Consider the following 52,112-nt stretch of genomic DNA (forward strand, 5'->3'; position numbering starts at 1 on the left):
GCGCGCGCTCACCTACGCGTGCCGCGCGGCGAAGGAAACGCTGCTCAGCGACCCCGCCACCGACACCGTGCCGCTCGTCGTGCCGAGCCGCGGCTCGAAGCTGATCGGCGGCTCGATCCGCACCGAGCTGACGCGCGCCGAACTGACGCAGACGATCCTCGACGGCTTCTTCCCGCAGGTCGACAGCGCCGCGCGTCCGGTGAGCCGCGCGCGGGTCGGTCTGACGCAGCTCGGCCTGCCGTATGCGCAGGACGCGGGCATCACGCGGCATCTGGCGGCGTTCCTCGGGCGTCAGGTCGGCGCGCTGGCGGAACTCGAAGGGCTGCGCGAGCATGTCGCGCCCAACGCGAGCTTCCTGCATCCGACCGCGGTGCTGTTCAACGGCGGCGTGTTCAAGTCGACGCTGCTGGTCGAACGGATCATGGGCACGCTGAACGGCTGGCTCGCGACCGAAGGCGCGGCGCCAGCCCGTCTGCTCGAAGGCGCGGACCTCGATCTGGCGGTCGCGCGCGGCGCGGCCTACTACGGCTACGTGCGGCGCGGCCGCGGCGTGCGGATTCGCGGCGGCACCGCGCGCGCGTACTACATCGCGATCGAATCGGCGATGCCGGCCGTGCCCGGGCTCGAGCCGCCGGTGCAGGCGCTGTGCGTCGCGCCGTTCGGCATGGAAGAAGGCACCGACGCCGAGCTGCCCGCGCAGGAGTTCGGGCTGGTCGTCGGCGAGCCCGTGCATTTCCGCTTCTTCGGCTCGTCGGTGCGTCGTCAGGATCAGGTCGGCACGCTGCTCGATTACTGGGGCCCCGAGGAGTTGCAGGAACTCGAGGAAATCGAGGCGACGCTGCCGGCGGCCGGCCGCACCGCCGGCGAAGTCGTGCCGGTGAAGCTGCACGCGCGCGTGACCGAAGCGGGCACGCTCGAACTCGAAGCGATCCCGCGCGGCTCCGACGAACGCTGGAAAGTCGAATTCGACGTGCGCGGCAACGCGAATGCGTGATTGACATGAAGCGGTACAGCGTCGGCATCGATCTGGGCACCAGCAACACGGTGCTCGCGTACGCGCAAGCCGGATCGCAGCAGATTCGTGTGTTCGAGATCGAGCAACTCGTGAGCCCCGGCGAAGTCGCCGCGCGGCCGCTGTTGCCGTCGGTGCGCTATCAGGCGGCCGACGGCGAACTGAGCGCGGCCGACCTGCAGTTGCCGTGGTCCGGTGCGCGTGCGGCGTCGGGCCACGGCAAGGACGCGACGCAGCCGGTCGTGGTCGGCCGGCTCGCGCGGCTGCTCGGCGCGCAGGTGCCGGGGCGGCTCGTCGCCAGCGCGAAAAGCTGGCTGTCGCACGCGTCGGTCGATCGCGTCGCGCCGATCCTGCCGTGGGGCGCGCCCGACGACGTCCGCAAGATTTCGCCGCTCGACGCGAGCGCGAGCTACCTCGCGCACGTGCGCGCCGCATGGAACCAGCACTTTCCGAAGGCGCCGCTCGAACAGCAGGACGTCGTGCTGACGGTGCCCGCATCGTTCGACGAAGGCGCGCGCGCGTTGACCGTCGAAGCGGCGCGGCTCGCGGGGCTGCCGTCGCTGCGGCTGCTCGAAGAGCCGCAGGCCGCGTTCTACGACTGGCTGTTCCGGCATCGCGACACGCTTGCCGACGAGTTGGCGGACACCCGGCTCGTGCTGATCTGCGACGTCGGCGGCGGCACCACCGATCTGACGCTGATCGAAGTCGGCCTGTCCGACGACGGCGAGCCGCGCCTGACGCGCATCGGCGTCGGCAATCATCTGATGCTCGGCGGCGACAACATGGACCTCGCGCTCGCGCATCTGGTCGAGGCGCGGCTGTTGGGTGGTGCCGGCGGCGGTGCGCAGGCGCCGCAACGGCTATCGGCGGCGAGCCTGTCGCAGCTGGTCGAGCGATGCCGCGTCGCGAAGGAGCAATTGCTCGGCGCGCAGGCGCCCGAGTCGGCGCCGGTCACCTTGCTCGGCGCGGGCTCGAAGCTGATCGGCGGCGCGCGCACGACGCAGGTCACGCGCGACGAGGTCGAGAAGATCATCGTCGATGGTTTCTTGCCGCGGGTGGCCGCCGATCAGCGTCCGGGCCGGCCGCGCGGCGCGATCGTCGAATTCGGCCTGCCGTACGCGACCGATGCGGCGGTCACGCGGCATATCGCGGCATTTCTCGAACGCTTCGCCGCGCAGTCGCGCAAGGCCCTTGGGGCGGATTCCAGCACACCGGACGCATCCGGCACAGCCGCCCTGCCCGTTCCCGACACGCTGCTGCTCAACGGCGGCGTGTTCCGCGCCGACGCGCTGTCGCGGCGTCTGGCCGACACGCTCGGCGGGTGGCGCGGCGCGCCGCTCAACGTGCTGCACAACGACAACCCCGACGTCGCGGTCGCGCGCGGCGCGGTCGCCTATACGCTCGCGCGCGCGGGCTTCGCGCCGAAAATCGGCGGCGGTTCGGCGCGCAGCTATTTTCTGGTGCTCGACGAAACGCCTGCCGGCAAAGACGACGCCGAGCCGGACGCGGCGCCGGCGCAACGCGGCATCTGCCTGCTGCCGCGCGGCACCGAGGAAGGTCACGAGATTCTGATCGCGGAGCGCACGTTCGCGCTGCGGCTCGGGCATCCGGTGCGCTTTCACCTGGTGTCGTCGAGCGCGGACACCGCGTATCAGCCCGGCGAACTGGTCGACCTCGCGGGCGGGGACTTCGTGCGTCTGCCGCCGATCGCGACGATCGTCCAGCCACGCGACGGCCATCGCGCTCGCGAAACCGCCGTGCGCATCGCGACGTCGCTGACCGAGGTCGGCACGCTCGACGTCCATTGCATCGAGCTCGACGAGCCATCGCAACGCTGGCTGCTCGAATTCCAGCTGCGCCACGCCGACGCGCAAGTGGAGCTATCCGCCGAGGGCGCACCGCAACGCCACCCGGCGCTCGATCGCGCGATCGAACTGATCGACCGTTGCTTCGGCGCCCGCGCGCAAAACGTCGACCCGAAGGAGATCAAACGACTGCGCGCGCAGCTCGAACATCTGCTCGGCCCGCGCGACAGCTGGAACAGCGCGTTGCTGCGCGAACTGTTCGGCGCGCTGTGGGAGCGCGCGCGCCGCCGCCGCCGCTCGGCCGATCACGAACGGCTGTGGCTGAATCTGGCCGGCTATTGCGTGCGGCCCGGCTTCGGTTATCCGCTCGACGAATGGCGCGTCGAGCAACTGTGGACGCTGTTCGACGATGGCATCCAGTACGTGACCGACAGCCTGGTATGGTCGGAATGGTGGACGCTGTGGCGCCGCGCGGCCGGTGGCCTCGGCGAAGATGCGCAGCTGCGCGTGCTCGACGCGATGGACTATCTGCAGAAGGCCGCGCAATCGCGTCACAAGCTGCCGTTCGATGTCGCGAAGACCGGCTTCGCCGATATGGTGCGCCTGTCCGCATCGCTCGAACGGATTCCGGCCGAACGCAAGATCGAACTCGGCGAGGCGGTGCTCGCTCGCCTGAAAAAGCCCGCGGAAAACCATCAAAGCTGGTGGGCGGTCGGACGGATCGGCGCGCGCCAGCCGTTTTACGGCAGCGCCCATAGCGTCGTGCCGCCCGGGGTCGCCGCGCAATGGCTCGATGCGATCCTCGCGCTCGACTGGAAGAAGGTCGACCCCGCCGCCTTCGCGGCCGTCCAGATCGCCCGCATGAGCGGCGACCGCTCGCGCGATCTGCCCGACGCGCTGCGCGCGAGCGTCGTGCGACGCCTCGAAGCGGCGAGCGCGCCGCGCGCCTGGGTCACGATGGTCAGCGAAGTCGTCGCGCTCGATAACGCCGACGAAGGTCGCGTGTTCGGCGAATCGCTGCCGGTCGGGTTGAAGCTGATCGGCGCCTAAAGCGTTTTGCGCGGCGCGAAGCTCAGCACCGCTCGTGCGGCGTCCAGATGCACAGCAACGCGCACCCAGGCGGATACCTGTGTGCGCGCATTGCTTCAGCACGCGCCGCTCAATTCGGCACGTTCACGGCGCCATTCGTTGCGGAAATCGCATTGACACCCGGGGTCGCCGCGATCGCCGGCAGGTTGGCCGTGGTCAGCGCCGGTGCGGCTCCGGGCACGCCGCCGCGCGGTATCGTGTGGATCACCTGCGACGGCGGCAACGGCGTGCCGTTCTTCAGATGAGCCCACATCAGGTTGAGCGCCTGAAGATTGTAGTAATGCAACGGCACGAAACGCGTATCGAAACCGGCGACGCCGAGGAACGCGTCAAAGTGCTGACCGTTCGTGACTTCGTACAGCGCCAGCTTGCTCGCGCCGCCCTCGACCACCTGGTTCAATCCGAGATACGGCCGCGACGCGTGATTGATCGGCACCAGCGCATCCGCGCATCTTGCACGGTGATGGTCGGCTTGCCATGCAGATTCGCATTCACGCGAATTGCATCGACGCTGGCCTCAGACGATCGCTCGCGACAGCGGTGGCGGCACGAACTCACGCCTCGCTCGATGCAAGCGCTCGAGCGTCTCGTGGAAAAAGTTCGACTTCAGCCTCGATCTCCACGGGAATGTTGAAGGGAAGCTCGGCCAGTCCCACCGCGCTGCGAGCGTGACCACCGCGCTCCTCGCCAAAGACAGCGAGTATCAGTTCCGAAAAGCCGTTGATCACCGCGGGCTGTCGGTTGAACCCGGGTGCCGAGTTGACCATGCCGAACACCCTCGTCCAACAGGCGATGCGCTCCAGACTTCCGAGCTCGCGCTTGAGGCTGCCCAGAATAGCGAGCGCGGTGAGACGAGCCGCCACGAAGGCCTGCTCCTGCGAGACCTGACTGCCCACCTTGCCAAGTGGCTCGGCCAGCGAGCCGTCCGCGTTGGTCGGTCCATGGCCCGAGATGCAAGCCCTGTGGCCGACTATCCGCACCCATGGGAACGGAAGCGTCAGGCCGGGAGGAAGCCGCAACGGTTCCGGCAAGACGTAGCCAAGTGCGTGCAAGCGATCTTCAACGGTCGACATATTCAGACTCCACGTGAACGCCCGACGGCGTTTATTCGCGCGCGCGCCTCGACAATCGCGCAGCGGCGTGGCTGCGGCACGTCGCTGCGGTGACAGCGCTTTCAGATGCCCGCTTTACTCACGCTCCGCCCTGCTTGCGCATCTGCCCGATAGCGCGAGCGCGTGCAGCCTCGGCCTCCCGGACGAGCCGGTACGCAACGTAATATTTGAAGACATTGCGCACGTACGTCGTCGGCTCGATGCCGATTTTCTCGGCGACTACGATTTCGACATTGTTGAACCACTTGTTAGGATCGAGACCGCGCGCCGCCGCTTCCTTGCGCATTCTGGCGATCTTTGCGGGTCCTGCGTTGTAGCTTGCGAATGCGAACAGCGAGCGGTCCCGTTCCGAGAAGTGAGCATCGGGAAAGTAACGGGCCATCAGCACATCGAGATATTTCGCTCCCGCATGTATGTTGGACTCCGCCACCCTGATGTCGCCAACCGCAAGTTCCTTCCCCGTGGCTGGCATCAACTGCATGATCCCGATTGCGCCAACGTGACTGCGGGCGCTCTGGTTCAGCTGGGATTCCTGATAGCCTTGAGCCGCCAGCAAAAGCGGATCGAAGCGGTACTGCGCTCCGTATTTTTCGAAAAGACCGACCGTCTGCCCGAACCGCTTCAGCTCCGCTGACTCCGTATTGTTGGAGATCTGCTTGATGCGCTTCATTTCCTGCTGCAGACGGACTTCCGCGACACTCTGCTTCTTCACGTAATTCAGGTAGAAGTCGTTGATCGCGTCCTGCAGTTTGGGGCTCTTGAAGCGCACCGCCCAGCCGATGTAGCCTGCGTCGCGCACCGAAATATCGTTGTGCACGACGATTCCAGCCAGTACCGGCGCCCATACCTTTGCCTTCCAGTCGTCCACGACGAGGATCTGGAGCAGCCCGACATTGAGCATCTCCATCGCGTCCTCGTCCTCGAGCGCGTCGGGCAGCGGCACGAGTTTCACCGGAGCTTTGCCTTCCTTGCCAAAACGCGCGTTCAACGCGTTCAGGCTCTCGTAATAGCTGCTGCTGGGCCGCACATGGACCGTCTTACCGCTGAGATCGTCGAGCTTCGCGACGGCCGGCGACTTCGGCCCGGTCACGACCACTTCGCGTACTGCTGTCCGGTCACGCGGCGCCACGAAGTCGACCTGCTTCAGGCGGACCTCCGTGACCGTCAGATTGCCCGCGGCGATGTCGCCCCGGCCCGCTATCAGCCCCGGGAGCAACTGGTCGCGAGTCGTCGGAATGATGACCAGGGTGAGCGGACGCTTGCCGAGCGTCGCCCGGTACTTCTTGTTCACATAACGCTCGAAGTCCCGCATGAGACCGGCGGTCAGCCCACGTTCGTGACCTTGCTCATTCAGATAGAGCGTTCGACTGTAGGGAACCAGCACGCGGATCAGACGCCGGTCGAGCATGGCGTCGAAATCGCCCGTGAACGGTTGATTGCCGAGATCGATACGGCGCGCCGCGGGAGCCGACGCCGCGGCGGTTGGGGATGCCGGGAGGGCCGACGAGGCGGCCGGCTGCGCGGCGGCACTTTGGGCGGCGACGCACGCCGCGGGGCCGACGATCATGCCTGAGCAGAACGCCGCGATGTACAGCAACGTTTGAATGATGCGCATCGTAAAACACCCTGCTGTCGCACCCGGCGACTGCGTCGACGTTCACTACGCGCATCCATATTGCCACGCTGGCAACGGGTGAAAATGGGACGATGGTCCTATAAGCAATGCGCCATGACTGAAGATAGAGCCGTACCGACGCAATCGCCAACGCCCGCTACGCCATCGTCACGCGATTTCGTCCTTGATGCTTCGAGCGATACAACGCACGGTCAGCGCTCGCGAAACCGTCGCGATGCGCGGGTCGCGACAGATCGCTGATACGCGTGAGCGACGCGCCAATGCTGACCGTCACCACCCCAAGCGGCGACGCGCGATGCTCGATCGCGAGGTCCGCCACGCGCTGGCGCAGCGTTTCGAGCGTGTCTTCGAGCATCGATGGTTGCGCTTCGAGCACCAGCATTCCGAACTCCTCGCCGCCCATGCGCCCGACCACGATGCGCTCGCTGTCGGCGGCGGCCTGCATCACGGAGGCGACCAGACTCAGACAGTGATCACCGGCCTGATGACCGTAGGTGTCGTTGTACTGCTTGAACCAGTCGACGTCGACGACCACCGAGCCCATCACGTCGCCGTCGCGCGCCTCCTTCCAGCGGCGCGCGATGGTTTCGAGCAGGAAGCGCCGGTTGTACAACTGGGTGAGCGGATCGATCGCGGTGGCCGTGCGCATCTTCAGATCGTTTTCGATCATCGCGCGCAGGTGGTAAAACACGCCGCGCCGGCCCGCGTCGAGCCGGCCCGGCGCCGGGTCCATCGCGCACAGCGCGCCGACGATCTCGCCGTTCGGCGCGCGCAATGCGATCGCCGCGTAAAAGCGCACGAACGGATGACGCTTGACGAGCATGCATTCGCCGAAGCGGCTGTCGTTGTGCGCATCCTCGATCACGAACAGGTCGGCATCGCGCACCGCGTAGTCGGCGAGCGAGCGCGCACGCGTGACGAGCGGCATCGCCATGCCGACTTCCGCGCGATAGTGCTGATGCTCCTCGTCGAGCAGCACGATCGCGGTAATTGCCGCGCCGGTCACGCTCTTCAGAATCTCCGCCGCATGCGTGAAGCACTCGCGCATCACCTGGTCGTCGTGCAACAGCCACTCGATGACCGAAGACTCGACCTCGGGTTCGCCGGCGGCGGTCGAGTCGACTGGCATCCGGCTGGCGAGACGGTCGTTACTGTAAGCGAGTTGCACGGAAGGGTTCCAGAATGGGCTTAGCTTATGTCAACGGCATAGGCACGCGAAACTTGAGCACAGAATGTGGGATCGCGCCCAGGCGCCGGAGCGCATCCGGGAGCCCCAAAGAAAATGGGCCGGCTCTCGCGAGCCGGCCCATCGATCGATGCGACGTTCAGGTAATCAGACGCGCCGCCTTACTCCTTATCGCCCTTCACCTGCGGCAGCGCCGACGTCTCGTTCGACGACAGCAGGCCCACCTGCGAGTAGATGCGCAGCTTGTCGCGCGTGTCGGTGATGTCGAGGTTGCGCATCGTCAGCTGGCCGATGCGGTCGCGCGGCGAGAACGTCGATGCGACCTTTTCCATCGACAGACGCTCGGGCTGATACGTGAGGTTCGGCGACTTCGTGCTGAGGATCGAGTAGTCGTTGCCGCGACGCAGCTCGACGCTCACTTCGCCGGTGATCGCGCGCGCGACCCAGCGCTGCGCGGTTTCGCGCAGCATGATCGCCTGCGGATCGAACCAGCGGCCCTGATACAGCAGACGGCCGAGGCGGCGGCCGTTCTCGCGGAACTGCTCGATCGTGTCTTCGTTGTGGATGCCAGTGACCAGACGCTCGTATGCGATGTTGAGCAGCGCGAGGCCCGGGGCTTCATAGATGCCGCGGCTCTTCGCCTCGATGATGCGGTTCTCGATCTGGTCGCTCATGCCGAGACCGTGACGGCCGCCGATCCGGTTCGCTTCGAGCAGCAGCTCGACCGCGTTCGGGAACGTCTGGCCGTTCAGCGCGACCGGCTGGCCTTCCTCGAAGCGGATCGTCACTTCTTCCTTCGCGATCTGCACGTCGTCGCGCCAGAACGCGACGCCCATGATCGGGTTCACGATCTTGATGCCGGACTCCAGGCTTTCGAGGTCCTTCGCTTCGTGCGTCGCGCCGAGCAGGTTCGAGTCGGTCGAATACGCCTTTTCCGCCGACATCTTGTAGTCGAAGCCCGACTGGCGCATGAACTCGGACATTTCCGAGCGGCCGCCGAGTTCGTCGATGAACAGCTGGTCGAGCCACGGCTTGTAGATCTTCAGGTCCGGGTTCACGAGCAGACCGTAGCGGTAGAAACGCTCGATGTCGTTGCCCTTGTACGTGCTGCCGTCGCCCCAGATGTTGACGCCGTCGTCCTTCATCGCGGCGACCAGCATCGTGCCGGTCACGGCGCGGCCGATCGGCGTCGTATTGAAGTAGGTGACGCCCGCCGTCGAGATATGAAACGCGCCGCACTGCAGCGCCGCGATGCCTTCCGAGACCAGCTGCGCGCGGCAGTCGATCAGGCGCGCGCCTTCGGCGCCATATTGTGTGGCGCGACGCGGGATCGAATCGTAATCGTCTTCGTCGGGCTGACCGAGGTTGGCCGTGTAGGCGTACGGCACGGCGCCCTTCTTGCGCATCCAGTGCAGCGCGGCGCTAGTGTCGAGGCCGCCGGAAAACGCGATACCGACCTTCTGGCCGATCGGAAGACTTTCAAGGATTGTACTCATAAGCAGTAGCGTTAAACTCGACGTACGGGGAGATTTGGGGGTAACAGCTGAGTATCGGGCAAGCCTGGCGATCAGGCAAGTTACGCGGGAGTATACCGTGAACCGCCGTCCGGCCTTGGATTTTGCCGGTCGGCGCGGCCTCGCGCCGCAATCTCGCCGCGCCGAATTTCCGGATTAATTCACGCTGTATTTGCCGTAACGGGGGCGGATTTATTATCGTCTAAGGGTAGCATCGCGGGTTGCGTCAACGCACCGGCCGTTCACCCCTTTCATCCCGTTCATTCCCCTTGCCCGCCGCCCATGACCACGACCACCCCGCGCCCCACGACGAACGCCTCGCTGGTCACCCACGTGCGGCTCGCCGACGGCAAGCGCGCCGAGGTGTCGATCGTCGATGGCCGGATCGCCGCGCTCGGCGCCGCTCTGCCATGCGAGCCCGGTGTGCCGGTCGAGGACGGCGGCGACGCGCTGCTGCTGCCGGTTTCGTCGAAGGGCATACGCATCTGGACAAGACCAACTGGGGCTTGCGCTGGTATCGCAACGAAGTCGGGCCGAAGCTGACCGATCGCATCGAAAACGAGCGCCGCTGGCGCGCCGAAAGCGGCCACGCCGCGCGCGCATGCGCCACGCCGTCCGCTACAACAAAGACGTTTTTTGGACTCGAATGATCAATCTTTTTCAGGCCATGCAGGCCTTTGTCAAGGTGGCCGATGTCGGCAGCTTCGCGCAGGCCGCCGGGCAACTGAACGTGTCGACGTCGGTCGTCACGCGTCATGTGTCGAGCCTCGAACAGCATCTCGGCATTCGCCTGTTTCAGCGCACCACGCGCAAGGTCGTGCTGACCGAGGCCGGCGCGCAATACGCGGACGGTTGCCGCGTGCTGCTCGCCGAACTGGAGGAAGTGGAGTCGCGCGCGACCACGGCCTCGCGCGACGTGGCGGGCGACCTGCGCATCGTCGCGCTCGGCAGTTTTTCGCTGTTTCGGCTAACGCCGCTGTTCGCCGAATATCAGGCGCGCTTTCCGCAAGTCAACCTGCGCGTCACGCTGACGGAAAAACGGGTCGATCTGCTCGAAGGCGGCTTCGATGTCGGCATCGTGACCGAGCATATGATCCGCTCGGAGTCGCTGGTGGCGCGGCGTCTGATCAACTCGCACGCGGTGCCGGTAGCAGCGGGCGCGTATCTCGCGCAGGCCGGTCATCCGCAAACGCCGGCCGAACTGGACGGGCATCGGCTGATTGCCGCGCCGTTCGACACGACCGGCCCGATGTGGATCTTCCGCAAGGGTGACGGCGATGCCGAAAGCGCGAACGAGGACGGCGACGATAGCGGCGAGAGCATCGCCATCGATGCATCGTTCACGGTCAACAGCATGATCATGCAGAAGCAGGCCGCGCTGGGCGCGATGGGCATCGCGCTGCTGCCGCTCGAAATGGTCGAGGACGAGTTGCGCGCCGGCACGCTGGTGCGCGTGCTCGACGGCTATGCGGTGCTCAATGGCGACGTGGCCGTGTCGCTGGTGTATCCGAGCCGCGAGTTCGTGCCGCGCAAGGTGCGCGAGTTCATCGATCTCGCGGTCGGTTTCTTCAAGTGACGCTTCAAGGCCGCTCGCCGCGCGCGAGCCGCGCGTCGATGTCGTACACGACCGGCATCAGATCCGCGACGCTATCGATCACGTAATGCGCGCCCGCCGCCTTCAGCCTGGCCATCGCGGCGTTGCGGCGCGCGGCGAATTCGTCGGCCGGCAACGCCTTCACCTCCGCCTCGCTCATGCCGAACGCGTTGCCGCTCACCGCGACACCGACCGCCCACGTGCCGGCGTTGATGCCTTCTTCGATGCCGACCTCGGTGTCGTCGACCTTGATCGCCTCTTTCGCGCGCCACACGCCGAGCAGCGGCAGCGTCCGGTAGATCATGTACGGTGACGGCCGCCCTTCCGGCGTATCGCCGGTGCACACGATGCTGTCCGGCGCAAAGCCCTGCGCGGCCGCGCCCGGTACGATTTCGTCGATGATCTCGCGGGTATAGCCGGTCGTCGTGCCGATGCGGATATCGTTCTGACGCAAGGCGCTCGCGACTTCGGCGACGCCCGGGATCACCGCGCTGTAGCTCGCCGCGACCGCGATGTTCTTCGGCACGAACACGTCGTACACGGCGTCGATATCGGCGTCGGTCGGCGTATGGCCGTGGCGCTCGGCCCAAGCCTGCGCGACACGCGGCAGCGCCATCAGCGCCGCGATATGCGGCCGCTTGGCCATGCCCATCGGGCCGCGCGCTTCGTCGATCGTGATCGGCACGCCGAACTGCTCGAAGGTCTCGACGAAGGCGCCCATCGGCGCGCGTGAACCGTAGTCGACCACCGTGCCGGCCCAATCGAAAATCACTGCCTTCACGTGTTTCATCTGCTTGAATCCCCAGGAATCCGAATGTATTGGGTTTGCCGTCGCGGGTTTGCTGTCGCGGCTCAGGCCGCCTGCGCGAGTGCCTTGCGTTCGTCGAGCGCGGCGGGCGGCGGCCCCGCGTGCGTGACGCCCATCGTGCGCAGCGCTTGCGCGCAGGCATCGACCACGCGTCGCATCACCTGCTCGTCGACCTGACCGATGCAGCCGATGCGGAAACTGTCGACCACCGTCAGCTTGCCCGGATAGATGATGAAGCCCTGCTCCTTCATCAGTTCATAGAAGCGCACGAACTCGAACGACGGATGCGCCGGCGAAAAAAACGTCACGATGATCGGCGAGCGCCAGCGCCCGTTGAGCAGCGGCTCGAAGCCAAGCTCGTGCATGCCGGCCACCAGCACGTCGCGATTGTTGGCGTAGCGCGCGAGCCGCGCGGGCTGCCCGCCTTCGAGCTGGTAGAGACGCAGCGCCTCGAGGAACGCGGCCACCGTATGCGTGGGCGGCGTGAAGCGCCACTGGCCCGTGCGATCCATCACGTCCCATTGATCGTAGAGATCGAGCGCGAGCGAATGGCTGCGGCCTTTCGCCTCGCGCAGGGCGCTCTTGCGCGCGATCACGAAGCCGAAACCCGGCACGCCCTCGATGCACTTGTTCGCCGACGACACGAACGCCTCGCACGCGATCTGCCGCACGTCGAGCGGCACCGCGCCGAAGGCGCTCATCGAATCGATCAGCAGTTTGCGGCCGTGCCTCGCGACCGCGGCTGCAATCTCATCGAGCGGATTGAGGATGCCCGAGCTCGTTTCGCAATGGATCGCGACCACGTGCGTGATCGATGGATCGGCGGCAAGCATGCGCTCGACTTCGAGGCCGCGCGGCGGCAGGTAGTCGCCCTTGTCGAGCAGTGTGCAGGCGCGGCCGAGATAGCCAAGCGTGATCGCCGCGCGCTTGCCGTACGCGCCGTTCGCGAGCACGAGCGCGTGGCCGTCGCGCGGAATCAGGCTGCCGAGCATCGCTTCGACGCAGTAGCTGCCGCTGCCCTGCAGCGGCACGCAGTCGTAGTCGCCCGCGGTGTCGCCGGCGATCGCCAGCAGGCTCGCGCGCAACTCGGCGGTCATCGCGCGGAAGTCGCCGTCCCACGAGCCCCAGTCGCGCAGCATCGCCTGTTTCGTCGATAGTGCCGTGGTCAGCGGGCCCGGCGTCAGCAGATAAGGCTCGCCGCCAGCCGGCGCGGCGCAGGGTGTGGTGCAACGGGTCGATGTTGCCGCGGCTGCCACGGCCAATGTCGCCGCCGAACCGCCGATCGCGCTTTCCATGTCCGCCACTCCGATATCGCTATGTCGATAGCTCACACGATACAGAAGCGTTGTCCATCGGCAAAATCGATATAATCGATGACGGTATCGCAAAAACTTATTTGCTGGCGAGGCACACGTGCAATACGCGCAATTGCGGGCGTTCCATGCGGTCGCGGAACATGGCGGCTTTTCGAAAGCGGCGCAGGCGTTGTCGCTGACGCAGCCGGCGGTGTCGGATCACGTGCGGCGGCTCGAACAGGATTACGGCGTCAAACTGTTCGAGCGCGGGCCGCGCGGCGTGGAGACGACTGAACTCGGGCTGCGCCTGTTCAGCGTGACACGGCATATGCTCAGTTGCGAGCGGGACGCGCGCCAACTGCTCGAATCAGCGGGCGGGCTGGAGTCGGGTTCGCTATCGCTCGCGGCCGATGCGCCCGATCTCGCCGTCGCGCTGATCGGCGCGTTTCGCCAGCGGCACCCGGGCATCGTCGTCACGCTGTCGATCGCCAATGCGGCAGAGTGCATGCAGCGCGTGCTGTCGAGCGCGGTCGACGCGGCGATCACGGCCGCGCCGCAGGTGCATAGTCGCTTGCAGTCGCGCGTGTTGCGGCGCGATCCGCTGGTCGCGATGGTGCCGGCGAGCTACCCGGCCGCGAAGAAGCGCCGGCTGAGTTACGCGGAGCTCGTCGAACAGCCGATGATCTTCCGCGAGCCGCAATCGGTCACCCAACAACTGCTCGAAATCGAGCTCGTGCGCGAGTCGTTGCAAGTCGAGCCGGTCATGTACGTGGATGGCCGCGAGGCGCTGGAGGAAGCGGTCGCGCAGGGAATCGGCGTCGGCGTCATTGCGCGCGCAGAGTTCAACGAGTCGCGGCGGATCCGGATGGTGCCGCTGCTCGATTGCCGCGTGCAGATGATCGAATCGCTGACGCGGCTCGCCGAGCGGCCGGGTTCGAATCTGCTCGACGCGTTTTTTGCGGTGGAGTTGCCGGGAGCCGAAACAGAGGTCTTGGGGGGCGATGTTCAACGCGCGTAGCTCGCGCGCCGTCGCCGCGAGGAGCGGCGTGGCCTTCATGCTGCCGGCCCCGCCGCCCGCGATCGCGCTCGAATCGTTCCGCGGGTTGCCACCAGCGTTGGCAACCCCTCCAGACTTAACGCGAGCCGCCGCTCGCGATCAGGCTCTCGCCCGTCAACCAGCGCGCGTCATCCGACGCGAGGAACGCGACGACATCCGCGATATCGTCGGGTTGGCCGATACGGCCGAGCGGCGTCGTGCTGATCGCCCACGTTTCGAAGTCCGAGCCGATCACGCCGGCGCTGTGCGTGCCCTCGGTCTCGACCATGCCCGGATTCACCGAATTCACGCGGATCTTGCGCGGTCCGAGTTCCTTCGCGAGCACGCCGGTGATCGCATCGACCGCGCCCTTGGTCGCCGTGTAGACCGCGGTGGTCGCCGGCGTGATGCGGGTCACGACCGAGCTCACGTTGACGATGCTGCCGCCTTCGCCCAGATGCCTGGCCGCCGCCTGCGACACGAGCAGCAGCCCGAGCACGTTGACATCGAAGTGCTTATGGAAGTGCGCTTCGGTGATCTCTTCGAGCGCCGCGAATTCATAGACACCCGAGTTGTTGACGAGAACGTCGAGCCGCCCGTACGTTTCGATCGCCGTATCGATAATGCCGTTCGCGTCCGCGGCCTTCGACACGTCACCGCCAACCGCGATCGCCTTGCCGCCCGCTGCCGTGATATCGGCGACCACCTTGTCGGCGCCCGCGCGGCTCGACGCATAGTTCACCACGACCGACGCGCCTTGCGCCGCCAATGCCTTCGCAATCGCCGCTCCGATGCCTTTCGATGCACCCGTTACAACCGCTACCTTGCCTGTGAGCTTGCTCATCATCGTGTCCTTTCAATGGTTCGCGCCGGCATGCCTCGCGAGAAGCCGCGGGGTCCACGCCAATAAAAGCCGGAAATGCAGTGGCGCTGTCACTGGTCGTTAATTTAGGCATGGCGCGAGGCCGGATAAAGCGGCTCGAGACGAATTGATACGCCGCTTCCGACGAACAATCGATTCGCATCGGACCTCGATGGCCCCGTTTCCGCGTGGCTTACGACGATTGATGTTGTTTGGCTTGCGCCGCGGCGTCGGCGTCGCGCAAGCGCGCGCTGACCGACCGCAAGAGCGGAACGCGGCAGCAGAGACGTGCAACCGCACAAGACTCCTACGGGCAGACGCCACGATCAGGCGCTACACACTCAAAGCGCTTTTATTCACCGCGCTTTTGTTCGCTGCTGAGCAGCAGCGCGATGTGCGCGGCCACGCTCGCGAGCACCGCGAGCGCGCCGAGCGTATCGAGAATAATGGGCCACACGATCTCCCTCCTCCGCGATCCGCTGCTCCCAACGTCTTTTAAACGGATGCGCGCACCATCGATTGAACGCCGGGGCCGAGCAGACAGATAAAGAACCAGCGACGAAAACTCGCCGCACTGATACGCCCGCGCACGCGCTGACCGAGCTGCCGCAACCAGCGTGCCGAGTACGATGCCCGCCAGCATCGGCCATAAGCGTCCGACGAGCGCGCGCACGGCCGATCCCGCAAACAGCTGCCACTCTTTGGTGACGAACGACGGCAACAGCATGCGCGAGCTGAATGCGCTGCCGCGCGCGGAAAAGGCGCTCGTGCGTCATCTGGCCGGTATTTAGCGGCGCTGTTGCTATCATTCGTTGCCCTCGCGCAGCGCCGCGACGGCAGCACCGTACCGCAACCGGCAGCGCCCAAGGCGCAGCAGACCAACGCAACACCAATCGCCGACGCATCACATCTCAGAGGCATGCATGGAATTTCGCCAACTTCGCTACTTCATCGCGGTCGCCGAGGAGATGAACATCACGCGGGCGGCCAATCGTCTGCATATGACACAGCCGCCGCTGTCGCGGCAGATCCAGCAGATCGAGGAAAGTGTCGGCCTGCCGCTGTTCGAGCGCGGCTCGCGGCCGTTGCGGCTCACCGAAGCCGGCCGCATTTTCTACACGCAGGCGAAACGTCTGGTCGATGAAGCCGACGAGCTCGCGCCGCTCACGCGCCGGCTCGCGCAACTCGCGGAACGCATCGTGATCGGTTTCGTACCGTCGACGCTGTATGGCGCGCTGCCCGCGGTGATCCGCTCGTTTCGCGAGGCCGCGCCGCACATCGAGCTGTCGCTGATCGAGATGTTCACGATCGAGCAGTTGGCCGCGCTCAAAGGTGGCCGCATCGACGTCGGCTTCGGCCGGCTGCGCTTCGACGATGCGCAACTCGCACGCGAAGTGCTGGTCGAGGAACGGATGATCGCCGCGTTGCCGCAGGACCATCCACTCGCGCGGCAAAAGAAGCCGCTGACGCTTGCCGCGCTCGCCGAGGAAACCCTGATCGTCTATCCGAGCACGCCGCGGCCGAGCTATGCGGACCAGCAGATCTCGGCAATGCACGATCAGGCGCTGGAGCCGAAAGCGATCCATGGAGTGCGGGAGTTGCAGACCGCGCTAGGGCTGGTCGCCGCGCAGGTCGGCGTGTGTCTCGTGCCGGAGAGCGTCGAGGGCTTGCGCGCGCATGGCGTCGCGTACCGGCCGATTCCGTCGGCAAGCGCCGCGTCGCCGATCATCATGAGCCGGCGCCTGCAGGACGAATCGCCGGCGACGCTGCTGATGTGCTCGCTCGCGCGGCAGTTGTTCAAGCGCGTTTGAGCGCCGCGTGCGTGAGCACGCGATGCGGCGCCGCGCGCCCGGTCAATAGAGCGAACCGTCGACGGCAAAGCCGCCCCGCACAGGCGACAATGCCTTCACCTGGCTTCCCGCACGGAGTCTTCATGAAAGCGCAGCGTCCGCGGCCTCCGCACTTTCCCGCCGAACCTACGCGCGCCGAATGGCGCGAGCACCTGCTGCCCTACTTCATCACGGCGCTGCTGATCGCGTTCGCGATCGTGCTGATCGTCTGGATCGCCAATCCGGCGCCGCCGCGCACGATCACGATCAGCGCCGGCCCGCGCGACAGCTCGTTCGTCGTCACCGCGAACCAGTACCGCAAGATCCTCGCGCGCAACGGCATCCGCCTGAACGTGCTCGAATCCGAAGGTTCCGTGCAGAACCTGCAGCGGCTGCTGGATCCGAAGCAGCACGTCGATATCGCTCTCGTGCAGGGCGGGGTGGCCGAAGGGCTCGATACTTCGTCGCTGGTCTCGCTCGGCAGCGTGTTCTATGTGCCGATCGTCGTGTTCTATCGCGGCACGGCGCTCACGCAACTGGCGCAGCTCGAAGGCAAGCGGATCGCGGTCGGCCGCGAAGGCAGCGGCACGCGGCTGCTCGCGCTGCAACTGCTCGCGGCGAACGGCATCGAGCCGGGCGGCGCCACGACGCTAGTGCCGAGCGACGGCCTGCAGGCCGCCACCCAGCTGGTTGCCGGCGAGGTCGACGCGGCGATTCTGAGCGGCGATTCGGCCACGCGCGGCCTGATGCTGCGGCTATTGCGCGTACCCGGCATCTCGGTGATGAATTTCGACGAAGCGAGCGCCTATACACGCGTCTTTCCGTTTCTCGACCAGATCGACTTGCCGCCCGGCGTGCTCGATCTGAAGCGGCGCATTCCGCCCGAGACCGTTCACCTGATTAGTCCGACGGTCGAACTCGTCGCGCGCAGCACGCTGCATCCGGCGATTTCGGATCTATTGATCGAGGCGGCGCAGGAAGTGCACGGCGCCGCGGGCCTGTTGCAGCACGCCGGCCAGTTCCCGAACCCGGTCGAGCACGAATATCCGATCAGCGACGACGCGCAGCGCTATTACCGGACCGGCAAGGGCTTGTTGTATCGGACGCTGCCTTTCTGGCTCGCGAGCATCGGCGATCGTACGCTCTTCCTGCTATTGCCGGTCGCCGTGCTGCTGTTGCCCGCCATGCGCGTGATTCCGGCGCTGTACCGGTGGCGGGCGCGCTCGCGCATCTATCGTTATTACGGTTCGCTGATCGCGATCGAGCGGCACGCGCTCGCCGGCGCAACCGACGAGGAGCGCACCCAGCTACTGGGGCAACTGGACGAGATCGAGGCGGCGCTGAGCCACCTGCGCATGCCGCTCGCGTATGCGGATGCGTTTTACGTGCTGCGCGAGCATGTGGGATTCGTGCGCAGCCGGTTGACGGCTGCGCCGCCCGTCATGGCCTCGTGATCGAGGCCATGACGGGCTGTGCCAAGGTTAGGCTTGGGAGGGGGGCGAGGCGGGAACGGTGGCTTGCGGTTCGTGTTGCGCGCTGGTCTGCGCCTGGGTGTCCGCGCTCCCGGCGGCATCCGCCGCTACGGCTTCCGGCGACGCAGCAGCGGCATCCGCTTGGCGGGCCGCTTGTTCCGCGACTGCCGCTACCCCTGCTTCGGCCTGCGGCGCTTCAGCGGCCGCGCCCTCGGCCGGTGTACTTGCATCGGTCGGCGCATTCGCGCTTGCCGTCGCGGTGGCGGTCTTCTGCGCGCCCTTCGCCGCGCGATGCGCAAGCAGGCGCTGAGCACCCGCCGCTTCCTGCGCCGTGACCTTGCCGGCTTCGACGCCCGCCAGGTCGACGCGCGCCGCGCCTTCGACGAGGCTCTTCCAGTAGCGCCCGCCACGGCACCACGTCTTGATCGCGTCGCGCAGTTCGGCTTCGCTCAGCGACACTTCCTTCGCATGCACGACGAGGTCTTCGAAAATGCCGATCTTCAGCGGCAGCTTCGGGGCCGGATTCTTCGGGAAAGCAACCGGGAAACGTTTTTGCAGACGACCGATCGAGCGCACCACCGGGTCCACCGGCTTGGCGTCCACCGCCGGCTTGGCAGACGCGGTGTGGCGCGCCGGCTGCGGGCCGCCGGCTCGGGTACCCGGCTTGCCGTCCGGGCGAGCGCCGGCCTTTGCGGCCGGCTTCGCGCCGGGCCGGCCACCGGGCTTCGTGCCCGGATTGGCGCCACGCTCGGCATGTGAACCAGGATGTGCCGCTGAATTTGAAGCGGGCTTGCCAGCGGACTTCGAAGCGGGGCGCGCGGCCGATTTGCGATCGGGCTTGCCGGCGGACTCTGCGGCGGCGCGCGCCGCGGCCAGTTGCTTCTTCAGTTCAGCGAGTTGTTCGAAACCCATAGTGCACAACCAATCTGTCGATCTGTAAAAACGAGATTGTAGCAGCGTGCGCTCACGTGCTTGTGACAACCCCGAACCGCAGTGACGATCGTCAATTCGCGGCCGTGACGGGCGCGTGGGCGGCGGGCGCGCGCAGCCCCGTGACCGACACCCGCAAACCGGGCGCCCCGACATTGTTGCTCAGCGACAGGCCGAGCTGATGCCGCTCGGCGATCCGCGCGACGATCGCGAGACCGAGCCCGCTGCCCTCGCCCTTCGACTCCTCGCCGCGATAGAAAGGGTCGAACACGCGTTCGAGTTCCGCCTCGGGAATTCCCGAGCCGCTGTCGACGACCTCGAAGCCCACGCGCTCGCCCGTGCGTCGCAGCACCACGTCGACACGGCCGCCCGCCGGCGTATGACGGATTGCGTTATTGATCAGGTTCCCTAACAACACGCTGATACTGTGCGGCTCCGCGAGCACCGTATAGGCGTCGTTCGGCGTGCGCGCGTGTTCGCATTCGAGGCCGAGATCGATCTCGCGCAACTCCGCGAGCACGGAACAGTCGCTGACCGCCTGCTCGCCGATGCGGCGCAGGCTGACCGGCACCGTCGACGTGACCGGCTGCGCGTCTTCGCGTGCGAGCGTCAGCAGTTGCTGCACGAGGTGGATGATCCGGTTCACCCGATTTTCGACGCGCTCGAGCGTCTGCCCCTCGCCTCTCAGCGATCCATCGCGCGACGCCGCCTGCAGTTGCAGCTTCAGCGCCGCGAGCGGCGAGCGCAACTCGTGCGCGGCATCGGCGATGAACGTGCGCTGCGCCTGCGACGCCGTATGCAACCGTTGCAGCAGATCGTTCAGCGCTTCGACGAGCGGCCGGATTTCGACCGGCAGGTTGCCGTCGAGCCGCAGCGGTTCGAGCGAATCGATCGAACGCGTCGCGAGCGCGCGCGACAGCCCGCCGATCGGCGCGAGCCCGCGCGCGACCACCAGCAGCACCAGCGCGATCGTCACCGGCAGCAGCACGCCGAGCGGCCACAGCGTGTGCAGCGCGAGCTGCAACGCGAGTTCTTCGCGCACCGAGACCGGTTGCGCGACCTGCACGTAGCGGTCTGTCTGCGCGACGCCGAAGATGCGCCAGTGGTATTCGCCGCGCGGCACTGTGTGAAAGCCCGGCGGCAGACGCTCGAACACCGGCGCCCGCGCGGAGCGATAGACGAGCGTACCGCCGCGGTCCCAGATTTCGATGACGATGCGGTCGTCGGCGAGATCGCCGAGGTCGGGTTCCCGCCGCTCGCGGCTGCCCGCGCCGCTCAGCGCCGACGGCAGCGACAGCGCGACGGTGCGCAGTTCGTAGTCGAACAGCTCGCTCGCCTCGCGCCGCGCGGTATGGAAGATCGCGAAAGCCGCGATCATCGACGCCGCCGCCATGCCGAAGATCAGCCAGCCGAGCAGCCAGCGGCGAATCGACGTCATCCGCACCTCTTCAGGCGGTAGCCGACCCCGCGCACGGTCACGACCTGGTCCGCGCCGATCTTGCGCCGCAGACTGTGCACATGCACTTCGATCGTATTGCTGCCGACTTCCTCGCCCCAGCCGTACAGCTTTTCTTCGAGCTCGGCCTTCGTGAACACGCGGGTCGGCTCCTCGATCAGCGCCTGCAGCAACGCGAATTCGCGCGGCACCAGCGGCAGCGGCACGCCGTCCTTGGTGACTTCATGCGCGGCGGGGTCGAGCGTCAGTTCGCCGTGACTGTAGACCGGCTGCTTCTGGCCGGTGCGCCGGCGCAGCAGCGCGCGAATGCGCGCGGCCAGTTCGTCGAGATCGAACGGCTTGATCAGGTAGTCGTCGGCGCCGGCATCGAGACCGCGGATGCGCTCGTCGACCGCGTCGCGCGCGGTCAGGATGATCACAGGCGCCGCGCCGCCGTTGCGGCGATACGCGTTCAGCACGTCGATGCCGTCTTTTTTCGGCAGGCCGAGGTCGAGCAGCACGAGGTCGTACACGCCGTTATCGAGCGACAGTTCCGCCGCGCGGCCGTCCTCGGCCCAGTCGATCGCGTAGCCGGCGCGGCGCATCGCGCCCAGCACCGATTCCGCGATCATGTCGTCGTCTTCGACCAGTAGCAGGCGCATGGCCTCTCCTCTCCTTGGTGCGGTTTTGGCCGCCGCATTATCGGCCGTCGCAGCTTAACGAACCCTTACGGGGTACGGACGACGCGTCGATTTCGCACGGCTCGGCTCGCGCGATTCGACGTTAAGCCTGTCTTAAGCGCGCGCTGCGGAAAATCAGCCCTCTCTGCGAGGCCTCGTTCGCGAGTCGCTCGCCCCTTCCGATGATTCGCAGGAGCCGGATTTTGCCCGATTTCCATCCCGTGGCGGCGCTGCGTCGGCGCGCACTGATGCCGTTGTGCGTGCTGCTGATGAGCGGCTGTGCGACCTATCACCGCGAGCCGCTCGCGCCGCAGGACACCTCGACGTCCGCGCGATCGCTCGAACGGATCCGCATCGATCCCGCCAGCATGCCGCTGCCCGGACTGGCCGCGCATCGTTTCGATCCCGCCGACGGGCTCGACATCGATGAAGTCGCGATGCTCGCGGTCGCCAACAACCCCGGTCTGAAACTGGCCCGCGACGATCTCGGCATTGCCGGCGCGCAGGCATATTCGGCGGGTCTGCTGCCCGACCCGCAACTGAGCGTGTCGAGCGATTATCCGGGCGCGGCCGGCACCACGCGCGCGTTCAATTATGGCCTCAGCATCGACGTGATGGCGATCGTGCTGCGCAGCGCGAATAAACAGTCCGCCGACGCGACGCTCGCGAAGACCGATCTCGGCCTGCTGTGGCAGGAATGGCAGGTCGTCGCGCAAGCGCGGCAGCTGTTCGTGAAGCGCTGCTTCCAGCAGCGCACGCTGCCGCTGTTGCAACAGCAGCGCGAGCTCGCGCGCACGCGCTACGAGCGCATGGCCGCGGCGCGCGCCGCTGGCAATCTGACCGACGATACGCTCACCGCCGCGCTGCTCGCCTACGGCGACGCACGCAAGCAATACACCGATGCCGAGCGCGCGGCCGCGCAAACCCATCACGATCTGAATGCGTTGCTGGGCCTCGCGCCCGACGTGCAATTGCAGTTGCGATCGGGCAGCGACGATGTCGTCGCGCCGCTCCCCGACGCCACACTCGACTCAGCGCTCGCCGAGCTCGCCCGCCGCCGCCCCGACCTGATCGCGCTGCAGGCAGGCTACGAAGCGCAGGAGCAGAAATATCGCGCGGCGATTCTGAGCCAGTTCCCGAGTCTGTCGGTCGGCTTCGTGCGGGCGCGCGACACGTCGAACATCTACACGAGCGGCTTTCAGGTCAACCTGAGTCTGCCGATCTTCAACCGCAACCAGGGCAATGTCGCGATCGAAAAAGCGACCCGCCAGCGGCTTCGCGACGAGTACCAGACCCGCCTGAACCAGGCGTATGCGGACGTCGCCCGGCTACGCGAAGACAGCGCGATTCTCGCGCGCCAATTGCAGCAGACCGAAGCCGCGCTGCCCGGCGTCGAGCGCGCCGCGCGCGAAGCCGCGGCGGCCTACGCCGAACACAACCTCGTGCTCGGCGCATACACCGATGCGCAAAGCGCCGCGCTCGCGAAACGCATCGACGTCGCGACGCTGCGCGAAGCGCTCGACGAACAACGCGTCGGCTTGCAGGCGCTGCTCGGCAGCGCGATTCCCGATGCTTTCTCTTCCGCTCAGACTTTCATCGACACTCATGCGAAATAGCCTCTTCTCGTCGCGGCATCCGTGGCCGCGCGTTGCGGCCGTCGCCGCGCCGCTCGTTTGCGCGATCCTGCTGTATGCATCGGTCCATCCGGTTCGTGCGGACGACAACGCCGCCAGCGAAGCTCAACCGTCGGTCGCGGTACAGACCGTGCGCGTGCAGCGCGCCGCAATCGCGCAGCCGGTGCGCGGCTTCGGGATCGTCGCGGCCACCGCGTCGAACCTGACGACGATCAACCTGCCCTACCTGTCACGTATCGTGCAGATGCGCGTGCAGGCGGGCGAGACCGTCAAACGCGGCACACCGCTCTTCGTCGTGCAGGCCGATCCTGCCGCGGTGCTTGCCGCCACCCAGGCGAGAAGCGCGCTGACGCTCGCGCAAGGCGAACTCGTGCGTACCCGGTCGCTGTACGACAAGGGGCTCGCGACGCAATCGCAGCTCGCCAGCGCGAGCAAGGCCGTCGACGATGCGCGCGAAGCGCTCGCCGCGCAGAATCAGACCGGCATCACGAGCGGCAACAAGGTCGTAACCGCGCCGTTCGACGGCGTGGTGCTGCAGCTATCGGCGGCACAAGGCGACCAGGTGCAAGCGGGCGCGGCGATTCTGCAACTCGCGAGTGGCGCGAGCCGCGACGCGCGCGCAAACGTGACGCTCGGCGTCGAGCCCACCGACGCCGCCTCGATCCATCCCGGCGACATCGTCACGCTGCACGGCCTGTCCACGGCACTCGCACAGACGTCGATCGAAGGCCGCGTGGTGCTCGTCGGAGCCGCGATCGATCCGCAATCGCAACTGGTCAACATCGGCGTGACGGTACCGCTCGCGCAGACGCCGTTCATCCCCGGCACACGCGTTTCTGGCGACATCGCGACGCGCACCGGCACGCACTGGATCGTGCCGCGCGCGGCCGTGCTGCAGGATGGCCAACACGCGTACGTGTTCCAGATCACGCCGCAAAACAAGGCGCGCCGCGTCGCGGTGAGCATCGCGGTCGAAAACGGCGAGCGCTACGGCGTCGACGGGCCGCTCGACCCCATGCTCGGCGTCGTGAGCAGCGGCAACTACGAGCTGAAAGACGGCATGGCGGTACGCGCCGGCGGGGATGGCGCGCGATGAACTTCGGTCAATGGATGCAGACGCATCGCCGCTCGCTGCTGTTCGTCATCGCCTTGCTCGCGATAGCCGGCGCGCTGAGCGCATTCCGTCTGCCGATCTCGCTGTTTCCAAACGTCGCGTTTCCGCGCGCGGTCGTGTCGCTCGAGGCGGGCGACCGCCCCGCCGAGCAGATGACGACGCTCGTCACGATGCCGGTCGAGGAAGCGCTGCGCCGTGTGCCAAACGTGCGCGACGTCGAATCGAGGACGAGCCGCGGCGCCGCGGAGATCTCGCTGAACTTCGACTGGGGCACCGACATGGCGCAGGCGACCTTGCAGGCGCAATCGGCGATCAGCGAAATTCTCGCGACGCTGCCGCCCGGCACGACGTGCATGTGCGGCGCATGGACCCGACCGTGTTTCCGGTGCTCGCGTACAGCCTCACGTCGACGCGGCAGTCGCTATCGGCGCTGCACGATCTCGCGCAGTTCCAGATGCGGCCGCTGCTGTCGTCGGTGGAAGGCGTCGCGCGCGTCGAGGTGACCGGCGGCGCGCAGGACGAGTTCGAAGTCGCGGTCGATCCCGCCCGCCTCGCCGCGTACAAGCTGTCGCTCGCCGATGTATCGAAGGCGATCGGCGCGAGCAACGTGCTGATGGCGAACGGCCGCATCGAGGATCACGACAAGCTGTACCTCGTCGTCACGAACTCGACGATCACGCAGCTCGACGAATTGCGCAACGTCGTCGTGTCCGCCAACGGCAATGCGAACGGCGCGCAGATCCGTCTTGGCGACGTCGCGGCGGTGAGCCGGGGCGTGGTGCCGCAATGGATGCGCGTCACCGCCGATGGTCAGGATGCGGTGCTACTGAACGTGTACCAGCAGCCCGGCGCCAACAGTGTCGCGATGGCGCGCGCGATCCGCGCGAAGATCGCGGCATTCGAGCCGCAGATGCCCGCGGGCGTGCATCTGTCGAACTGGTACGACCAGAGCGAACTCGTGATCGCGTCTGCCACCAGCGTGCGCGACGCGATCATGATCGGCATCGTGCTCGCGGCGTTGACGCTGTTCTTCTTCCTGCGCAACTGGAAGATCACCGCGATCGCGGTCGCGCTGGTGCCGGTCGTGATGGCCGCGACGATCCTGCTGCTCGACGTGTTCGGCATGGGCTTCAACATCATGACGCTGGGCGGTATGGCGGCCGCGGTCGGCCTCGTCATCGACGACGCGATCGTGATGATCGAGCACATCGTGCGGCGCATGCGCGAAGCCGGCGCGCGCGCGTTCCACGGCCGCGTGATGGCCGCGGCGCTCGAATTCACGCGGCCGCTCGCGGGTTCGTCGGCGGCGACGCTGATCATCTTCGTGCCGCTCGCGTTTCTGTCGGGCGTGACGGGGGCCTTTTTCAAGTCGCTGTCGCTGACGATGGCGAGCGCGCTGTTCATTTCGTTCCTCGTCACATGGCTCGCGGTGCCGATCCTGTGCGACCACTGGCTGAAGCCCAAAGACGCCGAGGAGCACCAGGAAACACGTTTCGCCGCGTGGCTGAACCGGCGCTATGCGGTGACGGTCGGGCGCGTGATCGCGAGGCCGCCGCTCGTGCTGCTCGGCGTCATGCCGTTGATCGTCATCGCGGCGTTCGCGTTCACGCGGGTCGGCAGCGGCTTCATGCCGAGCATGGACGAAGGCGGCTTCGTGCTCGACTATCACACGCAGCCGGGCACCTCGATCACCGAAACGGACCGGCTGATGAAGCAGATCGAGCAGATCGTGCGCGCGAATCCGAACGTCGCGACCTATTCGCGCCGCACCGGCGCGGGCCTCGGCGGCGATCTGAACGAGCCGAACAAGGGCGACTTCTTCGTGCGGCTGAAGTCCGGCAAACGCGAGCCGATCGACGCCGTGATGGAAGAAATCCGCTCGCAGATCGACATGCAGGTGCCGGGCGTCAGCATCGAGCTCGCGCAGCTGATGGAAGACCTGATCGGCGATCTGACCGCGGTGCCGCAGCCGGTGCAGATCAAGATCTTCTCCGACGACCCGCGCACGCTCGACACGACCGCGCGCAAGGTCGCCGCGCGCATCGGCCGGATTCAGGGCATCGTCGACGTGAACGACGGCATCAATCCCGCCGGCGACGCGATCGAGCTGCACATCCTGCCCGCCGCTGCCGCGGCCGAAGGCATGGACCCGCAAGCGATCGCGCAGGCCGTCACCGACATGCTCGAAGGCAATGTCGCAACGCAGTTCCAGAGCGGCCCGAAAACGGTCGGTGTGCGCGTGCGCGTGAACGGCGCGCGCCAGATGACTGATACGCAACTGGGTCAGCTACAGATACGCGCGCCGGACGGACATCTGTTCGCGCTGAAGCGCGTCGCCGATCGCGTGAGCGTCACCGGTCAGCCCGAGATCAGCCGCTCGAGTCTGAAGCGGATGGTCGCGGTCACCGCGCGCATCGACGGGCGCGATCTCGGCTCGACGATCGCCGACGTGCAGAAGGCGCTCGGCGATGCGAACCTGCTGCCCTCGGGCGTCTATTACGAGCTCGGCGGTCTGTACCAGCAACAGCAGATCGCCTTCAAGGGTCTGTTGACCGTGTTCGGCGCCGCGATCGCACTCGTGTTCGGCCTCCTGCTGTTCCTGTACGAGCGCCTGCGCGTCGCGCTCGCGGTGCTGGCGATGCCGCTGCTCGCGGCCGGCGCGGTGTTCATCGGCCTGTGGATCACCGGCATCGAGTTGAACATCTCCGCGATGATGGGCATGACGATGATCATCGGCATCGTCACGGAAGTCGCGATCTTCTATGTGTCGGAATTGCAGGCGCTGGTGCGCGACGACGAGATGCCCTTCGACGACGCGTTGCAGGCCGCCGGCCGCAACCGTCTGCGGCCGATCGCGATGACGACGATCGCCGCGATCCTCGCGCTGTTGCCGCTCGCGTTCGCGCTGGGGCAAGGCTCGGCGATGCAGCAACCGCTCGCGATCGCGATCATTTCGGGACTGATCGTGCAGTTGCCGCTCGTGCTGTTGCTGCTGCCGGCGTTGCTGAAGCTGTTGATGAAAAAGCAGCCGGTGTGAGCGTGGCCAAAGTTTTCCGCGTTTCGCGAAGCATGGCGCTACGCAAGCACATCCGCGAACCCGCCGAGCCGCCCCCCAAGCGCGCGGATCGCGGCGGCCACCCGTGGCGACAGCAGCGCCTGCAACTCGTCGGCATGCCGGTAGTCGTGCATGCCGTCGCTCAGCGCGTCGCCGGCCAGCGCCGGATGACAGTAGATTTCGCCGACACCCTGCGGCAGATTCGCGAGCGCGGCGAGCCAGGTCGCCTCATCCATGCGCCCGCTCGCCGCGATGCCGACCACGTAGTCGTTGTGCGCGATCCCCGCGCGCTCGAGCCGCGTCTTCACGTGCGCGATCCACGGCCGCAGCCACAGCGGCGCGTTCGCTTCGAACGGCAGACGCATCGCCTTCATGCCGTAGTCGCGGCCGATGTCGAGGATCAGGCCCAGCACGGTCGGATGCAGATGAAAATGCTTGTGCGTGTTCACGTGGTCGAGCGTAAGGCCGGTCGCGGCGAAGGCTTCGAATTGCGCGCGAATTTCGTGCGCGAGCTGCCGGCGCACGTGCGGCAGAAAAAAGAAGCGCACACCGTCACGCACCATGTTGCTGCCGAAGCGGTCGTTCTCGTCGAGCAGCGCGGCGACCTGCTCGCGCGGCGCCAGCGCGGCGCCGTCGGCCAGCACCAGATGCAGCCCCACGCGCAGTTCCGGCAGCATACGCGCGCGCGCGACCGCGTCTTTGGCGGCCGGCGCGCCGACCATCAGACTCGCGGCGCGCAGCACACCGTTGCGATGCGCGCGCTCGACCGCGATATTGACACGCTGATGCAGACCAAAATCGTCGGCGGTGGTGATCAGTCCGCGCGGCTGGGTGGGTTTTGCGCTGTCCATCACGTGAGGCTGTCCAGCCGGCCGCTGCGCTCGGCTGACGGCGTGCCGAGCTGCATGCGCTCGCCGCGCCACACGACGTGCGAACCGAACGCGCTGACGAGCCACTGGAGCGCGAGCAGTGTATCGCGCAACGGCACCAGCGGCAGATCGCGCCAGAACGTGCGCACGCGGCGTGCCGCGCGCAGGTGCAGCAGCAGGCGCGCGCCAACGCAGACCGCGGTGGCCGACGCGCTCGCGACCACCGCCGCGAAAGGCGCGTGAGCACACGTCGCGAGCGACACGGTCTGCCCCGCGCTCGTCAACAGCCACGGCGTGGGGAACGTGATCAGCAGCGACACGAAGCCCGGCGGATTGACCGAGCGGATCGTGCGCAGCCAGCGCGTTTCGCGCTGCCACAGCGCCGCGAAGGTCGGCTCGATCACGTCGGTCGCGACCATCACGCGCGACAGCACCGTTTGCAGACCGAGCGCGCGCACGTGCTCGGCGAGCCAGTAGTCGTCGGCGAGGCAGTTTTTCAGCGCTTCGAAGCCGCCGATGCGCTCCAACGTCGCGCGCCGCAACGCGAGCGTCGCGCCGAAGCCGAAGCGGCGCGAGCCCATTGCATGGGCGACCCGCACCGAGGGCGCGAACCACTCGTTGATGAACAGCGCACCGACACGCGGCCAGAAGCCGCCGACGCCGCGCGCGACGTACAGGCACGTGACCACGCCGACGTTCGGGTCCGCGAGCGGCGCGGCGACGCTGTCGAGATAGTCCGGGTCGACCGCGATGTCGCTGTCGGCGATCACGATTACGTCGTGGCGCGCGCGTGCCGCCATGTTGATCAGGTTGCTGACTTTCAGATTGCTGCCGTGTACGCGTGTGTCGATTGCAAGCTCGATGTCGCACTTCGGATAGGCGGCCTGCAATCGGCGCACCACCGCGATGGCGGGATCTTGCGGGGACGACACACCCAACACCAGCTGAAAATGCTGATGTCGCTGCTCGCAGAAGGTTCGCAGATTTTCGTAGAGACGCGGCTCGGCGCCGCACAGCGGCTTCAGCACGCTGACACCGACCTGCGCGAACCGCCCGGTTGGGCAATCGAGCGAATCCGTCAGCGAACGGCTGAGCGCGCGATTGACGGCCCTGCCCCCATGATGGTTCGATTTATGTCGGGCGGTGAAAAACGGCATGGCGAGCGCGGCGGCTGCCGTGTAGATCGAAGCGCTAACGCAGGCGGCTAACAGAAGCCATTGACATGCAATCAACGCGTGCGCCGCCATTGTGTGCCGTCCGTGTCCGTCAGTGCTCGGCCAGCACGAAAGGTTGCCCCGTTAGTCGCAGATGAAGCACGACGAGCCACCGGCGCGGACAATTCGCTGCGATCACGGCGGGCCATGCGCCGCGAGCAGCGCGAGTCGCGCAGTCGCGCCGCACCGCGACTTCGAAGGCGACCTCGGCAAATTCGCGCGCGATCACCACGCCGCCGATGATCAGCGCGAGCGCGAACAGCCTGAACGATGCCGAAGCGAAAAAAGCGTCAGAGACGGGCAATACCGGCAACGCCATGCACAGCAGCGCTTCGGTGCCCGCGGCCGTCAGAGACGCCACTAGCAGATGGGCTCGTAGCATGTCGATGGTGACTCGCTTCATAACGTGCCTCGTGCGCGGCCTTGCGGCCTGACCGGATGCTGGCAATGGCGGGACTCGTCGAGATCGTCCATTGACGCCATCGACCAGCATAAAGAATGCCTCGCGCGTCGCTCCATCGAAGTCCTTACGATCAGGTTGCGATGGTCTGACGACAACGTGGTCTCGCACATGCATTACGATCTGCGACGACCATTTATAGCGCGTCGATGGTATCGATTCAAGCTGAAGGAAACCTTAACCACGCGCATGGCATGAAGCGGCTAACGAACGGCGTGGTTACACTTCGGAACGCGGCAGATGGTTCGTCGATGTGCATCAATGCCGCTTGCTTCAAAATGCTCGACGTTATGCAAAGCCCCACAATGGAATATTTGCCTCATGCGCTTACTCCTCGTAGAAGACGACGAACTCATCGGCTGCGGTGTCGAGGCAGGCCTTCGTCAGGCCGGCTTCACAGTCGACTGGGCACGCGACGGCCACAAGGCCGGCCTCGCGCTCGACACGACTCAATATGCCTTGGTAGTACTCGACCTTGGCCTGCCGCGCGTGAGCGGCACGGAGCTGCTCAAACGCGTGCGCGACGCCGGCAATGACGTGCCGGTGCTGGTGTTGACCGCAAAAGGCACGGTCGTCGATCGCGTCGGCGGACTCGAAGCGGGCGCCGACGACTATCTCGGCAAGCCGTTCGATCTCACCGAGCTGGTGGCGCGGTGCCGCGCGCTGTTGCGTCGCGCACAAGGTCGCAGTATCGATCTGATTCGTTACCAGAATCTGACAGTGAATCCGGCCGCCCAAACGGTGCAGATCGACGAGGCGCGCGTGCCGCTCACGTCGCGCGAATGGGCGATCCTGCTGCAACTGCTGACCAATCTCGGCATTCCTCAGTCGCGCTCGCGGCTCGAAGAAAGCCTGTACGGCTGGCAGGAAGAAATCGAAAGCAATGCGATCGAGGTGCACGTGTCGAACCTGCGCAAGAAGCTCGGCGCAAGCCTGATCAAGACCGTGCGCAACATCGGCTATGTGATGGAGAAAGAATGATCGGTCCGTCGATTCGGCGGCGCCTCGTGCTGCTCGTGCTCGCGAGCATCGCGATCGTATGGGGCGGCGCGCTCGCGTCGAGCTACCGGCAAGCCATCCACGAAGTCGCCGAGTGGGAACGAGCGCGTCTCGCCGAACTCGCGCAGATGCTCGCGCTGCTCGATTCGACCAATCTGATGACGCTCGCCAATGCGCGCATCGACGTGCGCGAAGAAGAGAGAGGCGGTGAGCCCGGCGCGAGCGATCTCGACGACGACGACACGCTGCCGCGCGACGCCCTCTTCCAGGTGCGCGCGGCCAACGGCGCCATTCTGGCGGGCAGCCCGCAACTGCATGCGCTCGCCGCGTGGGATTTGCCGTTGCCGCCCGCGAGCGGCGCGCAGGACGTCACGTTGGGCGGCCAGCTCTATCACTCGTTCACGTTGCGCGAAACGGCGCTCGGTCACAGCGTGCGCGTGTTCGAACTGGCCAACACCCGCAGCGACCTGGTGAGCGGTGTCGCGAGCCGCATCGCGCGGCCCACGCTGATCGCGCTGCCAGTGCTCGCGGTGCTCGTGTGGCTCAGCATCGGCTGGAGTCTCGCGCCGCTGAAGGTGTTGTCGGCCGCGATCCGTTCGCGCGACATCAACCGCATGGACCCGGTCGGCATCGGCCGCACGCCGCTCGAGGTGCGCCCGCTCGTCGACGCGATCAACCAGATGCTCGCGCGTCTGCACCATGCGCGCGAGCTAGAGCGCGCCTTCACCGCCGATGCCGCGCACGAACTGAAGACGCCGCTCGCCGCGATCAAGGTACAGGCGCAGGTCGCGCTCGCCGAGCCCGACATCGCGCTGCAGCGGCTCGCGATGGAGCGCGTCGTGCAAGGCGTCGATCGCAGCGCGCGGCTCGCCGAGCAACTGCTGCTGCTCGCGCGGCTCGACGTGCAGGAGAAGCTGCCCACCGAGCCGCTGAGGCCGGCGGCGATCGCGAAAGATACGCTGCTCGCGAACAGGCGCAATGCGCAACAGAAGCACATCAATGTGATGCTGGTCGGCGACATGCTCGCCGAGATCGACGCGGAGCCCGTGCTGATCGGCATCCTGCTCGACAATCTGCTCGATAACGCGATCAAGTACGGACGCTCGGGCGGCACTGTCGAAGTGGCGGTGCGCCATGCCGACGAGCAGGTGCAGCTGATCGTGCGCGACGACGGCCCCGGCGTCGCGCCGGACGATCTCGCGCGGCTCACGAACCGCTTTTTCCGCGCGACCGGCAATCAGGCGACCGGCAGCGGGCTCGGTTTGTCGATCGTTGCGCGGATCGCCGAGCATTTCGGCGCGAGTCTGCAGCTAGGCGCCGGGATCGGGGACCAGGGGCTTGCGGTGCGGGTGTCGTTTCCGGCCTATCGCGCGACGCGCTGAAGGCGCGCGCCAATCGCTCAGCGCCGCTCGCCGCCCCGGTTCGCGTCAGCGACGCCCGAACGCTGCTTGGCCAGTTCGGCGCGCACGCCGTGCGGTGCGGCATGCGGCCGCGCGCTGCCGGACGCCTCGAACAGCTGCCACGCGATCAGGCCCGGCACGAATATCAGCAGATCGCGAATTCGCCGCGCGGCCGCGAGCGCGAGACAGGTGGCGGGGTCGAGCCCCAGTGCGCCGCCAATCAGTATGAAAGCGCCCTCCTGCACGCCGAGACCGCCCGGCACGAAGAACGCGGCGCTGCTGACCGCCTGGATCAGCGATTCGATCACGATCGCCTCGACGAGCGTCACGCGCGCGCCGAGGAAATACAGCGCGAGCCAGATTTCGAGCGAGGTCAGCACGCATTGCAGCGGCTGCCAGAAGAACAGATAGCGCAGCACGACCGCGCGGCGGCGCCAGATCACCTTGATCGACTGATCGATCTGCGCGGACTGGCCGACCAGCGCGGTTAGCTTGCCGCTCGTCACGCGGTTCGCCACGCGCGTGATGCGTTCGAACGGATTGGCATGCTGGACGAGCCCGAACAGCAACAGCACCGGCGTCAACGCGACCACGCCCCACGCGAGCTGCCCGGCGAGCCGCAGCGCGCCCGATTGCGCATTGGCGAACAGAAAACCAATCCCGACCATCGTGAACATCAGCTGGCTGATCACGGTCAGTTGCATGTCGACGATGGTGCTGGCCACCGCTGTCGACGGCCTGACGCCCCAGCGCTTGAACATACGGAACGACACGAGTTCGCCGCCGATCCGCGCGACCGGCAGCATGCAGTTGACCGATTCGCGCACCCACACCAGATGCAGCATCCTGCCGAAGCTGGGGCGGTTCGCGCCGCGAATCAGCGAGCGCCAGTCGCACGCGTTGGCGATCATCGGCAGCACATGCGCGAGCGCGGCCACCACGAGGCCCGCGCCAGCCGCGCGCAACGCGCTGAGCACCGCGCGCGGATCTTCGCGCCAGACGAGCCACAAAGAGATCAGCAAACCCGCGAGCGCAGCCGCGCGGCCCAGATGCTTCATCATGCGGGCACCTCGCACACGACCTCGGTATACGTGATGCGCCGCACGCCGCGTGTCGCCGGGGCGCTGCCGTGCGTCTCCAGGGCGCTCCCATTTCGCCCGTTCGAAGCTTCTTCGTTCATTGCCAGCCCAATCTGCCGTTCGTTCGTCATTCGTCCTGCGCCGCCGACAGCAGCCCATCGCCGTCGACCTTGAAGCTGAAGCCCCGCCAGATCACCCGCGACGAGCGGAAGCTCGCGACGAAAATCGCAAACGATACGATATCCCATAACGGCAGAAGCCACAGATCGCGGCAGCGCTGACGCAACGCCCGATCCGCGCGCCACTTCAACGCGAGACGCGCGACCACCGTCACTGCCGCGAGCAGCCACGCCCACGGCGCGCCGCCCGAGCAAGCGAGCGCGAGCAGCGCGAACGGCAACGGATGCACGAGCGCCGTGCCGAAGTGTCCGAGCGGATCGATACGGCGAATCGTGCGGCTCCAGCGCAGTTCGTGCGTCACGAGTTGTGCGGCGCTCGCTTCGACACACGCATGCGCGATTGCGAACGGCGGAATCGTGACCTGCTCGCCCGCCGCGCGCACCGCCGCGCCGATCTCGTAGTCCTCGGCCAGATGCTGCACGAACGGTTTGAAGCCGCCGATCCGCTCGTAGGTGTCGCGCCGCATCGCGATGGTCTGGCCGAAGCACGGCCGCGCGAGCCCGAGCGCGAGTCCGGTGACGACGCCCGGCAGGAACTGGTAGTTGGTTGCGATCGCCGACAGCCGCGGCCAGAAACCCGGATCGGGCTGGCCGCGATATGCGCAGGTGACGAGCCCGACGCCCGGCTGCTGCAATTCGCCGATCACGTTGCGCAGATAGTCCGGGCCGACGCACACGTCGCTGTCGGCGAACACGAGCACGTCGTGGCGCGCCTGCGGCACCATGTTGAGGATATTGCTGATCTTGCGGTTCGGGCCGTACAGACGCGCATCGGCGACGACGGTGATGTCCGCCTGAGGATGGAGACGCCGCAGTTCGTTGACGGTTTGCAGCGCGGGGTCGGCGCAGTCATGCACGCCGAACAGGAATTGCACGGGCCCGGGATAATTTTGCGCGCAGAAGCTCGACAGATTGTCGAGCAACGCCCACTCGTTGCCATGCAACGGTTTGATCACCGTAATGGGTGGAAAGCTGGAGGGTTCGGCTACATCCCTCGCGAAGAAGCGCCCGATCAGCGCGCTCGCGAGCACGGAGTAGCCGATGCCGACAACGGTCGCCGCCGCGCACGCGTACGCGAGCGTGACGGCGGCGAGGTGTGCGGCGCTCACGCCTCGTGCGCGCGCAGGAAGCGGAAAAATTCGACGCCTTCGCGCAGGCGCCGTTTCATCATGTCCCAGCTCGTCAGCATTTCGCGCAGGATCTCCCAGATCTTCGACGGCCGGAAATAAAAGCGTTTATAGAAGTTTTCGAGCTGATGGTACATCTCGTCTCGCGACAGATGCGGGTAGCCGATCGCCGCCAGCTGCACGCCTTCCTTGCTGACGAGATTGATCACCTTGTTCTCCGCGAGCCAGCCGTTCTCGACCGCCTGGTTATAGAGCGTAGTGCCCGGGTACGGTGCGGCGAGCGACACCTGGATCGTCAGCGGATTGATCTCTTTCGCGTACTCGATGGTCTTCTGGATCGTTTCCGGCGTCTCGCCCGGCAAGCCGAGAATGAAGGTGCCGTGCACCTTGATGCCCAGCGTGCGGCAGTCCTGGGCGAAGCGCCGCGCGATGTCGGTACGCAAGCCCTTCTTGACGTTCAGCAGGATCTGGTCGTCGCCGGATTCGTAGCCGACCAGCAGCAGGCGCAAGCCGTTTTCCCTCATGATCTTCAGCGTCGAGTAAGGCACGTTCGCCTTCGCGTTGCACGACCATGTGACGCCCAGCTTGCCCATGCCTCGCGCGATTTCTTCGGCGCGCGGTTTGAAGTCGGTGAACGTGTCGTCGTCGAACATGATCTCCTTGACTTCGGGCATGTTGTCGCGAATCCACTTGACTTCCTCGAGCACGTTCTCGACCGAACGCACCCGATAGCGATGGCCGCCGACCGTTTGCGGCCACAGGCAGAACGTGCACTTCGAGCGGCAGCCGCGACCGGTGTAGAGCGACACGTACGGATGCTTCAGGTAGCCGTTGAAGTAATTCTTGATGGTCAGATCGCGCTTGTAGATCGGCGCGACGAACGGCAGCTCGTCCATGTTCTCGAGGATCGGGCGCGCTTCGTTGTGCTCGATCGAGCCGTCGGGGGTGCGATAGCTCAAGCCCAGGATCTGCGCGAACGGCTTGCCTTCGGCGATTTCCTTGCAGGTGAAATCGAATTCCTCGCGACACACGAAGTCGATGGCCTCGGTCGCGGTCAGCGAATTGTGCGGATCGACCGCGACCTTCGCGCCGACCATGCCGATCAGCAGCGACGGCTTGCGCTTCCTGAGGTCCTGGGCGAACAACGCGTCGGTCGGGAAGGATGGCGTGCTGGTGTGGATCACCACCAGCTCGTATTGCGAGGCGATGTCGAGGGCGGCGTCGACGGACAGGCCGTCTGCCGTGGCGTCGAGCACGCGGCTGTCGGGAACCAGTGCCGCGGGTTGGGCGAGCCACGTCGGATACCAGAACGAGCGAACTTCACGCTTGGCCTGATAGCGCGAACCCGCACCACCATCGAAGCCGTCGTACGACGGCGCCTGCAAGAACAGAGTTTTCATGGATGCTCCAGCAAGCCTTTATAGGCGCTTTCGGTTTTCAGTCGGGAATCTATTCTGTTCCATTGCCCGAATGCAGGTCGGAAAAGCCTGTGCTCGACCTGCACGTAGCGGTGGCCGCGGTCCGGAAAGGCCACGGGCAGTGGCGCAAATAGTACGGAGCAAAGCTGAAGGAAACCTGAAGAATAATACTGCGTTCAGACCGCGCGCGGCATGCTCCGATGGGGCGATTTGTGTAATCGACGCGCTCGTGCAATCGTGTCGCATCGATGTCGTATCGGCGTGGTAAATGGATAGGTTCTCGCGTGGCGTGCGGGCGAGCCCCGCCGGCGCCGCCGATTCACGCCACCTTCACGGGCGCGAACGCTCGGCCCGACGCGTCGCTCATCGCGCGAGATGCCTCGCCCATTCGAGCCAGCCGAGATTGAGGGCCGCGTTTACCACTACGCCGAGCGCCGACGCGAGCGCGGCGATCATGGTCCAGAAGGCCGAGCGCCGCGCCGCGCGCGCCGACGTGTGGGCGGCGGCCGCAGCGTCGCGCGACGCGCTCGCCGCCGCCTGCGCGATATGCGACGACGCCTCCATGCGCGCGAGCGACCTCAGCGCGAAACCGCGCTCGTCGTCGCGCGTGGCGGCCGCCGCCTCATGCGCCGCGTCGTCACGCTGCGCCTGCTCGAACAGATAGCGATGACAGAACGGCGTCAGCGCTTCGTCGGGATAGCGCACGGCGAAGGTTTTCGCATAGGCGGCGCCGCCATTGCGCTCGATCTCCGCGTAGGCGGCGTCCTTATCCATGGTTGCCTCGCATGCGGATGAGCCGCCCGGCGGACGTCACACGGGCTTGATGTCGGCAGCCTGTTTGCCTTTCGGCCCCTGCTTGATTTCGAAGCTGACTTTCTGGTTTTCCTGCAACGACTTGAAACCTTCGGATCGAATCTCCGAAAAATGGGCGAACAGATCTTCGCCGCCGTCATCGGGAGTGATGAAGCCGAAGCCCTTTGCGTCGTTGAACCATTTCACTGTTCCGGTTGGCATGGCGATGTCCTCGTGATGCGCTGTAGTAGCGGTTGAATGGATGAAGCGCTGCGTCCTGCAAGCGTTTCGTGCGGCGCTGACGCGGTGCCCCGGCACGACCCGCAAAATCGCTCCGGTGCCAAGCCTCAGCAAGCCGCATGCCGCGACCGGGCGCCTGCGGGCCGCGCCGGTGCGATTGCCCGCAATCAGATAAGATAAATGGTATCCGCAATTCATTCATGGCCGCGCAGGAATGTCGCCTCGTGCCGCACGTCCGCGCGGCCAATTGTCTTCCCACTCACAGGAACCCAGCATGGCCATCTCGAGCTATACCGATACCCGTCTTCTGATCAACGGCGAATGGTGCGACGCCGCCAGCGGCAAGACCCTCGACGTGATCAACCCCGCGACCGGCCAGGCCATCGGCAAGGTTGCGCATGCCGGCATCGCCGATCTGGACCGCGCGCTCGAAGCCGCGCAGCGCGGCTTCGAAGCCTGGCGCAAGGTGCCGGCCAACGAGCGCGCAACCGTCATGCGCCGTGCCGCCGCCCTCGTGCGTGAGCGCGCCGCGGACATCGGCCGCCTGATGACGCAGGAACAGGGCAAGCCGTTCGCCGAGGCGCGCGGCGAAGTGCTGGCGGCCGCGGACATCATCGAATGGTTCGCGGACGAAGGCCGTCGCGTGTATGGCCGCATCGTGCCGTCGCGCAACCTTGCCGCGCAGTCGCAGGTGCTGAAGGAGCCGATCGGCCCGGTCGCGGCGTTCACGCCGTGGAACTTCCCGGTCAACCAGGTCGTGCGCAAGCTGTCGGCGGCGCTCGCCTGCGGCTGCTCGTTCCTCGTCAAGGCGCCGGAAGAAACCCCGGCGTCGCCGGCGGCGCTGCTGCAAGCCTTCGTCGAGGCCGGCGTGCCGGCCGGCACGGTCGGCCTCGTGTTCGGCGATCCGGCTGAAATCTCGAGCTACCTGATCCCTCATCCGGTGATCCGCAAGGTCACGTTCACGGGCTCGACGCCGGTCGGCAAGCAGCTCGCGGCGCTGGCCGGCTCGCACATGAAGCGCGCGACGATGGAGCTCGGCGGCCACGCGCCGGTGATCGTCGCAGAAGACGCCGACGTCGCGCTCGCCGTCAAGGCGGCCGGCGCCGCGAAGTTCCGCAACGCGGGCCAGGTCTGCATCTCGCCGACGCGTTTTCTCGTGCACAACAGCATCCGCGAAGAGTTCGCCGCGGCGCTCGTCAAGCACGCTGAAAGCCTGAAGCTCGGCGACGGCCTCGCCGAAGGCACGACGCTCGGGCCGCTCGCCAACTCGCGCCGTCTGACGGCGATGGCCAAGGTCGTCGACGACGCCCGCAAGACCGGCGCGAAGGTCGCGACGGGCGGCGAGCGCGTCGGTACCGAAGGCAACTTCTTCGCGGCCACCGTGCTGACCGACGTGCCGCTCGACGCCGACGTGTTCAACAACGAGCCGTTCGGCCCGGTCGCCGCGATTCGCGGCTTCGACAAGCTCGAAGAAGCGATCGCCGAAGCGAACCGCCTGCCGTTCGGCCTCGCCGGCTACGCGTACACGAAGTCGTTCGCCAACGTGCATCTGCTGTCGCAGCGCATGGAAGTCGGCATGCTGTGGATCAACCAGCCTGCCACGCCGACGCCGGAAATGCCGTTCGGCGGCGTCAAGGATTCCGGCTACGGCTCGGAAGGCGGCCCGGAGGCGATGGAAGCCTACCTCGTGACCAAGGCGGTCACGGTGATGTCGGTTTAATCACGGGTTTAATCACGCCAATCACGCGCTTCGGGAACGGCGCCGCGGTTTTGCCGCTCGCATCGTTCCCGAGCGCGGCTCAACCGATCTGCCAGGTCCACGAGTCTTCCGCTCGCGGACCTTTTTTATTGCCATGAACGATATTTCCGCCGAATCGATGCAGCCCACGCTGAGCGGCTCGTTCGTCGAGCTGCGGCCGCTGCGCGAGGAGCACGCGCAGGCCCTCGTCGACGCCGCCGCCGACGGGCAACTGTGGGACATGAAGCTGACCGTCGTGCCGGGCCCGGCGACGATCGACGCCTATATCGCCACCGCGCTCGCCGGCCGTGCGGCCGGCAAGGTGATGCCGTTCGTGATCGTGCGGCGCGACGAGGATGACGAGAATGACCGTGCTGGCCGGATCGTCGGCAGTACGCGGTTCTGGAAGATCGATCGCGCGAACCGCAAGCTCGAAATCGGCCATACGTGGCTCGCCGCCTCGGCGCAGCGCTCGGTCGTGAACACCGAAGCGAAATATCTGCTGCTGTGCCGCGCGTTCGACGTGATGCGCTGCGTGCGCGTGCAGTTCACGACCGACGAGCTCAACGACAAATCGCGCGCGGCGATCCTGCGCATCGGCGCGCAACAGGAAGGCATCGTGCGGCACGAGCGGATCATGCCCGATGGGCGCAAGCGCAACTCGGTGCGCTTTAGCATCATCGACGACGAATGGCCGGCGGTGAAAGCGATGCTCGAAGCGAAGCTGGCGCGCTGAGCGGCGCGCCGGCTTCCTGCTACCGACTCATTCAAACGGGCGCATCGCGCTGCTCGTTGAGCGGCGCCGCCTGCGTCGCGGTGGCGAACTCCTCGCGCAGCGCGTCGCGCGCACGATGCCGGCGCACCCACAGCGCCGTGAGGATCGGCACCAGAATCGCGGTCACGAGGCAAGCGGTGGCGACCATCGCGGTCGCGGCCGGCACCAGCGGTTTGAAGCTCGGAATCATGTCGGCGATGATCGCCGGATTCGCGACCGCGGCCCCTGCCGTCGACGACGCCGCCAGCCCCGCCGCGCCATTGCCGCCGGCAATCCAGCGATCGGCGAGAATCAGCGGCACGCCAGTCACGACGATCACGCCAAGCCCCAGCACGATGCCCGGCAGGCCGCTCGTGACGATCACGTTCAGATCGATGCCGTTGCCGAGCGCAAAGCCGAAAAACGGAATCAGCGGATGCACGCAACGGCCGAACAGCTCGCGCAGCTCGCTATCGAAGTTGCCGAGCGCAAACCCGATCAGGAACGGCAGCACCGCGCCGACGAACAGGCGCGGCTCGAAGAACGCGACCCCCGTCGCACCCAGAATGATCATGCTGATCAGCGGCCCCGATTCGACCGACATCAGCACGAACGCGCCCGCCTCTTCCCTCGTGCCGTACTGTTGCATCACGGCCGCGTACAGGCCGCCGTTGGTCATGTCCATCGACGTGGTGATCGCGAGCATCGACAGTCCCGCGAACAGCCCAGTCTTGATGCCATCGATCGGAATGAAGCGCGCCGCGATCAGCGTGACGATCCACGCGACCAGCATCTTGGTGACGAGCAGCGTGCCCGACTTGCGCAGCACGGTGCCGGTCGCGCGCAGGTCGATCGTCGCGCCCATGCAGAAGAACCATACCGCGAGGATCGGCACGGTGCCGGTAATCAGGCCGTTGGTGAACGAGCCGAAGTATTTGCCCGCGCCCGGCGCGAACGTATGCACACAGGCGCCGAGCAGCAGCGGCACCAGCATCAGACCGCCAGGAATGCGGTCGATAGCCTTCTTGATCTTCATGCCTCCTCCATGGACGGTGACGTCCCGTTGACGGGCTAATGACCCGCGTTGGTGTCCCGTTCTACGCCGGGCTCTCCCTGTCCGGCGCAATATAGCATCATGAAAGGAACGCCGTTCCGTTTTATTTCTTAAACCTGACTATCGTTTACCCGGTCGTTCGCGCTATGCGTTGCCAGCCGCGATCACCCGTCACAATATTTTCGGACCGGTGTTCCGAAATCAAGATTCTGCGTTACAGTCTCGGCCACAAGGAAGGCGGCGCCGCGCCCCGTATACCGACAGGAGAACGATCAATGGACGTGAGACAGGCCATCAACAGCGAATACGCGAAGACGCTCGACACCACCGGGCTGCGTCGCGAGTTTCTGGTGGAACAGATCTTCGAGCGCGATGCGTTGAAGCTCACGTATAGCCATATCGACCGGATCATCGTCGGGGGCGTGTGGCCGGTCGAGCGCGCGGTCGAAGTGCCGGGCTCGCTCGGCAAGGCGATCGGCGTCGACTATCTGCTCGAGCGGCGGGAACTCGGCGCGATCAACATCGGCGGCGACGGCTGGGTCGACGTCGACGGCACGCGCTACATGGTGCGCCGCGAAGAGGCGATCTATATCGGCAAGGGCGCGCGAGCGGTCGGGTTCGGCAGCGCCGACGCCACCCGGCCGGCGAAGTTCTATCTGAACTGCGCGCCCGCGCACACCACCTATCCGACCCGCACGATCTCGCTCGACCAGGCGTCGCCCGAAACCCTCGGCGATCCGGCCACGAGCAACCGCCGCACCATCTACAAGTTCATCGTGCCCGACGTGCTGCCGACCTGCCAGCTGTCGATGGGCATGACGAAGCTCGAACCGGGCAGCCTGTGGAACACGATGCCCTGCCACACGCACGAGCGCCGCATGGAAGTGTATTTCTACTTCGACGTCGCCGACGACGCCGCCGTCTTCCACATGATGGGCGAGCCGCACGAAACCCGGCATATCGTCGTGCGCAACGAGCAGGCGGTGATCTCGCCGAGCTGGTCGATCCATTCGGGCGTCGGCACGCGCGCGTACACATTCATCTGGGGCATGGTCGGCGAGAACCAGGTGTTCGGCGACATGGACCATCTCGCGGTCCGCGAGCTGCGCTGAGCGAACATGAGTCCGAACACAGTGAACACTTTCGATCTGACCGGCAAGGTCGCCATCGTGACCGGCAGCAACACCGGCCTCGGCGCCGGCATGGCCGTCGCGCTCGCCGCGGCCGGCTGCGACATCGTCGGCGTCAGTCGCGCGGACGCGGGCGCGACCGCCGCGCGCGTCGAGACGCTCGGGCGCCGCTTCGCCGACGTGCGCGCCGATCTCGCGTCAACCGTTTCGGTCGACGACATCGTGCGCGCCGCGCTCGAAGCGTTCGGCCGCATCGACGTGCTCGTCAACAACGCAGGCATCATCCGTCGCGAAGACGCGCTCGAGTTTGGCGAAGACGACTGGGACGCGGTCATGGACGTGAATCTCAAGAGCCTGTTCTTCCTGTCGCAGGCCGCGGCGCGTCAGTTCGTGCGCCAGCAAAGCGGCGGCAAGATCATCAACGTCGCGTCGATGCTGTCGTTCCAGGGCGGCATCCGCGTCGCGTCGTACACCGCATCGAAAAGCGGCGTGCTCGGTCTGACGCGACTGCTCGCGAACGAATGGGCCGCGCGACGCATCAACGTGAACGCGATCGCGCCCGGCTATATGGCGACCGCGAACACCGCGGCGTTGCGCGACGACGCGCAGCGCAACGAGGAGATACTCGGCCGCATTCCGGCAGGCCGCTGGGGCGTGCCCGACGATCTCGCGGGGCCGGTGGTTTTTCTCGCCTCGTCGGCGTCGGACTACGTGCATGGGCATACACTGGCGGTGGATGGCGGCTGGCTCGCGCGCTAGGGACGGCACAAGCTCGCCACGAGTGCGCGCGACGCGCTATGCTCTCGCGCCGGTGAGCATCGGCTCGATGCGGCAGCGGCGAGTTGGCACAGACAGGGAATGACGGACATGGCGGCAACGGGAACACCCAGGAATACTGCGAGGAATACTGCGAGGAACACTGCGCGCGACAAGACGCTCGACAAGGCGCTCGATAAGACCCGTGGCAAAGCCCGCAAGGAATCCGCCGGCGCAGCGTCGCTCGATGCGGACAGCGGTGAGCGCGGCGAATCGGCGTCGTCGATCGGGCGCGTGTTCGCGATTCTCGGCGCGATCGGCGACACCGGACAGATCGGCATCAGCGAGCTGTCGCAACGGCTCGGCATGTCGAAGACGACCGTGCATCGTGTGATTCAAACACTGAAGGCGCTCGGCTACGTGAGCCAGGAAGTCGAAACCGAACGCTATCGGCTGACGATCCGTCTGTTCGAGCTCGGCGCGAAAGCGCTCGAAAGCGTCGATCTGGTGCGCGAGGCCGACATCGAGATGCGCCGCATCGGCCAGATGACGCGCGAAGCGGTACACCTGGGCGCGTTCGACGACGACGCGATCATCTACATCCACAAGATCGACGCCGACTACGGACTGCGCATGCAGTCGCGGATCGGCCGACGCAATCCGCTGCATAGCACGGCGATCGGCAAGGTGCTGCTCGCATGGATGGACCCGGCCGACGCGCGTGACGTGCTTTCGCACATCGAATTTCGCAAGTCGACGCAAAAAACCCTGACCTGCGCCGAAGCGGTGTTGAGCATCCTGCCGCGCGTACGCGAGCAGGGCTACGGCGAGGACAACGAGGAGCAGGAAGAAGGCCTGCAATGCATCGCGGTGCCCGTGTTCGACCGCTTCGGCCGTGTGATCGCCGGTCTGTCGATTTCGTTTCCGACGATGCGCTGCGGTGCCGACACGAAGCAGCATTACGTCGCGTTGCTCAAAGAGGCCGGGCTCGCGATTTCGACGCGGCTCGGCTATCGCGAAGCGACCGCCCCGGAGCCCGCGGCCGCGCAGTAGGTTGCGCGCGCGATGCGTTTTTACCTATCCCACCGAAGCTTAGGACAAGCTGATGACGCTACAGGTGTAGCGTCTTTCCATCACGCTCGCCCGAGCTCACTACCGAACTTCTTACCCAGTCTGCAACCGAATGTATCTGCGCCGCATACATATGCCGAAAATCGATGCGCTTCTTTTTTCAGCAATCGAGGCGCCGAACCTTCGCTTCGAATCCATGCTTCGTCTGCCATTGAATGCGGTTTTTTTCATAGACCCTTCAAGCGTTTGACCGCGCGCTTGACAGTCGCCCGGCATTTCGACCCGTAAGCCACGGCGCCTTCCCTCCTCGCTCATCGCACTCGCATCGACGTTTCGGCGCGAGCTCGGATCGACACGTCCTGTTACACACAAACACACCGGTAATCGCGCCGCTCAGTAGAGTTCGGTTCAAACGAAAGCGGATCAGATGAAACGCTTCGCACGACAGGCACTCGCATCACAGATTTCAGGGAGCAACATCATGAAAAAAATCCTCGCATTGGTCATTCTTGCCGCCACGCTCGGTGGCGCGTTGAGCGGCTGCATCGTCGTCCCTGACGATCATCCGCATCATGACCACTACTACGAACGTTATTGATCGGGCCATCACGCGCAGTAGGTGCGCGTCCGGCTCGCCACTCCATCACAGACATCCACACAACAAACAGAGAACAATCATGAGTCTTTCACGCAACCGCTGGGTATCGTTGACCGTCGTCGCGGGTCTCGCGATCGGCGCATCGACGGCCGCTTTCGCGCACGTCGATGTCGGCGTGAATATCGGCGTGCCGGGCATCGCGGTCGCGCCCGCCGTGGTCGAGGCTCCGCCGCCCGTCTATGTGCAGCCCGCGCCCGTCTATGCGCCTGCGCCGCCTCCCGCGGTCATAGTCGCTCCGGGCTGGTACGGCGAACGCTACTACGATGGTCATCGCTATTGGGAGCGTCGCGAGTGGGAGCGTCATCACAACGAATGGCGCGATGCACGCGGCCCGCACGGCGATTGGCACGACAACGGCTGGCACGGTCATGGTCATGACCATGACGATCGCGGGCATGACCATTGATAGACGGCAGGTGGCGTCCATCGCGCCAACGTGTCGCGCCTGCATTCGCGCCACCCCTTTGAAAGGAGCGACGACGTGCTACGCAATGATCCGAGACGAGTAACCGCGCAGGTCGACGGCGCGCACATTTGCGCCGAATACAGCGAGCTGACCGGCCAGCTGTGCCTGCGCCAGGACGGCACGCTGGTGCGCGAATGGTTTCCACCGCATTCGTGGATGGCGATCGCGTCGGTGGCCGGCGCGCGCCACTGGGGCACGCGGCCAACCGACGACGAATTGCTCGCGCTGCTGCACAACGAAATGGCGTTGCTGCGCGCGCCCTGAGCGGTCGCGCGTTGTTCGAGCGTAGCGGCACGCCCGACGCCGCGCTCATTCGATCGCTATGGCGCCGACGTTTTCATCGACCGATGCGTGATCGAGCGGCTCGCGCCGCATCATCAGTACCACCCCGCCCGCCGCGATCACGGCCGGCACCGCGAGCAGGCTGAACACGGCGCCGAAGTGCCAGCCGAGCCCCATCAACGCCGCACCGACGAGCGCGCCCGCCACGCCGCCGACCCGGCCGATTCCCAGCATCCACGCCACGCCCGTCGCGCGCGCCCGGGTCGGGTAGAAGCTCGCCGCGAGCGCCGACATCGACGTGACCGCGCTGGTCGCGACCGTGCCGGTCAGGAAGATCAGCGTCCCGAGCCAGACCTGATGGCCGACGCCCCGCCCGACCAGCAACACGAGCGCGCCGACGAGGACATAGGTGAACGCGATCACGCGATGCCCGGCGAAGCGATCCATCACCCAGCCGACGCACAGATTGCCGAGGATGCCCCCGAGCGGAAACAGCGACGTCATCAACGCGGCCTTTTCACCGGAGAAGCCGGTGTCATTGAACAGCGTCGGCAGCCAGTTGGTCAGCAGATAGTAAATCAGTAGCCCCATGAAATAGGCGAGCCACAGCATCAGCGTGCCGAAGCGGTAGCGCGTCGACAGGATGATCGCGAGCGCCCCTTGCGAACGTGCGTCGCCGGTATTGCGGCACACGTCGACCGCGAAAAAACGGCATCCGTCGAAGCGGTCGTGGGGCGCGATGCGTTGCAGGATTCGCGCGATCCGTTGGTCGGCGCGCTTACGCACCGCGAGAAATTGCGCCGATTCCGGCAGAAACAGTATCAACATCACGCTCAGCACGAGCGGACCGGCACCGCCGGCGACCAGCACGCTCGGCCAGCCTAAATGCGGAATCAGCCATGCGGATGCGAGACCGCCGATCGCGAGACCGCCTGAAAAGCCGCAGAACATCGCATTGACGGCGACCGCGCGAATCCGCGCGGGTGCGTACTCGGCCATCAGCGTGACCGCGTTGGGCATCGCCGCGCCGAGACCGAGGCCGGTGAAAAAGCGCAGCAAGGTCAGCGATTCGATCGAGCTCGCGCGGGCCGCCGCGAGACTCCACAGCCCGAAGAAGAACACCGACAGCACTAGCACCGTCTTGCGTCCGATGCGGTCCGCGCAGGGGCCGGCCGCGAGCGCGCCGATGCCGAGTCCCACCAGCGCCGCGCTCATCACCGGGCCGAGCGCGCTGCGCGCGATGCCCCACTGCTGCACGAGCGACGGCGCGATGAAGCCGACCGCGGCGGTGTCGAAACCGTCGGCGGCGACGACCAGAAAGCACAGCACCAGAATCGTCCATTGAAACGGCGAGAAGCGCTGTTCGTCGATAAAGGCCTGCACGTCTACACTGCGTTCGGAGCGGCTCATGTGCGTGCTCCTTTCAGCTGGTTCATTGCGATGTCTCCTTGAGATGAAGAGGTGTTTTTCTTATTGTTCGAATTGCCGTTCAACACGCGCTCGCCGCGACGGTGGTCGCGACCGTGCTTGCGAGCGTCGCGCTGTCCGTTCGTTCATGCCTGTCTCCTCCTCGAACGGGCGGCTAGCGCAGCATCGTCAGCGTCCTGAAGTCGACTCGCCTGATGATGCGGCTCTCCTGCGCGACGATCAGATGCGCGGACGCCTGCAGATACGCGGGCCACTCCGGATCGGCATCGCGTGCGGTGCGGCGCTGGTCGTAGTCGCCGATGCTCTCGTAGCCCCACAGATGCACGACCTGGTTCAGCGCGCCGATATCGCTCATGTAAAAGCCGACTGGCGCGCCCAGATACTTGAGCTGAATCGGCATCGCGAGCCGGTCGAAAACGTCGATGAACTCCGCCATGCCGCGCGGCCGGATCGTGTAGATGCGATGATCGACGAAAGGTTTGCCCTGGCTCATGTGCCGGTCCTCAATACGGTTTCGGCTGCGCGGGGGTCCGCGTTGCTTGCGCTCTTCGCGCTTTTCACACTCGCGCCCGCGAGATGACGACCGGTGATATAGCCGAACGTCATGATCGGCCCGAGCGTGATACCCGCGCCCGGATAGTTGCCGCCCATCACGCTCGCGCGATCGTTGCCGACCGCGTACAGGCCGGCGATCGGTGCGCCTTTCACGTCGAGCACTTCGCCGGTGACGTTCGTCGAGATGCCGTCGAAGGTGCCGAGATCGCCCATCACGACCTTCAGCGCGTAGTACGGACCGTCGCCGATCGGCGCGACGCAGGGGTTCGGCTGGTGCTCCGGGTCCCCCAGATAGCGATTGAACGACGTCGTACCGCGGCCGAATTCGCGATCTTCGCCACGCACCGCGTCGGCGTTGTAGCGCTTCACGGTCGCCTCGAGCGCCGTGCCGTCGAGACCCGCGTTGCGCGCGAGTTCCGCGAGCGTGCGGCCCTTGCTCAGATAGCCGTTGCGCAGCAGCGGGCCGAGCGGCACGGGCGCCGGCTTCGCATAACCGAGCCCGTATTTGCGGATCGTCGCGTGATCGCAGATCAGCCACATCGCGGTTTCGCGTTCGTTCGCGCAGGCCTCGATCATCGCGGCACCCACGTCGTGATACGAATTCGCTTCGTTGGTGAAGCGCTTGCCCGCGCGCGTCACGCCGATCACGCCAGGCTTGTAGCGATCCACCAGATGCGGAAACACGCCGACGCTGCCGTCGCTCATCGGCACGCGCGACACCGGCATCCATGCGGCTGGCTGCGGAAAACGGATCGCCACCCGCGCACCGAGACGTTCGGCCATGCCGACGCCGTCGCCCGTATTGCCGCGCGGCACCGGCGACAGGTGTTCGCCGCCGCGCCGCAGATGCGGATACGCGTGGGCGATCCGTGCGACGTCACGCGAGAAGCCGCCGCACGCGAGCACCACGCCGCGTCGCGCGACGATGCGCATCTCGCCTTCCGGTCCCGCGACGAGCGCGCCGGTGACGCTGCCGTTCGCCACGGTCAGCTCGCGAGCGGCCGTGTTCGTATGGATCGGAATGCGGAGATCGAGCGCGGACTTCGCGAGCCGCGCGGCGAGCGCGTTACCGCTCGTGATCTGCACGCCGCGCCGGTACAGCGCAAGGTCCTTCAGATGGCTCGCGAGGCGCTTCGCGACGTACAGCGCGGAGGTGAGCGAACGCGTCGCATTGAAGAAGTGCTTCAGGTCCGCGTTCGACGAGTTGAACATCATGCCGATGAACGTGATCGTCTTCAGCGGCGGGCGCAATCGCGAGATGTCCTGGCCCAGCGCGCGCGCATCGAACGGCGCGGCGACGACCGAGCGGCCAATGTCGACACCACCGCCCACGTTCGGGTGATAGTCGGGATACAACGTCGGCACGAATTTGACGGTGGTTTCGCGCTCGAAGAAGTCGAGCATCTCAGGGCCCGTGTCGAGAAACGCGTCGACGGCGGCGGCATCGAAGTACGCGCCGGTTTCGCTGCGCATATAGGTCAGCGCCGCTTCGCGCGTATCGCTGACGCCGTTGCTCCTTGCGTGACGGTTGCCCGGAATCCACAGCACACCGCCTGAAAACGCGGTCGTGCCGCCGAAGAACGGCTCCTTCTCGATCACGACGACATCGAGACCGTGTTTGCGCGCGGTGATCGCGGTCGACAGCCCTCCCGCACCCGAACCGATCACGAGCACGTCGCACGTGAGTGTTGCGCCGCATGTTGCGTTGGTCATGATGGTCTCCTTACGCTCGGACCAGGCGGTCGGCCCGGGTGGCTTGCGCGGCCTGGTTGGCTTCGAAGCCGGGACGCGGCACGAGGTCCATCAGCATGCTTTCGAAGCCGCCATCGACGACGACTTCGGCACCGTTCACATAGGCGGCGCGTTCGCTCGCGAGAAACGCGACGACATCGGCGATATCGTTCGGCTCGCCGATCCGGCGGCTCGCCGTCATCGCGCTGCGCCGGCGTTCGATATCGTCGTGCTCGTAGAACGCCGCCGACAGCGGCGTGCGGATCATGCCCGGGCACACGGTATTGCTGCGAATGCCGCGTGGCCCCCACTCCGCCGCGATCTGCTTCGACAGCATCGCGACGCCGGCCTTGCCCGCGCTGTAAGCGCCGCTATAGGTCTGCGGATGATGCGCGGCCACCGACGCGACATGCACGATTGCGCCAGCGCCGCGCTTCAGCATGCGTTGACCGAATTGCTGCGAGCACAGCATGTAGCCGGTCAGATTCACGCGCAGCATCGCATTCCATGCATCGAGTCCAATCTCTTCGATGCCCCCCGGCCGCAACAGGCCCGCGTTGTTCACGAGCACATCGGCGACGCCGAGGCGCGCTTCGAGCTCCGACACCGCGCCGCGCACGCTATCGATGTCGCCGATATCGCAGGCGAGCGCCAGCGCTTCGACACCGCTCGCGTTCAGCGCTTGCGCGACGTTACGGCACTTCTGCTCATCGCGATCGAGCAGCGCCACGCGTGCGCCAGCGTCGCCCAACACCCGAGCAATCGCACTGCCGATGCCGCCCGCCGCGCCGCTCACGATGCAGACGCTGCCTTCGAGCCCGAGCCAGTGTCGCGCGTTGGCGGGTGTGTCGCGCCGATCTTTCCGTTGATTCATTTGCTTAGTCCTCCCGATCTCCATGTTCACGATCGCGGCGAGCTTAGGTTGGCCGGCTTCACCAAACTGCGTCATCCGACCGCGTCTTCGATGGAAAAAAGTATAGCCACGCGGTTCCGGACGAAATTGGACAAAGGCAGCACATCGCAGGACAATTCGAACATTGGAGACAAAACCGCATGAGGAATATCCCTAACTACGATCTGTACGGAGAGTCCGCGCGGCCGCCGTGGTACGACGCGTTCAATTTCGAATGGATCGTCGAGCGCAGTCGTCCGAACGACTGGCATATCGCCGCGCACCGGCACGATGCATTGCTGCAGATTCTCTATATCCGCAGCGGTTCGGGCCACGTGCTGATCGAAAGCGAAAAGCTCACGATCGAAGCGCCATGCCTGATCCTGATTCCAGCGCAAACGGTGCACGGTTTCGTGTTTTCGCCGGAGATCGACGGGCTCGTGATTACGGCCGCGCAGCGCGCGCTGGAGTCGATTTCGAAAGCGGTGTCGCCGGGCCTCGTGCCGGTGCTGCAACGGCCCGCGCTGATTGCCGTGCGGCCCGCGGTCGGCGAGCGCACGTTGATGCCCTTGTTCGGTTTGCTGGAGCAGGAATTTCGCGGCAGCGCGCGCGGCCATATCGCCGCGGGCATGTCGCTGATGATTGCACTTTTTGTGCAGGTCGCCCGGCTGACCGATGCCGCGTCGAGCGCGGGCGCGACCGTCAATGACCGGCGCGCCGCGCAGATCAAACGGCTACGCGAACTGATCGCCACGCATGTGCGCGAGCATCTGCCAATCGATTTTTACGCGGAAAAATTGGGGGTGACCGCGGCGCAACTGGGGCGCATCTGTCGTGAGGAGCTTGGCCATTCGCCGCTGTCGCTCGTCAACGATCAGTTGATACGCGAGGCGCAGCGCGATCTGGTCTACTCGGGTTCGAGCATCAAACAGATCGCGCATGCGCTCGGTTTCGAAGATGCGGCCTATTTCAGCCGCTATTTCCGCAAGCAGACCGGCGTCACGCCCAAGGAGTTTCAGGCGGCCGCGCATCGGGATCTGTCGATCAATTAGCGATCCCGATGATCGCGCGGTGCTTGCAGTAGCGCTTACAGCTGCGCCTGCATCTGCGCGCCGGCGACGCCGACGTAGTTCTCCGCCAGTACGGTCGCGGCCGTGCGCGACGTCGTCACGTACTCGAGCTCGGCGACCTGCAGTTGCTGCTCGAACGCCGAAGCGCCTTCGATACGATGCAGCATGCTGGTCATCCAGTACGAGAAGTGCTCGGCGCGCCAGATGCGTTTGAGCGCGGTTTCGCTGTAACGGTCGAGCAGATCGGCGCGGTTTTCCTTGTAGAACGCGTCGAGCGCCTTGCTGAGCACGTTCACGTCGGCGACCGCGAGGTTCATGCCCTTCGCGCCAGTCGGCGGCACGATATGCGCGGCGTCGCCAGCGAGGAAGAGGCGCCCGTACTGCATCGTCGTCGACACGAAGCTGCGCATGCCGACGATGTTCTTCTGAAAGATCTTGCCGTCGATGATCTTGTGGCCTTCGTCCGAATCGGCGCGCGCATGCAGCTCGGCCCAGATGCGATCGTCGGACCAGTTGTCGACCGAGTCCTTCGGATCGCACTGGAAATACATGCGCTGCACGTTCGGCGAGCGCGTGCTGATCAGCGCGAAGCCGCGCTCGTGGCGCGCGTAGATCAGCTCGTCCGACGATGGCGGGCCTTCGCACAGAATGCCGAACCAGCCAAACGGATAGACGCGCTCGAAATCCTTGCGCAGCGTCTGCGGGACCGCCTGGCGCGACACGCCTTGCGAGCCGTCGCAGCCGATCACGAAGTCGCATTGCAGTTCGTGCTCCGCGCCTTCGTGGCGATAGCGGATCGACGGCTTATCGGTATCGATGCCGCGCACCGACGTCTCCGATACGCCGAAACGCAGTTCGGCGCCCGCGGCGACGCGCGCCGCGACTAGATCCTTGATTACTTCGTGCTGGGCATAAACCGTGATCGCATGACCGGTGAGGTCGGTCAGATCGATGCGGCGACGCTTGCCTTCGAACGCGAGTTCGAAACCGTGATGCAGCGCGCCTTCGGCTTTCATGCGTTCGCCGAGACCGGTTTGCGTCAGCAGGTCCATCGTGCCCTGCTCGAGCACGCCGGCGCGAATCGTCGATTCGATCTGATCGCGCGTGCGCGTTTCGAGCACGACCGAGTCGATACCGCGCAAATGAAGCAGATGGGAAAGAAGCAGGCCAGCGGGCCCTGCACCGATGATGCCGACTTGGGTGCGCATGTAGTCTCCTGAATGCGGTGATGAAATTTGCGCTCAGTGTGACGATCGCGACGCCTATCCCGCAATGCGATATAGCGGATAGGCCGTATCGCGTTGCGCGATAGAAGGTGTAAGGCGGGAGCCGGCGCCGCGCGGATGTTTCGGCCGCAAACGCAAGACTGGCGGGGTTTTCCGCCGATTTGGACGACCCGCGGCTCGTGCTGCGGCATGGCGTGCCCTCAGGTAAACCCCGATCCGCTAAACGAGCTTCAATTCGCCAAGAAATAGTCGATAGACCGGATTTTTTGTCTCTTCCCAGCACGGATAGCCGAGCGTTTCGATGAAGCGCTCGAACGCCGCGTGGTCGCTTCCGGGCACCTGAATGCCGACCAGAATCGAGCTGTAGTCCGCGCCCTGGTTGCGGTAGTGGAACAGGCTGATGTTCCAGTTCGGCGCCATCGACGA

43 protein-coding genes and 4 pseudogenes (1 of these 47 only partly in view) are annotated in these 52,112 nt (G+C 66.0%); 20 read left to right on the top strand and 27 right to left on the bottom strand.

Going from position 1 to position 52,112, the window contains the following annotated elements:
- Together HDG34_RS35190 and HDG34_RS35195 are read left to right on the top strand one after the other, a co-directional pair.
- A protein-coding gene (locus tag HDG34_RS35190; RefSeq protein WP_184067654.1) for an Hsp70 family protein crosses the window boundary here: on the top strand, positions 1–994 show its 3' portion. Its footprint begins 854 nt before the window's first position; 994 of the gene's 1,848 nt are visible here — the last part of the coding sequence; its start codon lies off the left edge, out of view; the stop codon is at positions 992–994.
- A gap of 5 nt (positions 995–999) precedes the next feature.
- A complete protein-coding gene (locus tag HDG34_RS35195; RefSeq protein WP_221309358.1) occupies positions 1,000–3,867 on the top strand; it encodes an Hsp70 family protein in 2,868 nt (955 codons plus the stop codon).
- 109 nt (positions 3,868–3,976) lie between these two features.
- Here HDG34_RS35195 and HDG34_RS35200 read toward each other — a convergent pair.
- The 5 genes and pseudogenes from HDG34_RS35200 to argG all read right to left on the bottom strand — a co-directional run.
- Positions 3,977–4,422: pseudogene (locus HDG34_RS35200) on the bottom strand (3-hydroxybutyrate oligomer hydrolase family protein); the annotation flags it as partial.
- Positions 4,423–4,460: 38 nt separating this feature from the next.
- Positions 4,461–4,979, bottom strand: a complete 519-nt coding sequence (locus tag HDG34_RS35205; protein WP_184067660.1) for a RidA family protein — start codon at positions 4,977–4,979, stop codon at positions 4,461–4,463.
- Between the two features lie 118 nt (positions 4,980–5,097).
- Positions 5,098–6,633 carry a transglycosylase SLT domain-containing protein gene (locus HDG34_RS35210; protein WP_184067663.1) on the bottom strand — a complete coding sequence of 512 codons (1,536 nt, stop codon included), beginning with the start codon at positions 6,631–6,633 and terminating at the stop codon, positions 5,098–5,100.
- A gap of 157 nt (positions 6,634–6,790) precedes the next feature.
- Positions 6,791–7,822, bottom strand: coding sequence for a diguanylate cyclase (locus tag HDG34_RS35215; protein WP_311540826.1), 1,032 nt, complete (start codon positions 7,820–7,822; stop codon positions 6,791–6,793).
- Positions 7,823–8,001: 179 nt separating this feature from the next.
- A complete protein-coding gene (gene argG, locus HDG34_RS35220; RefSeq protein WP_184067666.1) occupies positions 8,002–9,336 on the bottom strand; it encodes an argininosuccinate synthase in 1,335 nt (444 codons plus the stop codon).
- Positions 9,337–9,636: 300 nt separating this feature from the next.
- On the opposite strand from argG, the pseudogene HDG34_RS35225 reads away from it, so the two are divergent.
- Together HDG34_RS35225 and HDG34_RS35230 are read left to right on the top strand one after the other, a co-directional pair.
- A pseudogene (locus tag HDG34_RS35225) lies at positions 9,637–9,956 on the top strand (cytosine deaminase); the annotation flags it as partial.
- 44 nt (positions 9,957–10,000) lie between these two features.
- Entirely contained in the window at positions 10,001–10,930 is a 930-nt protein-coding gene (locus tag HDG34_RS35230) for a LysR family transcriptional regulator (protein WP_184067669.1), read from the top strand.
- A gap of 4 nt (positions 10,931–10,934) precedes the next feature.
- Here the strand turns inward: HDG34_RS35230 and phnX are convergent, their stop codons facing one another.
- On the bottom strand, positions 10,935–11,738 hold the full coding sequence (gene phnX, locus HDG34_RS35235; RefSeq protein WP_184067672.1) for a phosphonoacetaldehyde hydrolase: 804 nt from the start codon (positions 11,736–11,738) through the stop codon (positions 10,935–10,937).
- Positions 11,739–11,800: 62 nt separating this feature from the next.
- A complete protein-coding gene (locus HDG34_RS35240; protein WP_221309359.1) occupies positions 11,801–13,051 on the bottom strand; it encodes a 2-aminoethylphosphonate--pyruvate transaminase in 1,251 nt (416 codons plus the stop codon).
- A 118-nt stretch (positions 13,052–13,169) separates the two neighbouring features.
- Here HDG34_RS35240 and HDG34_RS35245 point away from each other — a divergent pair, with 118 nt between their 5' ends.
- Positions 13,170–14,069, top strand: coding sequence for a LysR substrate-binding domain-containing protein (locus tag HDG34_RS35245; protein WP_184067675.1), 900 nt, complete (start codon positions 13,170–13,172; stop codon positions 14,067–14,069).
- A 115-nt stretch (positions 14,070–14,184) separates the two neighbouring features.
- On the opposite strand, the gene HDG34_RS35250 is transcribed toward HDG34_RS35245, so the two are convergent.
- Positions 14,185–14,931, bottom strand: coding sequence for a glucose 1-dehydrogenase (locus tag HDG34_RS35250; protein ID WP_184067679.1), 747 nt, complete (start codon positions 14,929–14,931; stop codon positions 14,185–14,187).
- A 370-nt stretch (positions 14,932–15,301) separates the two neighbouring features.
- A complete protein-coding gene (locus HDG34_RS35255) occupies positions 15,302–15,676 on the bottom strand; it encodes a hypothetical protein (RefSeq protein WP_184067683.1) in 375 nt (124 codons plus the stop codon).
- 196 nt (positions 15,677–15,872) lie between these two features.
- Between HDG34_RS35255 and HDG34_RS35260 the strand changes: the two genes are divergently transcribed.
- Together HDG34_RS35260 and HDG34_RS35265 are read left to right on the top strand one after the other, a co-directional pair.
- The gene (locus HDG34_RS35260) at positions 15,873–16,760 is read left to right on the top strand and encodes a LysR family transcriptional regulator (RefSeq protein ID WP_184067686.1); all 888 of its coding nucleotides are present in this window, start codon (positions 15,873–15,875) and stop codon (positions 16,758–16,760) included.
- Positions 16,761–16,882: 122 nt separating this feature from the next.
- A complete protein-coding gene (locus HDG34_RS35265) occupies positions 16,883–18,232 on the top strand; it encodes a TAXI family TRAP transporter solute-binding subunit (RefSeq protein WP_184067689.1) in 1,350 nt (449 codons plus the stop codon).
- Between the two features lie 27 nt (positions 18,233–18,259).
- Here HDG34_RS35265 and HDG34_RS35270 read toward each other — a convergent pair whose 3' ends face one another.
- From HDG34_RS35270 to HDG34_RS35280, 3 genes are all read right to left on the bottom strand, one after another.
- Entirely contained in the window at positions 18,260–19,162 is a 903-nt protein-coding gene (locus HDG34_RS35270) for a ProQ/FinO family protein (RefSeq protein WP_184067692.1), read from the bottom strand.
- Positions 19,163–19,253: 91 nt separating this feature from the next.
- On the bottom strand, positions 19,254–20,618 hold the full coding sequence (locus HDG34_RS35275) for an ATP-binding protein (protein WP_184067694.1): 1,365 nt from the start codon (positions 20,616–20,618) through the stop codon (positions 19,254–19,256).
- Complete coding sequence (locus tag HDG34_RS35280; protein WP_018417800.1) at positions 20,615–21,277, bottom strand: response regulator; 663 nt, start codon at positions 21,275–21,277, stop codon at positions 20,615–20,617. The genes HDG34_RS35275 and HDG34_RS35280 overlap by 4 nt, the downstream gene beginning before the upstream one ends.
- Before the next feature lie 221 nt (positions 21,278–21,498).
- On the opposite strand from HDG34_RS35280, the gene HDG34_RS35285 reads away from it, so the two are divergent.
- From HDG34_RS35285 to HDG34_RS35295, 3 genes and pseudogenes are all read left to right on the top strand, one after another.
- Positions 21,499–22,911: a TolC family protein gene (locus HDG34_RS35285; RefSeq protein WP_184067697.1), complete on the top strand. Its 1,413-nt coding sequence runs from the start codon at positions 21,499–21,501 to the stop codon at positions 22,909–22,911.
- Positions 22,901–24,025 carry an efflux RND transporter periplasmic adaptor subunit gene (locus tag HDG34_RS35290; RefSeq protein ID WP_184067700.1) on the top strand — a complete coding sequence of 375 codons (1,125 nt, stop codon included), beginning with the start codon at positions 22,901–22,903 and terminating at the stop codon, positions 24,023–24,025. The genes HDG34_RS35285 and HDG34_RS35290 overlap by 11 nt, the downstream gene beginning before the upstream one ends.
- Positions 24,022–27,080: pseudogene (locus HDG34_RS35295) on the top strand (efflux RND transporter permease subunit). Before HDG34_RS35290 ends, HDG34_RS35295 begins: the two are co-directional and overlap by 4 nt.
- 38 nt (positions 27,081–27,118) lie before the next feature.
- Here HDG34_RS35295 and hpnK read toward each other — a convergent pair.
- From hpnK to HDG34_RS35310, 3 genes are read right to left on the bottom strand one after another with little or no spacing between them, the layout of a single operon-like run.
- Positions 27,119–27,949: a hopanoid biosynthesis-associated protein HpnK gene (gene hpnK / locus HDG34_RS35300; RefSeq protein ID WP_184067703.1), complete on the bottom strand. Its 831-nt coding sequence runs from the start codon at positions 27,947–27,949 to the stop codon at positions 27,119–27,121.
- Positions 27,949–29,214 carry a bacteriohopanetetrol glucosamine biosynthesis glycosyltransferase HpnI gene (hpnI, locus tag HDG34_RS35305; protein ID WP_184067706.1) on the bottom strand — a complete coding sequence of 422 codons (1,266 nt, stop codon included), beginning with the start codon at positions 29,212–29,214 and terminating at the stop codon, positions 27,949–27,951. Before hpnI (HDG34_RS35305) ends, hpnK begins: the two co-directional genes overlap by 1 nt.
- A gap of 19 nt (positions 29,215–29,233) precedes the next feature.
- Positions 29,234–29,584 (bottom strand): hypothetical protein, encoded by a 351-nt coding sequence (locus HDG34_RS35310; protein ID WP_184043340.1) that lies wholly within the window; start codon positions 29,582–29,584, stop codon positions 29,234–29,236.
- 378 nt (positions 29,585–29,962) lie between these two features.
- Here HDG34_RS35310 and HDG34_RS35315 point away from each other — a divergent pair, with 378 nt between their 5' ends.
- Together HDG34_RS35315 and HDG34_RS35320 are read left to right on the top strand one after the other, a co-directional pair.
- Positions 29,963–30,622 carry a response regulator gene (locus HDG34_RS35315; protein ID WP_090805227.1) on the top strand — a complete coding sequence of 220 codons (660 nt, stop codon included), beginning with the start codon at positions 29,963–29,965 and terminating at the stop codon, positions 30,620–30,622.
- Positions 30,619–32,022, top strand: a complete 1,404-nt coding sequence (locus HDG34_RS35320) for an ATP-binding protein (RefSeq protein ID WP_184067710.1) — start codon at positions 30,619–30,621, stop codon at positions 32,020–32,022. The genes HDG34_RS35315 and HDG34_RS35320 overlap by 4 nt, the downstream gene beginning before the upstream one ends.
- A 17-nt stretch (positions 32,023–32,039) precedes the next feature.
- On the opposite strand, the gene HDG34_RS35325 is transcribed toward HDG34_RS35320, so the two are convergent.
- The 5 genes from HDG34_RS35325 to HDG34_RS35345 all read right to left on the bottom strand — a co-directional run bounded on the left by HDG34_RS35325 (position 32,040) and on the right by HDG34_RS35345 (position 36,857).
- Positions 32,040–33,101: a lysylphosphatidylglycerol synthase domain-containing protein gene (locus HDG34_RS35325; protein ID WP_184067713.1), complete on the bottom strand. Its 1,062-nt coding sequence runs from the start codon at positions 33,099–33,101 to the stop codon at positions 32,040–32,042.
- Positions 33,102–33,246: 145 nt separating this feature from the next.
- Complete coding sequence (gene hpnI / locus HDG34_RS35330; RefSeq protein WP_184067716.1) at positions 33,247–34,407, bottom strand: bacteriohopanetetrol glucosamine biosynthesis glycosyltransferase HpnI; 1,161 nt, start codon at positions 34,405–34,407, stop codon at positions 33,247–33,249.
- Positions 34,404–35,825 (bottom strand): hopanoid biosynthesis associated radical SAM protein HpnJ, encoded by a 1,422-nt coding sequence (gene hpnJ, locus HDG34_RS35335; RefSeq protein WP_184043334.1) that lies wholly within the window; start codon positions 35,823–35,825, stop codon positions 34,404–34,406. The genes hpnI (HDG34_RS35330) and hpnJ overlap by 4 nt, the downstream gene beginning before the upstream one ends.
- Before the next feature lie 381 nt (positions 35,826–36,206).
- Positions 36,207–36,617: a hypothetical protein gene (locus tag HDG34_RS35340; RefSeq protein WP_184067719.1), complete on the bottom strand. Its 411-nt coding sequence runs from the start codon at positions 36,615–36,617 to the stop codon at positions 36,207–36,209.
- A 36-nt stretch (positions 36,618–36,653) separates the two neighbouring features.
- On the bottom strand, positions 36,654–36,857 hold the full coding sequence (locus HDG34_RS35345; protein ID WP_007181784.1) for a cold-shock protein: 204 nt from the start codon (positions 36,855–36,857) through the stop codon (positions 36,654–36,656).
- 292 nt (positions 36,858–37,149) lie between these two features.
- Here HDG34_RS35345 and HDG34_RS35350 point away from each other — a divergent pair, with 292 nt between their 5' ends.
- Complete coding sequence (locus HDG34_RS35350; protein WP_184067722.1) at positions 37,150–38,595, top strand: NAD-dependent succinate-semialdehyde dehydrogenase; 1,446 nt, start codon at positions 37,150–37,152, stop codon at positions 38,593–38,595.
- A gap of 133 nt (positions 38,596–38,728) precedes the next feature.
- Positions 38,729–39,349 carry a GNAT family N-acetyltransferase gene (locus tag HDG34_RS35355; protein ID WP_184067725.1) on the top strand — a complete coding sequence of 207 codons (621 nt, stop codon included), beginning with the start codon at positions 38,729–38,731 and terminating at the stop codon, positions 39,347–39,349.
- A gap of 31 nt (positions 39,350–39,380) precedes the next feature.
- On the opposite strand, the gene kdgT is transcribed toward HDG34_RS35355, so the two are convergent.
- Complete coding sequence (gene kdgT / locus HDG34_RS35360; RefSeq protein ID WP_184067727.1) at positions 39,381–40,403, bottom strand: 2-keto-3-deoxygluconate transporter; 1,023 nt, start codon at positions 40,401–40,403, stop codon at positions 39,381–39,383.
- Positions 40,404–40,696: 293 nt separating this feature from the next.
- Between kdgT and kduI the strand changes: the two genes are divergently transcribed.
- The 5 genes from kduI to HDG34_RS35385 all read left to right on the top strand — a co-directional run bounded on the left by kduI (position 40,697) and on the right by HDG34_RS35385 (position 44,766).
- Positions 40,697–41,533 carry a 5-dehydro-4-deoxy-D-glucuronate isomerase gene (gene kduI / locus HDG34_RS35365; protein WP_184067730.1) on the top strand — a complete coding sequence of 279 codons (837 nt, stop codon included), beginning with the start codon at positions 40,697–40,699 and terminating at the stop codon, positions 41,531–41,533.
- A 6-nt stretch (positions 41,534–41,539) separates the two neighbouring features.
- The gene (kduD, locus tag HDG34_RS35370) at positions 41,540–42,310 is read left to right on the top strand and encodes a 2-dehydro-3-deoxy-D-gluconate 5-dehydrogenase KduD (protein WP_184067733.1); all 771 of its coding nucleotides are present in this window, start codon (positions 41,540–41,542) and stop codon (positions 42,308–42,310) included.
- Between the two features lie 99 nt (positions 42,311–42,409).
- On the top strand, positions 42,410–43,360 hold the full coding sequence (kdgR, locus tag HDG34_RS35375; protein WP_184067736.1) for a DNA-binding transcriptional regulator KdgR: 951 nt from the start codon (positions 42,410–42,412) through the stop codon (positions 43,358–43,360).
- A gap of 695 nt (positions 43,361–44,055) precedes the next feature.
- Positions 44,056–44,442 carry a hypothetical protein gene (locus tag HDG34_RS35380; protein WP_184067739.1) on the top strand — a complete coding sequence of 129 codons (387 nt, stop codon included), beginning with the start codon at positions 44,056–44,058 and terminating at the stop codon, positions 44,440–44,442.
- A gap of 75 nt (positions 44,443–44,517) precedes the next feature.
- The gene (locus HDG34_RS35385) at positions 44,518–44,766 is read left to right on the top strand and encodes a hypothetical protein (protein ID WP_184067742.1); all 249 of its coding nucleotides are present in this window, start codon (positions 44,518–44,520) and stop codon (positions 44,764–44,766) included.
- A gap of 45 nt (positions 44,767–44,811) precedes the next feature.
- Here the strand turns inward: HDG34_RS35385 and HDG34_RS35390 are convergent, their stop codons facing one another.
- From HDG34_RS35390 to HDG34_RS35405, 4 genes are all read right to left on the bottom strand, one after another.
- Complete coding sequence (locus HDG34_RS35390) at positions 44,812–46,194, bottom strand: aromatic acid/H+ symport family MFS transporter (RefSeq protein WP_184067745.1); 1,383 nt, start codon at positions 46,192–46,194, stop codon at positions 44,812–44,814.
- A gap of 172 nt (positions 46,195–46,366) precedes the next feature.
- On the bottom strand, positions 46,367–46,705 hold the full coding sequence (locus HDG34_RS35395; RefSeq protein WP_018417780.1) for an NIPSNAP family protein: 339 nt from the start codon (positions 46,703–46,705) through the stop codon (positions 46,367–46,369).
- Positions 46,702–48,480 carry an FAD-dependent oxidoreductase gene (locus tag HDG34_RS35400; protein ID WP_184067747.1) on the bottom strand — a complete coding sequence of 593 codons (1,779 nt, stop codon included), beginning with the start codon at positions 48,478–48,480 and terminating at the stop codon, positions 46,702–46,704. Before HDG34_RS35400 ends, HDG34_RS35395 begins: the two co-directional genes overlap by 4 nt.
- Before the next feature lie 10 nt (positions 48,481–48,490).
- On the bottom strand, positions 48,491–49,372 hold the full coding sequence (locus tag HDG34_RS35405; protein ID WP_184067750.1) for an SDR family NAD(P)-dependent oxidoreductase: 882 nt from the start codon (positions 49,370–49,372) through the stop codon (positions 48,491–48,493).
- Positions 49,373–49,551: 179 nt separating this feature from the next.
- Here HDG34_RS35405 and HDG34_RS35410 point away from each other — a divergent pair, with 179 nt between their 5' ends.
- Positions 49,552–50,442 (top strand): helix-turn-helix domain-containing protein, encoded by an 891-nt coding sequence (locus HDG34_RS35410; protein WP_184067753.1) that lies wholly within the window; start codon positions 49,552–49,554, stop codon positions 50,440–50,442.
- Positions 50,443–50,477: 35 nt separating this feature from the next.
- On the opposite strand, the gene HDG34_RS35415 is transcribed toward HDG34_RS35410, so the two are convergent.
- A complete protein-coding gene (locus tag HDG34_RS35415; RefSeq protein WP_184067756.1) occupies positions 50,478–51,668 on the bottom strand; it encodes a 4-hydroxybenzoate 3-monooxygenase in 1,191 nt (396 codons plus the stop codon).
- 237 nt (positions 51,669–51,905) lie between these two features.
- Positions 51,906–52,112, bottom strand: a pseudogene (locus HDG34_RS35420) (threonine ammonia-lyase, biosynthetic); the annotation flags it as partial.

Origin of the sequence: Paraburkholderia sp. HC6.4b (assembly GCF_014200875.1) — a bacterium.
Lineage (GTDB): Bacteria > Pseudomonadota > Gammaproteobacteria > Burkholderiales > Burkholderiaceae > Paraburkholderia > Paraburkholderia tuberum.

Excerpts from the sequence above, each read along its gene's own strand:
- HDG34_RS35195 (WP_221309358.1), top strand. The coding sequence starts at position 1,000 with ATGAAGCGGTACAGCGTCGGCATCGATCTGGGCACCAGCAACACGGTG.
- HDG34_RS35205 (WP_184067660.1), bottom strand. The coding sequence starts at position 4,979 with ATGTCGACCGTTGAAGATCGCTTGCACGCACTTGGCTACGTCTTGCCG.
- HDG34_RS35210 (WP_184067663.1), bottom strand. The coding sequence starts at position 6,633 with ATGCGCATCATTCAAACGTTGCTGTACATCGCGGCGTTCTGCTCAGGC.
- argG (WP_184067666.1), bottom strand. The coding sequence starts at position 9,336 with ATGAGTACAATCCTTGAAAGTCTTCCGATCGGCCAGAAGGTCGGTATC.
- HDG34_RS35230 (WP_184067669.1), top strand. The coding sequence starts at position 10,001 with ATGATCAATCTTTTTCAGGCCATGCAGGCCTTTGTCAAGGTGGCCGAT.
- phnX (WP_184067672.1), bottom strand. The coding sequence starts at position 11,738 with ATGAAACACGTGAAGGCAGTGATTTTCGATTGGGCCGGCACGGTGGTC.
- HDG34_RS35240 (WP_221309359.1), bottom strand. The coding sequence starts at position 13,051 with ATGGAAAGCGCGATCGGCGGTTCGGCGGCGACATTGGCCGTGGCAGCC.
- HDG34_RS35250 (WP_184067679.1), bottom strand. The coding sequence starts at position 14,931 with ATGAGCAAGCTCACAGGCAAGGTAGCGGTTGTAACGGGTGCATCGAAA.
- HDG34_RS35255 (WP_184067683.1), bottom strand. The coding sequence starts at position 15,676 with ATGCTGTTGCCGTCGTTCGTCACCAAAGAGTGGCAGCTGTTTGCGGGA.
- HDG34_RS35260 (WP_184067686.1), top strand. The coding sequence starts at position 15,873 with ATGGAATTTCGCCAACTTCGCTACTTCATCGCGGTCGCCGAGGAGATG.
- HDG34_RS35265 (WP_184067689.1), top strand. The coding sequence starts at position 16,883 with ATGAAAGCGCAGCGTCCGCGGCCTCCGCACTTTCCCGCCGAACCTACG.
- HDG34_RS35270 (WP_184067692.1), bottom strand. The coding sequence starts at position 19,162 with ATGGGTTTCGAACAACTCGCTGAACTGAAGAAGCAACTGGCCGCGGCG.
- HDG34_RS35275 (WP_184067694.1), bottom strand. The coding sequence starts at position 20,618 with ATGACGTCGATTCGCCGCTGGCTGCTCGGCTGGCTGATCTTCGGCATG.
- HDG34_RS35280 (WP_018417800.1), bottom strand. The coding sequence starts at position 21,277 with ATGCGCCTGCTACTGGTCGAAGACGACGACATGATCGCGGAATCGGTG.
- HDG34_RS35290 (WP_184067700.1), top strand. The coding sequence starts at position 22,901 with ATGCGAAATAGCCTCTTCTCGTCGCGGCATCCGTGGCCGCGCGTTGCG.
- hpnK (WP_184067703.1), bottom strand. The coding sequence starts at position 27,949 with ATGGACAGCGCAAAACCCACCCAGCCGCGCGGACTGATCACCACCGCC.
- hpnI (WP_184067706.1), bottom strand. The coding sequence starts at position 29,214 with ATGGCGGCGCACGCGTTGATTGCATGTCAATGGCTTCTGTTAGCCGCC.
- HDG34_RS35310 (WP_184043340.1), bottom strand. The coding sequence starts at position 29,584 with ATGAAGCGAGTCACCATCGACATGCTACGAGCCCATCTGCTAGTGGCG.
- HDG34_RS35315 (WP_090805227.1), top strand. The coding sequence starts at position 29,963 with ATGCGCTTACTCCTCGTAGAAGACGACGAACTCATCGGCTGCGGTGTC.
- HDG34_RS35320 (WP_184067710.1), top strand. The coding sequence starts at position 30,619 with ATGATCGGTCCGTCGATTCGGCGGCGCCTCGTGCTGCTCGTGCTCGCG.
- HDG34_RS35325 (WP_184067713.1), bottom strand. The coding sequence starts at position 33,101 with ATGATGAAGCATCTGGGCCGCGCGGCTGCGCTCGCGGGTTTGCTGATC.
- hpnJ (WP_184043334.1), bottom strand. The coding sequence starts at position 35,825 with ATGAAAACTCTGTTCTTGCAGGCGCCGTCGTACGACGGCTTCGATGGT.
- HDG34_RS35340 (WP_184067719.1), bottom strand. The coding sequence starts at position 36,617 with ATGGATAAGGACGCCGCCTACGCGGAGATCGAGCGCAATGGCGGCGCC.
- HDG34_RS35345 (WP_007181784.1), bottom strand. The coding sequence starts at position 36,857 with ATGCCAACCGGAACAGTGAAATGGTTCAACGACGCAAAGGGCTTCGGC.
- HDG34_RS35350 (WP_184067722.1), top strand. The coding sequence starts at position 37,150 with ATGGCCATCTCGAGCTATACCGATACCCGTCTTCTGATCAACGGCGAA.
- HDG34_RS35355 (WP_184067725.1), top strand. The coding sequence starts at position 38,729 with ATGAACGATATTTCCGCCGAATCGATGCAGCCCACGCTGAGCGGCTCG.
- kdgT (WP_184067727.1), bottom strand. The coding sequence starts at position 40,403 with ATGAAGATCAAGAAGGCTATCGACCGCATTCCTGGCGGTCTGATGCTG.
- kduI (WP_184067730.1), top strand. The coding sequence starts at position 40,697 with ATGGACGTGAGACAGGCCATCAACAGCGAATACGCGAAGACGCTCGAC.
- kduD (WP_184067733.1), top strand. The coding sequence starts at position 41,540 with ATGAGTCCGAACACAGTGAACACTTTCGATCTGACCGGCAAGGTCGCC.
- kdgR (WP_184067736.1), top strand. The coding sequence starts at position 42,410 with ATGACGGACATGGCGGCAACGGGAACACCCAGGAATACTGCGAGGAAT.
- HDG34_RS35380 (WP_184067739.1), top strand. The coding sequence starts at position 44,056 with ATGAGTCTTTCACGCAACCGCTGGGTATCGTTGACCGTCGTCGCGGGT.
- HDG34_RS35390 (WP_184067745.1), bottom strand. The coding sequence starts at position 46,194 with ATGAGCCGCTCCGAACGCAGTGTAGACGTGCAGGCCTTTATCGACGAA.
- HDG34_RS35395 (WP_018417780.1), bottom strand. The coding sequence starts at position 46,705 with ATGAGCCAGGGCAAACCTTTCGTCGATCATCGCATCTACACGATCCGG.
- HDG34_RS35400 (WP_184067747.1), bottom strand. The coding sequence starts at position 48,480 with ATGACCAACGCAACATGCGGCGCAACACTCACGTGCGACGTGCTCGTG.
- HDG34_RS35405 (WP_184067750.1), bottom strand. The coding sequence starts at position 49,372 with ATGAATCAACGGAAAGATCGGCGCGACACACCCGCCAACGCGCGACAC.
- HDG34_RS35410 (WP_184067753.1), top strand. The coding sequence starts at position 49,552 with ATGAGGAATATCCCTAACTACGATCTGTACGGAGAGTCCGCGCGGCCG.
- HDG34_RS35415 (WP_184067756.1), bottom strand. The coding sequence starts at position 51,668 with ATGCGCACCCAAGTCGGCATCATCGGTGCAGGGCCCGCTGGCCTGCTT.